The 57,671-nt window shown below is 43.2% G+C and carries 49 protein-coding genes, 2 tRNA genes and 1 riboswitch (2 of these 52 running past the window's edge); of the genes, 18 read left to right on the top strand and 33 right to left on the bottom strand.

The features are described 5' to 3' along the window. Window positions 1-169, bottom strand: partial view of a 5-(carboxyamino)imidazole ribonucleotide mutase gene (gene purE, locus ACVBJC_RS06120; RefSeq protein WP_447159841.1) — the 5' portion only. Its footprint begins 314 nt before the window's first position; 169 of the gene's 483 nt are visible here — the first part of the coding sequence; it begins with the start codon at window positions 167-169; its stop codon lies beyond the left edge, outside the window. A 199-nt stretch (window positions 170-368) separates the two neighbouring features. Here purE and ACVBJC_RS06115 point away from each other — a divergent pair, with 199 nt between their 5' ends. After that, window positions 369-1,319 carry a LysR family transcriptional regulator gene (locus ACVBJC_RS06115; RefSeq protein ID WP_447159842.1) on the top strand — a complete coding sequence of 317 codons (951 nt, stop codon included), beginning with the start codon at window positions 369-371 and terminating at the stop codon, window positions 1,317-1,319. A 255-nt stretch (window positions 1,320-1,574) separates the two neighbouring features. Here ACVBJC_RS06115 and ACVBJC_RS06110 read toward each other — a convergent pair whose 3' ends face one another. Continuing rightward, window positions 1,575-1,835: a chemotaxis protein gene (locus ACVBJC_RS06110; RefSeq protein WP_447159843.1), complete on the bottom strand. Its 261-nt coding sequence runs from the start codon at window positions 1,833-1,835 to the stop codon at window positions 1,575-1,577. 232 nt (window positions 1,836-2,067) lie between these two features. Here ACVBJC_RS06110 and ACVBJC_RS06105 point away from each other — a divergent pair, with 232 nt between their 5' ends. Next, on the top strand, window positions 2,068-2,430 hold the full coding sequence (locus tag ACVBJC_RS06105) for a response regulator (RefSeq protein ID WP_447159844.1): 363 nt from the start codon (window positions 2,068-2,070) through the stop codon (window positions 2,428-2,430). A gap of 151 nt (window positions 2,431-2,581) precedes the next feature. Here the strand turns inward: ACVBJC_RS06105 and ACVBJC_RS06100 are convergent, their stop codons facing one another. From ACVBJC_RS06100 to ACVBJC_RS06065, 8 genes are all read right to left on the bottom strand, one after another. Continuing rightward, window positions 2,582-2,920, bottom strand: a complete 339-nt coding sequence (locus ACVBJC_RS06100) for a hypothetical protein (protein WP_447159845.1) — start codon at window positions 2,918-2,920, stop codon at window positions 2,582-2,584. A 161-nt stretch (window positions 2,921-3,081) separates the two neighbouring features. Next, on the bottom strand, window positions 3,082-4,230 hold the full coding sequence (gene thiH, locus ACVBJC_RS06095; protein ID WP_447159846.1) for a 2-iminoacetate synthase ThiH: 1,149 nt from the start codon (window positions 4,228-4,230) through the stop codon (window positions 3,082-3,084). Next, window positions 4,223-4,987, bottom strand: a complete 765-nt coding sequence (locus tag ACVBJC_RS06090) for a thiazole synthase (protein ID WP_447159847.1) — start codon at window positions 4,985-4,987, stop codon at window positions 4,223-4,225. Before ACVBJC_RS06090 ends, thiH begins: the two co-directional genes overlap by 8 nt. 1 nt (window position 4,988) lies before the next feature. Beyond that, the gene (gene thiS / locus ACVBJC_RS06085; RefSeq protein WP_447159848.1) at window positions 4,989-5,246 is read right to left on the bottom strand and encodes a sulfur carrier protein ThiS; all 258 of its coding nucleotides are present in this window, start codon (window positions 5,244-5,246) and stop codon (window positions 4,989-4,991) included. Between the two features lie 147 nt (window positions 5,247-5,393). Then, window positions 5,394-6,194, bottom strand: a complete 801-nt coding sequence (locus ACVBJC_RS06080; RefSeq protein WP_447159849.1) for a HesA/MoeB/ThiF family protein — start codon at window positions 6,192-6,194, stop codon at window positions 5,394-5,396. A gap of 13 nt (window positions 6,195-6,207) precedes the next feature. Further along, window positions 6,208-7,821 carry a thiamine phosphate synthase gene (gene thiE, locus ACVBJC_RS06075; protein WP_447159850.1) on the bottom strand — a complete coding sequence of 538 codons (1,614 nt, stop codon included), beginning with the start codon at window positions 7,819-7,821 and terminating at the stop codon, window positions 6,208-6,210. A gap of 2 nt (window positions 7,822-7,823) precedes the next feature. Beyond that, a complete protein-coding gene (gene thiC / locus ACVBJC_RS06070) occupies window positions 7,824-9,812 on the bottom strand; it encodes a phosphomethylpyrimidine synthase ThiC (protein ID WP_447159851.1) in 1,989 nt (662 codons plus the stop codon). A 145-nt stretch (window positions 9,813-9,957) separates the two neighbouring features. Beyond that, a riboswitch (TPP riboswitch) is annotated at window positions 9,958-10,056 on the bottom strand. A 354-nt stretch (window positions 10,057-10,410) separates the two neighbouring features. Next, window positions 10,411-11,238 carry a hypothetical protein gene (locus tag ACVBJC_RS06065; RefSeq protein ID WP_447159852.1) on the bottom strand — a complete coding sequence of 276 codons (828 nt, stop codon included), beginning with the start codon at window positions 11,236-11,238 and terminating at the stop codon, window positions 10,411-10,413. Window positions 11,239-11,517: 279 nt separating this feature from the next. On the opposite strand from ACVBJC_RS06065, the gene trhA reads away from it, so the two are divergent. After that, on the top strand, window positions 11,518-12,225 hold the full coding sequence (trhA, locus tag ACVBJC_RS06060; protein WP_447159853.1) for a PAQR family membrane homeostasis protein TrhA: 708 nt from the start codon (window positions 11,518-11,520) through the stop codon (window positions 12,223-12,225). A 75-nt stretch (window positions 12,226-12,300) separates the two neighbouring features. On the opposite strand, the gene ACVBJC_RS06055 is transcribed toward trhA, so the two are convergent. Then, window positions 12,301-12,849 carry a DTW domain-containing protein gene (locus ACVBJC_RS06055; protein ID WP_447159854.1) on the bottom strand — a complete coding sequence of 183 codons (549 nt, stop codon included), beginning with the start codon at window positions 12,847-12,849 and terminating at the stop codon, window positions 12,301-12,303. Window positions 12,850-13,003: 154 nt separating this feature from the next. Continuing rightward, complete coding sequence (gene def, locus ACVBJC_RS06050) at window positions 13,004-13,495, bottom strand: peptide deformylase (RefSeq protein ID WP_447159855.1); 492 nt, start codon at window positions 13,493-13,495, stop codon at window positions 13,004-13,006. Between the two features lie 235 nt (window positions 13,496-13,730). Between def and ACVBJC_RS06045 the strand changes: the two genes are divergently transcribed. Further along, a complete protein-coding gene (locus tag ACVBJC_RS06045; RefSeq protein ID WP_447159856.1) occupies window positions 13,731-15,452 on the top strand; it encodes an MFS transporter in 1,722 nt (573 codons plus the stop codon). Between the two features lie 205 nt (window positions 15,453-15,657). Here ACVBJC_RS06045 and ACVBJC_RS06040 read toward each other — a convergent pair whose 3' ends face one another. Continuing rightward, the gene (locus ACVBJC_RS06040) at window positions 15,658-16,329 is read right to left on the bottom strand and encodes a hypothetical protein (protein ID WP_447159857.1); all 672 of its coding nucleotides are present in this window, start codon (window positions 16,327-16,329) and stop codon (window positions 15,658-15,660) included. 238 nt (window positions 16,330-16,567) lie between these two features. Between ACVBJC_RS06040 and ACVBJC_RS06035 the strand changes: the two genes are divergently transcribed. Together ACVBJC_RS06035 and ACVBJC_RS06030 are read left to right on the top strand one after the other, a co-directional pair. Further along, the gene (locus tag ACVBJC_RS06035) at window positions 16,568-16,894 is read left to right on the top strand and encodes an MGMT family protein (protein WP_447160012.1); all 327 of its coding nucleotides are present in this window, start codon (window positions 16,568-16,570) and stop codon (window positions 16,892-16,894) included. A gap of 73 nt (window positions 16,895-16,967) precedes the next feature. Next, window positions 16,968-17,753 carry a DUF3108 domain-containing protein gene (locus ACVBJC_RS06030; protein WP_447159858.1) on the top strand — a complete coding sequence of 262 codons (786 nt, stop codon included), beginning with the start codon at window positions 16,968-16,970 and terminating at the stop codon, window positions 17,751-17,753. A gap of 79 nt (window positions 17,754-17,832) precedes the next feature. Here the strand turns inward: ACVBJC_RS06030 and ACVBJC_RS06025 are convergent, their stop codons facing one another. Next, on the bottom strand, window positions 17,833-18,615 hold the full coding sequence (locus ACVBJC_RS06025) for a class II glutamine amidotransferase (protein ID WP_447159859.1): 783 nt from the start codon (window positions 18,613-18,615) through the stop codon (window positions 17,833-17,835). Between the two features lie 247 nt (window positions 18,616-18,862). Here ACVBJC_RS06025 and fadE point away from each other — a divergent pair, with 247 nt between their 5' ends. Beyond that, on the top strand, window positions 18,863-21,310 hold the full coding sequence (gene fadE, locus ACVBJC_RS06020; protein WP_447159860.1) for an acyl-CoA dehydrogenase FadE: 2,448 nt from the start codon (window positions 18,863-18,865) through the stop codon (window positions 21,308-21,310). A 159-nt stretch (window positions 21,311-21,469) separates the two neighbouring features. Here the strand turns inward: fadE and katG are convergent, their stop codons facing one another. The 6 genes from katG to ACVBJC_RS05990 form a co-directional block, all read right to left on the bottom strand. Next, the gene (gene katG / locus ACVBJC_RS06015; RefSeq protein ID WP_447159861.1) at window positions 21,470-23,626 is read right to left on the bottom strand and encodes a catalase/peroxidase HPI; all 2,157 of its coding nucleotides are present in this window, start codon (window positions 23,624-23,626) and stop codon (window positions 21,470-21,472) included. A 753-nt stretch (window positions 23,627-24,379) separates the two neighbouring features. Further along, window positions 24,380-24,772: a hypothetical protein gene (locus ACVBJC_RS06010; RefSeq protein WP_447159862.1), complete on the bottom strand. Its 393-nt coding sequence runs from the start codon at window positions 24,770-24,772 to the stop codon at window positions 24,380-24,382. Continuing rightward, window positions 24,769-25,161, bottom strand: a complete 393-nt coding sequence (locus tag ACVBJC_RS06005) for a hypothetical protein (RefSeq protein ID WP_447159863.1) — start codon at window positions 25,159-25,161, stop codon at window positions 24,769-24,771. Before ACVBJC_RS06005 ends, ACVBJC_RS06010 begins: the two co-directional genes overlap by 4 nt. A 445-nt stretch (window positions 25,162-25,606) precedes the next feature. After that, a complete protein-coding gene (locus ACVBJC_RS06000) occupies window positions 25,607-26,899 on the bottom strand; it encodes a serine/threonine transporter (protein ID WP_447159864.1) in 1,293 nt (430 codons plus the stop codon). Between the two features lie 1,329 nt (window positions 26,900-28,228). Next, the gene (locus ACVBJC_RS05995; protein ID WP_447159865.1) at window positions 28,229-28,708 is read right to left on the bottom strand and encodes a GNAT family N-acetyltransferase; all 480 of its coding nucleotides are present in this window, start codon (window positions 28,706-28,708) and stop codon (window positions 28,229-28,231) included. Window positions 28,709-28,812: 104 nt separating this feature from the next. Continuing rightward, complete coding sequence (locus ACVBJC_RS05990; RefSeq protein ID WP_447159866.1) at window positions 28,813-29,238, bottom strand: GNAT family N-acetyltransferase; 426 nt, start codon at window positions 29,236-29,238, stop codon at window positions 28,813-28,815. A gap of 681 nt (window positions 29,239-29,919) precedes the next feature. On the opposite strand from ACVBJC_RS05990, the gene ACVBJC_RS05985 reads away from it, so the two are divergent. After that, complete coding sequence (locus ACVBJC_RS05985; RefSeq protein ID WP_447159867.1) at window positions 29,920-30,075, top strand: hypothetical protein; 156 nt, start codon at window positions 29,920-29,922, stop codon at window positions 30,073-30,075. Window positions 30,076-30,397: 322 nt separating this feature from the next. On the opposite strand, the gene ACVBJC_RS05980 is transcribed toward ACVBJC_RS05985, so the two are convergent. The 6 genes from ACVBJC_RS05980 to dnaQ form a co-directional block, all read right to left on the bottom strand. Then, window positions 30,398-31,687: a coproporphyrinogen III oxidase family protein gene (locus ACVBJC_RS05980; RefSeq protein WP_447159868.1), complete on the bottom strand. Its 1,290-nt coding sequence runs from the start codon at window positions 31,685-31,687 to the stop codon at window positions 30,398-30,400. A 537-nt stretch (window positions 31,688-32,224) separates the two neighbouring features. Continuing rightward, entirely contained in the window at window positions 32,225-34,057 is a 1,833-nt protein-coding gene (locus ACVBJC_RS05975) for a cation:proton antiporter (RefSeq protein WP_447159869.1), read from the bottom strand. Between the two features lie 843 nt (window positions 34,058-34,900). Further along, window positions 34,901-34,977, bottom strand: a tRNA-Asp gene (locus ACVBJC_RS05970). An 83-nt stretch (window positions 34,978-35,060) separates the two neighbouring features. Further along, a tRNA-Asp gene (locus tag ACVBJC_RS05965) sits at window positions 35,061-35,137 on the bottom strand. Window positions 35,138-35,261: 124 nt separating this feature from the next. Then, a complete protein-coding gene (locus ACVBJC_RS05960; protein WP_447159870.1) occupies window positions 35,262-36,599 on the bottom strand; it encodes a TIGR03503 family protein in 1,338 nt (445 codons plus the stop codon). Window positions 36,600-36,609: 10 nt separating this feature from the next. Continuing rightward, window positions 36,610-37,338, bottom strand: coding sequence for a DNA polymerase III subunit epsilon (dnaQ, locus tag ACVBJC_RS05955; protein ID WP_447159871.1), 729 nt, complete (start codon window positions 37,336-37,338; stop codon window positions 36,610-36,612). 73 nt (window positions 37,339-37,411) lie between these two features. On the opposite strand from dnaQ, the gene rnhA reads away from it, so the two are divergent. Next, window positions 37,412-37,906, top strand: a complete 495-nt coding sequence (rnhA, locus tag ACVBJC_RS05950) for a ribonuclease HI (RefSeq protein WP_447159872.1) — start codon at window positions 37,412-37,414, stop codon at window positions 37,904-37,906. Between the two features lie 30 nt (window positions 37,907-37,936). Here rnhA and ACVBJC_RS05945 read toward each other — a convergent pair whose 3' ends face one another. Both ACVBJC_RS05945 and ACVBJC_RS05940 read right to left on the bottom strand, forming a co-directional pair. Continuing rightward, window positions 37,937-38,833 carry a LysR substrate-binding domain-containing protein gene (locus tag ACVBJC_RS05945; protein WP_447159873.1) on the bottom strand — a complete coding sequence of 299 codons (897 nt, stop codon included), beginning with the start codon at window positions 38,831-38,833 and terminating at the stop codon, window positions 37,937-37,939. Window positions 38,834-38,889: 56 nt separating this feature from the next. Next, entirely contained in the window at window positions 38,890-39,630 is a 741-nt protein-coding gene (locus ACVBJC_RS05940; RefSeq protein ID WP_447159874.1) for a class I SAM-dependent methyltransferase, read from the bottom strand. Window positions 39,631-39,766: 136 nt separating this feature from the next. Between ACVBJC_RS05940 and gloB the strand changes: the two genes are divergently transcribed. Continuing rightward, complete coding sequence (gene gloB / locus ACVBJC_RS05935; RefSeq protein ID WP_447159875.1) at window positions 39,767-40,543, top strand: hydroxyacylglutathione hydrolase; 777 nt, start codon at window positions 39,767-39,769, stop codon at window positions 40,541-40,543. A gap of 111 nt (window positions 40,544-40,654) precedes the next feature. Continuing rightward, on the top strand, window positions 40,655-42,214 hold the full coding sequence (locus tag ACVBJC_RS05930; protein ID WP_447159876.1) for a LysM peptidoglycan-binding domain-containing protein: 1,560 nt from the start codon (window positions 40,655-40,657) through the stop codon (window positions 42,212-42,214). An 80-nt stretch (window positions 42,215-42,294) separates the two neighbouring features. On the opposite strand, the gene ACVBJC_RS05925 is transcribed toward ACVBJC_RS05930, so the two are convergent. The 3 genes from ACVBJC_RS05925 to ACVBJC_RS05915 form a co-directional block, all read right to left on the bottom strand. Then, the gene (locus ACVBJC_RS05925; RefSeq protein WP_447159877.1) at window positions 42,295-42,909 is read right to left on the bottom strand and encodes a BsuPI-related putative proteinase inhibitor; all 615 of its coding nucleotides are present in this window, start codon (window positions 42,907-42,909) and stop codon (window positions 42,295-42,297) included. Further along, window positions 42,909-44,732, bottom strand: a complete 1,824-nt coding sequence (locus tag ACVBJC_RS05920; RefSeq protein WP_447159878.1) for an AsmA family protein — start codon at window positions 44,730-44,732, stop codon at window positions 42,909-42,911. The genes ACVBJC_RS05925 and ACVBJC_RS05920 overlap by 1 nt, the downstream gene beginning before the upstream one ends. A 97-nt stretch (window positions 44,733-44,829) precedes the next feature. After that, entirely contained in the window at window positions 44,830-45,330 is a 501-nt protein-coding gene (locus tag ACVBJC_RS05915) for a putative 4-hydroxy-4-methyl-2-oxoglutarate aldolase (protein ID WP_447159879.1), read from the bottom strand. Window positions 45,331-45,513: 183 nt separating this feature from the next. Here ACVBJC_RS05915 and ACVBJC_RS05910 point away from each other — a divergent pair, with 183 nt between their 5' ends. Continuing rightward, the gene (locus tag ACVBJC_RS05910; protein ID WP_447159880.1) at window positions 45,514-45,831 is read left to right on the top strand and encodes a hypothetical protein; all 318 of its coding nucleotides are present in this window, start codon (window positions 45,514-45,516) and stop codon (window positions 45,829-45,831) included. 580 nt (window positions 45,832-46,411) lie between these two features. On the opposite strand, the gene msrQ is transcribed toward ACVBJC_RS05910, so the two are convergent. Next, window positions 46,412-47,065 carry a protein-methionine-sulfoxide reductase heme-binding subunit MsrQ gene (msrQ, locus tag ACVBJC_RS05905; RefSeq protein ID WP_447159881.1) on the bottom strand — a complete coding sequence of 218 codons (654 nt, stop codon included), beginning with the start codon at window positions 47,063-47,065 and terminating at the stop codon, window positions 46,412-46,414. A 55-nt stretch (window positions 47,066-47,120) separates the two neighbouring features. Next, the gene (gene msrP / locus ACVBJC_RS05900) at window positions 47,121-48,143 is read right to left on the bottom strand and encodes a protein-methionine-sulfoxide reductase catalytic subunit MsrP (protein ID WP_447159882.1); all 1,023 of its coding nucleotides are present in this window, start codon (window positions 48,141-48,143) and stop codon (window positions 47,121-47,123) included. A gap of 215 nt (window positions 48,144-48,358) precedes the next feature. Between msrP and rmuC the strand changes: the two genes are divergently transcribed. From rmuC to recC, 6 genes are all read left to right on the top strand, one after another. Next, the gene (gene rmuC / locus ACVBJC_RS05895) at window positions 48,359-49,855 is read left to right on the top strand and encodes a DNA recombination protein RmuC (protein ID WP_447159883.1); all 1,497 of its coding nucleotides are present in this window, start codon (window positions 48,359-48,361) and stop codon (window positions 49,853-49,855) included. 118 nt (window positions 49,856-49,973) lie between these two features. Further along, window positions 49,974-51,905, top strand: a complete 1,932-nt coding sequence (locus ACVBJC_RS05890) for a transglycosylase SLT domain-containing protein (RefSeq protein WP_447159884.1) — start codon at window positions 49,974-49,976, stop codon at window positions 51,903-51,905. Window positions 51,906-52,459: 554 nt separating this feature from the next. Further along, the gene (locus ACVBJC_RS05885; protein WP_447159885.1) at window positions 52,460-53,371 is read left to right on the top strand and encodes an AAA family ATPase; all 912 of its coding nucleotides are present in this window, start codon (window positions 52,460-52,462) and stop codon (window positions 53,369-53,371) included. 77 nt (window positions 53,372-53,448) lie between these two features. Further along, complete coding sequence (locus ACVBJC_RS05880) at window positions 53,449-54,531, top strand: DUF58 domain-containing protein (protein ID WP_447159886.1); 1,083 nt, start codon at window positions 53,449-53,451, stop codon at window positions 54,529-54,531. Further along, a complete protein-coding gene (locus ACVBJC_RS05875; RefSeq protein ID WP_447159887.1) occupies window positions 54,528-56,633 on the top strand; it encodes a transglutaminase TgpA family protein in 2,106 nt (701 codons plus the stop codon). The genes ACVBJC_RS05880 and ACVBJC_RS05875 overlap by 4 nt, the downstream gene beginning before the upstream one ends. 58 nt (window positions 56,634-56,691) lie before the next feature. Continuing rightward, window positions 56,692-57,671, top strand: partial view of an exodeoxyribonuclease V subunit gamma gene (gene recC / locus ACVBJC_RS05870; RefSeq protein WP_447159888.1) — the beginning only. 2,755 nt of this gene lie beyond the right edge of the window; 980 of the gene's 3,735 nt are visible here — the first part of the coding sequence; the start codon lies at window positions 56,692-56,694; its stop codon lies beyond the right edge, outside the window.

Below are 57,671 nucleotides of genomic sequence, written 5' to 3'. Positions count from 1 at the left end.
TGCTTGCAGCTTGCTGACTAAATTCAACCAAACGCTCGGGTGTTCTGTGTGCAGATACCACTTGAGCGTGATACTTAATACCGAGCTCTTCAAGGACTAGAGTGGCATTTTTCATCGTTGGCCAGTCACTTTGTGACCCCATGATAATAGCGACTTTGACAGGTTCCATAATTACCTCTTTATTGGTTAACCATAATGTGAACAATGCATAAGTAGGAATGCCTACCGACACATAAAAAGGGAACGCAACAGCTAATGAATAAGTAATAGATTGGGTGCGATGTTGCGCAGTGTGCCAGAATTGTTTTATATATGAAAATAGATGTTATCATGTTTATATATAGATAAATAACTATAAAGTTCAAATTATGTCTTTACGTTTGCAAGCCCATATGGGGACCCTAAGACAGTTAGAAATATTACTGGCTGTATATGACTCTGGCACTGTGAGCGGTGCTGCCCTGAACCTGCATCTAACTCAACCGACAATCTCGATGCAATTAAAGAAGTTAGCAGAGGTTATAGGCTTGCCTTTGTATAATGTCATTGGCCGTAAAATCGTCTTTACCGAAGCGGGTCTTGAAGTGGTTAAAACCGCGACCGAGGTACTGGGTAGTTTCGCACGACTCGAGAGTTCACTATCCGATTTAGGCGAGCTGAAATCGGGAACGTTAAGGCTAGCAGTCGTCACCACATCAAAATATTTTATCCCTCACTTATTGGGGCCATTTTGCGAACGGTATCCCAATGTCGATGTACAGCTAAATGTGGGCAATCGACAACAAATTATCGAGCGTTTAAAGCAAGGCGTTGATGACTTCTACGTGTTTAGTCATCCTCCAGCGGATCTCAACACTGAAAGTATTGAGTTTTTTAATAACCCCTTAGTTGCTATCGCTCATGAAAACCATCCATTTTCGAAGCTAAAATCGTTATCACTCGATAAACTCAGTCAAGAACCCTTTTTAATGCGAGAAAACGGTTCTGGTACCCGTTTAGCCATCGAACATTTTATGGAGAAGCAAGGGGTTAACTTAAATATTAAAATGACTATCGAGAGTAATGAAGCCATCAAGCATTCGGTCATGGCAGGCTTAGGGATCAGTATTTTGTCTGCCCATACACTCGTGTTTGGTGGTAATGCGGGGTTAACGCAGCTCAAGGTTAACTCATTACCGATTAACTCAAATTGGTATTTTTTGTGGTTGAAGTCGAAAAGGCAAACCGAGATTGCACAGGCTTTTCTTCGACATGTTGAAACCGACGGACGCCGCATGTTAACGCAATTAAATCGCCACCCCTTATACCAATCAGTATAAGAAGTTGTTCAACGCAGAAGTAGGCAACCAAAAACGCTCCAGAATGGCGAGTTTTAGCGGCTCTGATACTGTGTTAACGAGCTTAAACGTAGAATTACTATGCGCTTCACTCCTTGCAGACCACATCGTCTAGTATGTTCCCGACATACATAAGACATTTCATCCATCCCTGGAGGTCAGATGTGGTGAATGTCATTGCACTTTAATATTACGCCTTGATACTGCAGCTTAATCTAGTACCTAGATATTACGATATTACACCTTGATATTAATCAAGCTGCCTATCATATCTGATGCTGTTTGGATCACCTCAGCCGACGCCTGGGCATGAATCACCGCTTGAGTTGCATCAACTAATGCTTGCGTTGTACTGCTTGGCATACTGACATTGTCAACCGTCGTCGTGCCTGCAACTGATTGGCTCGCACCGGCAACATCAATCGTCGCTTGGGTTAAGTCTGTCTGCGCCGCTTGAAATCCATTGTGCCCAGAAATGATACTCGGTAGGATCTGCATTATTTTCTCCATAGCAAACAATTTAGTAGCACAATTATCAAGCAAAAATTTAAAGAAGTACAGTTTATACCAATTGTAAAAAAACAGACCGCTAACAATCATTGACCCAATCGATGAATAAAGATTCATTGTTCTGCTAATCTTAGAAATAGCCTTTAAGTCACTAAAATGATACGGTTATCACATAAATACAAGAAATTGGAAATAGCGCAATCTTGCGAGGAGATCTCTAATGAAAAAAGCGAGAATACTGGTCGTAGATGACGATCCTGTCTGCTCAAGCCTTTTATTATCTATCTTAGGCGATGACTACCAAGTCACAACCGTTAATTCAGGTGATGATGTTACTGATATTGCCAATATCCAGCGCCCAGATGTTATCTTTTTAGATATTATGATGCCGGGTAAAAACGGTTATCAGGTACTGAAAGATTTAAAAGAAGATCCACAAACCTCTATGCTACCCGTCATTATCGTGAGCGCCCTTTCGGAACAGTCTGATGAAAACCTTGCATTAAGGATTGGTGCTGACGGCTATATAGCCAAACCTATCACGCCATCAAATGTGTATGAAGTACTTAAAAAGCAGCTCTAACCAAACCTACTTCTAAATGACAAAGCACCAAAGTACAGCTTATGTTCCACAGCTAATTGCTAGTGAAGTATTCCACTAGCGAAAAAGCGGCATTTACACTGTCTGCTGCACAGCTTTATCGTAATGGCTTATTGTTAAGACGTGAGTCTAATCAACTCAGCGCATAGGCAAACACCATAGCGAGCCGTTTAATGCAGCTCAAGGTAAAAGTGATCAGGGTGTAACGTTTTAACTTAGGAAATAGCTCTCGACAAATCACCTGCTTATCTTGGAATACACCGATGTTACTAATCGGAAGCAATAAGGCTTTAATCTGATACGTTTGCTTAGCAAACGTCACAGAATAGCGCTTATAAGGCAGCCATAAGAACTTTTTAAACACGATATTGCCTTCACAGCTCACCCTTAATGTTCCCGATAAACTATGGTAATCGAACTTAACTTGATGACCACTTAGCTCAAGGGTTTTATGATGTTTAAACCAACTCATGGTAAATCCTTTTTATGTCGCTTCCATATGACTATGCACTTGGCTAATGAATAACTTACCTAAACTGACATTTACCTAAACTGATATATCAAACAAGCTCAAATTATTCATCTTGCCTATATGTGCTACCAATATGTACCATCTATATATTTACACCGCCATCACCAACCTGTTTCCCAGTCTTTCCAAACCGGGTTAACTCCACGTTGCAGCATGGCGTTAGCAACGGCTTGTGGCGTCCGTGCATCACTAATTTCAAACTGATCGAGCTCAGTATTAGGTTCAACATAACCGCCAGGCTGAGTTGAACTGCCCGCACTAACATTCGTCACACCGAGTCCGAACAAATTATCTCGAAGCTTAGGCGTTTCTCGTGTCGATAAACTGATCTCTAGCTGCTGATTAAACAAACGAAAAGCACAGATCATCTGTACCAAGCCTTTGTCTGTTAATTCCACTTTAGGTGACACCCCGCCAGTACAAGGTCTGAGTCGCGGCAGAGAGATACTGTAACGACTTCGCCAATAGGTTTTCTCTAGGTAATCGAGATGGTACCCCATTAACAATGCATCCAAACGCCAATCATCTAAGCCTAACAACACACCTAATCCGATTTTATCAACCCCAGCCCGAGCGACTCTATCGGGTGATTCAAGCCTATACACAAAGTCCTTCTTTTTTCCTCGAGTATGATGTTCGGCATAAATCACAGGGTTATACGTTTCTTGATACACCATCACCGCATCAAGCCCCTCACTCACTAACTCTCGGTAATCTTGCTCGTCAAGCGGCTGTACCTCCATGGCCACGTGGCTAAATTGCTCACGAACCAAAGGCAGAACTTGTTTAAAGTAATCTAGTCCTACTTTAGTTTCGTGCTCACCCGATACCAGTAAAATAGAATCGTATCCCATAGCTTTAATTAAGCGCATCTCATCTGACACCTCATCATTAGACAAGGCCTTGCGCTTAATTTTATTACTCATCGTAAAGCCACAGTAATCACATTCATTGGCGCAAAGATTAGATAGGTAAAGCGGAATATACATGCCGACACTTGCACCAAAGCGCTGCCGAGTGAGTGCCGCCGACAGCTGCGCCATCTGCTCAAGATATGGCTCAGCAGCTGGTGATAATAGTGCCAATAAACTATCTAAATTACCCGCAGCCTGATGCAACGCCCGCTCAACATCGTTTGCGGTTTGCGAATAGAGTTTCAGCTTAAGCTCTGAGCGAGACAGCTTTTTAAACACATCAACAAAACTTTTTTGCTGCTCTGTTTGAGGATTTTTCTGACGTTGGTTATTCATTTAAAAACCCTGTTAACGGGCTGGTGTGATGTGCTTGATGACTCACTGCGCCGAGCCCTGCCATATAGGCTTGTCTGCCGGTATTTACCGCTTGTGCGAAGCAGCGCCCCATGGCAACAGGATCAGAACTGCTGGCAATCGCAGTATTAACGAGCACTGCATCGGCCCCCAGCTCCATAGCATGAGTGGCTTGTGACGGTGCGCCAATTCCAGCATCAACAATCACTGGTACTTTAGCTTGCTCAATAATGATCTTTAAAAAGGTTTCGGTGGCTAATCCCTGATTTGATCCTATCGGGCTACCCAGTGGCATCACTGCAGCGCAGCCCACCTCTTCTAAACGTCGACAAAGCACTGGATCTGCATGAACATATGGCAAAACCACATAACCTTGTTCACATAAAATCCGCGCCGCTTCTAAGGTTTCGATAGGATCTGGCATTAAATACTTAGGGTCAGGGTGGATCTCAAGCTTAATCCAATTAGTGCCTAACACCTCTCTCGCCAGATGGGCCGCAAAAATCGCTTCTTTGACGTTGCGAGCCCCTGCCGTATTAGGTAGAAGTTTTACGCCACTGTCTAACAATGGTTTTAATATATTGTCGCTGCCAGTCTTAAGATCCAGTCTTTTAACCGCCAGTGTCACCAGTTGGGATTGAGATGCTTCAATGGCGGCCAACATGGTTTCTGGCCCAACGAACTTACCTGTACCGGTAAATAATCGTGATTCAAATTGATGTTCTGCAATCGTTAACATTTTAGCCTCCGGCTACGACAGAAAAGAGTTCTAGTTTATCGGCTGTTTTACACTGCGTAATAGGCCAGCTTTGTCGAGGTACAACCTCTGCGTTAAGCGCAGCCGCTATCGCCTTTATCTCAATGCCTTGTGCCAGACTATAAGCTTCGATCACAGCCTGTAGTGTTGTGTGGTTAGCGAGCTGCTTAACTTCATCATTGATACTGATTGAAATGCCACGGCAGTCTTTCTGTTCATCATTATTATTAACTTGCTGCATAAAATTGCTCCACAGATTAGCCCCTCGCTGTACAAAATTGAGCTCGAGGCTAATCATTCTCGGTTAATACTTTCCGGTTAAGACTTATCGCCTAATACTTCCCAATTAAAACTTCCCGATTAAGATTTCTCGGCTAATACTCAACGGTTAATAATTGACGGTTTTAATACGGCATACTGAACAGTCTTTATTGCGTGGAACCGTCGCTTCTCGCCAGCTAAATTGGTTACCATCGAAACGAAATAACTTACCGACGGTCTCTCTACAACCTAATAACTGTTGCAGTGCAATCAAAGCTTGCATCGATGCCAGTACGCCTACCATAGGTCCTAATACCCCCACGGTTTGACAGCTTTGACTAACTTGCATATCTGCAGGGAATAGACAGTGATAACAACCAGATTGTGGGCTATATTGCTGGTCTATATGCAATAATTGTCCTTGAAAGTGTGCTGCCGAAGCTGACACCAAAGGCAACTCATGACTCATTGCAAACCCATTAATCAATTGGCGGGTATCAAAGTTGTCACTGCAATCAAGTAATAGATCATATTGGTCAACATCTGTGTTAAGCACTTGCTTGATATTGTTTTTCATCAAGTGTTCAGTAACGGCCTTTAACTTGACGTGAGTGTATGCTTGGCCAAGCTTTTGCTGTGCCACTCGCGCTTTTTTATACCCAATATCGCTGACCGTAAATATCAGCTGCCGTGGAAGGTTTGATAACTCAACCTCATCACCATCCACCAGCGTTATGCGGCCAACGCCTGCAGCGGCTAGGTACTGAGCAGCTAAATTACCTAACCCTCCAATACCGATTACGGCAACATGCGCATTAGCCAGTGAGACCTGTCCAGCCTCACCCACTTCGGGTAGTAGGACCTGCCGTGAATATTGCAGAAAGTCGCTATCGCTTAACGCGTTGCATACCCCTTTGGTCATTGTCATTTTGATATTCCCGTCATACCGACTCATGCCATGCTTGGGTTAACGTGTTAAATGCGGACGCTGGATCTTCTGCTTCAGTCAAAGCCCGTACAACAGCAATATCATCTACGCCAGTCGCCTTAACACTTTCAAGCCTTGAGGCATCTATCCCCCCAATCGCGACGATGGGTAGCTCCCCCTTCATCAATGACACGTACCTTGCAAGCTTTGCTAGCCCCTGCGGTGTAGAGGGCATCACCTTGGTCGATGTAGCAAATATATGACCAAAAGCGATATAGGACGGGCTGTGCTGCTTAGCGAGCAAAATCTCAAAATAACTATGGCTAGACAAACCAAGTGCCATATTCGCCTCAGCTAACTGCTTAAGATCACAGTCCATTAAGTCTTCCTGACCCAGGTGCACACCGTACGCTTGATGCTTTATCGCCAGTAACCAATGATCATTAATAAACACTCGCGCCTGGTAATCACGCCCCAGCGCAATGGCTTGAATTATCTGCTGCTCCAAAGATTGAGACTTCAATGCAAGCTCTTTGGGATCTTTTAGCCGAAGTTGTATAGTTCTCGCTCCAGCTTTTAACAGCGTTTCGAGTAAAACCACATCTGCTACAACCGGGTACACGCCCAAAGCTGCATTAATCTTTTTAAAACCATTGAGCTCGCCTTCTCTAGTTAGCTCATTATTAGCCAATGAACAGGGTAAGTGGTCTTGCTCGGTGACTTGTTTGATATAAGGGAATAAGTTGATCTCCCTTGGCCACGCCGTTCTTTTTAGGCAGCCGGGGCCTTTCCCCGGTTGATAACTCAAACGCAGGCCTGCACTAACATAGGCTTTAGCCACTACAACGGCATCATTAAGCACAAAACCATGAGCCATCACAGCAGCGATAGCTGATGATAAGGTGCAGCCAGTACCATGATTATTACCGCTGATTTCTCTTATGCTCGATAACCAAAAGCCTTGCCACTGATGCTGCTTGGATATGCCATCTACATCCCGACAAATCAGTAAGTCATTAGCCTGCTGTTGACACCAACTTGGGCCTTTATCTCCGCCTTTTGCCAGCACTGATGTTGCAAGCATATCAGCAAGCGTTTTAGCCGCTACGATACATGCGTCAATATCATCGAGTGTGTGCCCCGCTAGCACCTCAAGCTCAGCGTTATTGGGAGTGACTAAATTTAGCAGCCCTTTGAAAGGACTAAAGTCTAGCCTGGCATTATTTGCCAGTTGATCACCACAAGTCGCTACCATCACGGGATCTAAGATAACAGGAACCTTAATACCGACTTTAAGCCAACTCGCTTGTTGAGTGCTAAGCCATGACGCTAACGCAGTAATTTGTGACTGGTCTGCCAGTAAACCGATTTTAATCGCAGCTGGCGGCAGGTCTGCTAGCAAAGTATCAAGCTGAGAGCGTAACATTTGCGCGGATACCGCCTCCACCAACGACACCGTCACCGAGCTTTGCGCTGTCACAGCAGTGATAACGCTGCACGCATGGGCATCGAGATCTGACATGGTTGCCAGATCCGCTTGAATACCCGCGCCGCCTCCGCTATCTGAACCCGCAATCGTCCACACTATCGGACGCTTGTCAGGCCAACTATGGGGAGCATTTTTCATGACTAATCCTCTAGCACCACATCACGCTTTTTTTCAGCGGCTTCATGGTAGAGTTCCGCCCCCTTGGCTTTAAACTCAGCCGACATCTGTGCCATGCCCTGCTCACGAACAACAGTCGTTTCACTCACTGTGTATGATTGATATTCAGCATCCGATTTAATATCGATGCTGCTAACCTGTTGTTCACGCTCTTGAGCGGCGGCATAATCACGGACTTCTTGAGTGATCTTCATCGAACAGAATTTTGGGCCACACATGGAGCAAAAGTGTGCCACTTTGGCAGACTCTTGAGGTAAAGATTCATCATGATAAGCACGCGCTGTATCAGGATCTAAACCAAGGTTATATTGATCTTCCCAGCGAAACTCAAAACGTGCTTTTGATAAAGCATTGTCACGAATTTGCGCGCCAGGGTGTCCCTTTGCAACATCGCCAGCATGAGCTGCAATTTTGTAGGTAATAAGTCCTTGTTTCACATCTTCTTTATTCGGCAAGCCTAAATGCTCTTTTGGCGTGACATAACACAACATGGCGCAGCCATACCAAGCGATCATTGCCGCACCAATACCTGAAGTGAAGTGATCGTAACCCGGCGCGATATCTGTTGTTTGCGGGCCTAACGTATAAAATGGCGCTTCATCACACAGCTCAAGCTGTTTATCCATATTCTCTTTGATGAGATTCATTGGAATATGACCTGGTCCCTCGATAATGGTTTGCACATCATATTCCCACGCAATTTTCACCAGCTCGCCTAAGGTTTCTAATTCCGAAAACTGCGCTTCATCGTTTGCATCGGCAATAGATCCCGGACGCATACCGTCCCCCAGCGACAGTGATACATCGTATGCGGCGCAGATCTCACAGATCTCACGAAAATGTTCATAAAGGAAATTTTCTTTATGGTGTGACAAGCACCATTTGGCCATGATTGAACCGCCACGCGACACGATGCCCGTTAAACGTTTTGCCGTCATTGGTACATAACGCAGTAACACACCAGCATGAATAGTGAAGTAGTCTACGCCTTGTTCGGCTTGTTCGATCAAGGTATCGCGAAAGGTTGCCCAATTTAGATCTTCTGCAACGCCGTTTACTTTTTCAAGCGCTTGATAAATTGGTACCGTACCAATTGGCACTGGTGAGTTACGAATAATCCATTCACGGGTTTCATGAATATAACGTCCCGTCGACAAGTCCATCACGGTGTCAGCGCCCCAACGCGTCGACCAAACAAGCTTTTCAACTTCCTCTTCGATTGACGATGTCACCGCAGAGTTACCAATATTGGCGTTAACTTTAACCAAAAAATTACGCCCAATAATCATAGGCTCAGCTTCTGGGTGGTTGATATTTAAAGGGATGATAGCTCGGCCACGGGCAATTTCTTGTCTAACAAATTCAGCGGTTATCGGCTCGCCAATCACTGCGCCAAAACTTTCCCCCTTATCTTTTTGCGTTAAGATAGGGTCTCGTACTTCTACCTGTGCCATGTTTTCACGAATGGCAATGTACTCCATTTCAGGCGTGATAATGCCCTGCCTTGCATAGTGTAACTGCGTCACACATTTACCTATTTTGGCACGACGAGGTGGTAATAATGACTCAAATCGAAGGTGGTCTAAGCCGTCATCAGCTAAGCGCTGCTGAGTAAAGCCAGAGCTGACACCTGCAAGTTGCTCGGTATCATCGCGCTCTTCTATCCAATGCTCGCGGAACTTTTCTAACCCTTTACGCACATCGATTTTTGCATCAGGATCAGAATACGCACCTGCGCAGTCGTAGACTTTTAGTGGAGGGTTGGCTTCAAATATAGGATTGGCTTCAGAGCCGCTAATTAGGGTATCAGCTTGGTGTATTTGGCGCATACCCACTTTTAGATCTGTTCGACTACCTTGTAGGTAAATTTTTTCAGAATTTGGGTGCTGTAGCGGCTTTAAGTTATCAATAAACTGTTGAGCTTGAGCTCGGGTTTCGCGGCGTTTTGACATTAGCAAACTCACTTTATAAAAAGAAATGAAGTTGCTTGTCAGGAGAAATGAGAATGTGAAAAGTTGAACGGATAGTAAGGCAATAAACGCCAGCTACACGTAACCTTCGAAACATTGCTTAAGCATGTCTTAAACAGACATTTTTGCAATGATTTCGCTTGTTTCCTTCGCAGGTTCTAGCCTGATCAGGTTCAACGGATCCCGAATTAACGGTCTCAGCCATATGGCACTCCGACAAGATGAACTGGCAGTATAGTCCTATCGACTTGTGACATACAAGTGCTTAAGTAGATATTAGACCACAATAAACAAGCAAAAAATTAGAACCATAACCAACTGTTATATATGAGTTTTAACTTGTAAAATGGGTGGTTCCGTTAAAATAGATGAATTTTTATCAACTAAAACTTATCCCTTTTTACTTATCATTCGCTTATCTAGTCGTGCGGAAATCGCATCATTGATCGCTTTTTTTATCTTGTCTCCACCACAATTAAATGGGTAACCCAGGTTTTCTGCAAAGGGGTTAATTTGCGTTGGCACTTGGACAATGCGATAGCACGTATCACCTTGCCTGACGATGCGATTCGGATCTAATCTATGGTTGGTTGGTTGTGAGCACCTTGCTGTACTCATCAACTTGAGGGAAAACTAACTCTTGCATGTCGCCATCCATCTTACTCAAGGAACGCTTTTTAGTATATTGATCAGCCTTGTCTATAATGAGTTCATCGAGTTTGCTGGCTCGTTGCTTGGCCAAGTAAGACTGCGTAAACAGGCTTGAGCTTGATGCTAAATTTTGACTACTATTTTGACCTGAACTTGAATTCGCATTTTGAGTAGGAATTAAGTTTAACTTTTCATACTGACTATTCTCACTGCGAGCTATCGTGCCCTTTGTGTTACTCGCCTTTTTTATTGTCAGCTTTGTTATAGTGCCCTTTGTCATAGCCTGCTTTGTTATAGTACCTTTCGTTATAGCGTCCTTTGTTTTACTGACCTTAATTGACCCGTTGTTAGTTTCACGCTCTTGCCACACTTTCTCTTGTAGTTCTTTCTCTTGCGAAGTAGCAGCAACAATCTCTGGATTTACGACAGGTTTTACTGTGACTTCACTTTTCACTTCAAGCTCAATATCCGTTTTTATTACTTGCTCAATAACTTTTTGATCTGTGACTTTTGGCTCAGTGACGTTTTGAGGAACTTGATACAGGTATGATTGAATTTTAGCGCCGGACACATTTTTAGTTACCAGTGCTGTGCCTGTCCATAATTGGTTTATCGCAACGATAGCCACAAGGTGTAATAGTATGACACTGGAGATAATGAGCAAGCCGTTGAATCGAACTTGGCGTTGCTGTTGCTTACTTTTTTCTGCGTTAACGATTTGCTCGCGTTTGGCCTCCCACTTCTGCGTCGCTCTCAATTGGCTCTTGTGCTTAATTAGACACTCTTCCTATAGTGATAACAGCTCTCAGCTTAAATAAGTTCACATTAGTTATTTATGCTAGGCTGAGGAGCCCATTGAATATCGCACACTAAACACAGGAGCATCCAAGAGATACTGATTTCAAGAGTGTCAGTCCAGAGTTGTCAGTTTAAGAACTGCCAATTTAAGCGTACACGTGTTCGCTTAAACTGTAGCTTTTACAATCTAAAATGTTACACTGACCACAATTATGGTAATCCAGAAGTCATTTATATAATGCCAGTAGAACATGCGACAGCTCCAGATAATCAAGGTTCTAAGCCAACGAATAAGCCAACAAGTAAACAAATAACCTCTGCTAATTATTGTGCTAATGAAGAGCTAGCCAATAGCCTCAGTCATGGTATTGGCGTACTTGCAGGGATCGTGGGGCTGATTTTATGTCTGCTTAAAGGCTATGATCACCTCAGTTTTATTCAGTTAACCGGCGTGGTCGTATACTGCTGTAGTATTATTTTACTGTTTCTTTGTTCAACCCTTTACCACTATGCAACTTCGCCTCTAGTAAAACATAAGTTAAAAATTGCCGATCACTGCGCCATCTATCTGTTAATTGCCGGAACCTATACGCCGCTGATATTGATTACGCTGGCGAGCAGCGACGCCAATTGGGTATTAATTGCCATTTGGTCACTTGCCATTGGCGGTATTTTGTTTAAAACCCTATTTATTGGCCGCTTTAAAGTGTTTAGCTTAGTCTTGTATTTAGTGATGGGTTGGCTATGTGTGACGGTGATGCAAGAGCTAATCGCCAACATGTCAGATTTAGGTTTCAATTTATTGATAAGCGGTGGGCTCTTTTATAGCTTAGGTGTCATTTTCTACGTCGCTAAACGCATCCCCTTCAATCATGCTATTTGGCACTTGTTTGTTTTAGGTGGCGCGGTATCTCACTTCTTATGTATTTACTTAACCGTGATTTAACTCGCTAATATCGATAACTTTAAGCTTTACTTCACTCGATACAACAAAGGCGCTTATAGCGCCTTTTTTTATGAGTTAATCATCTACTGATAACTGGCAAAAATCGATAAACCTTTCGGTTAACAACTGAGCCTCATCAGTCATTTCGGCTTGTTTAAATAGCTCAATAATACATTCGAGTGTGCACAAACCTCCCTCAACCTGATTGCGCCTGAGATTAAACTGTGAGTCTGGCGTATCGCTTAAAGAGAAAGTGTTAGCTGTTTTTAGATAAGGGCTTTGGCGCAGCATTTTACGGGCTTCTTGCCAAGTCGCATCTAAAATCACTACTGTTTCTGGCCACTTTAGTACTTTATCTGTGTTTCGAGATGCTCGGCATTGAGAAGCACTGCTTTCAACAGCTGTGTTTACCGAGCCTTCATCTTGAGACAGAGCGGCTGAGTCCACCTCAGGGAATAACAGCGCCGTTGTCGATTCAGTTAACTTATCTAATAAAAGCTGTGATGGCGTTACCCGAGACCACATGATCCGCTGACAATATTCAGGGAACTGTTGCAGTGCAATATTGCCCGTATTCGTTGGACGGATTGCTTCTCGCTCATGGGTTAGTAATATGACGTGCAATGGTCTGACTCTTAATGTAACAAGATGCGAGTATATACCGAAACAGCTAAAGGTGTAGAAAAACTCATAAAAAAGCGCACCTTACAGAGGTGCGCTTCATTGTACTACAGTGTTTTATCTAAGCCTGCATGCAACTTAGCAATACACTGCTCATCTATTTGTATTTTTTAACTTTCTTTAAGGCTATCTGCTGTTTTAGCATAGAAAGATGATCGGTAAATACCACACCATTTAGGTGATCCATTTCATGCTGCAACACGATTGCTAAAAATTCATCGGTATCAATTTCAAACGTTTTACCGTGACGATCTAATGCGCTTACTTTAACCCCTTCATGGCGATTGACTTTAGCGCGATAACCCGGGATAGATAAACAACCTTCTTCGCCTTGATACGAACCACGCGATTCAATAATCTCTGGGTTAATCAATACTACTGGCTGATCGCGTTCTTCAGATAAGTCGATAACCAAAATAGCATGCAAACTACCAACCTGAGTTGCAGCTAGGCCGATACCGTCATCGGTGTCGTACATAGTCTCAATAAGATCATCAATAAAACCTTGTACAGACTCAATATCTGTTACAGGTACCGCCTTACGCTTAAGGCGTTCATCGGGGATCGTTAAAATGTCTAGCACAGCCATATCATTATCACACTAATGTTAACTAAAAAAATTCGCGCTATTATGACCGAAACAATCGCAAAGGCAACTACCGCGGCGATTTAAGTCTATTTAAGTTCAATAGCCCTTTCAGTATATCTTCTCTATTGCCTCCCAAATCACTACATACACCAGCCGCTAATTTAAACAATTAGCTCCACATTTACGCAACATGTGATAGCATAAAACAAAATGTATAAAATATACGGAAAATAATATGACACAAGCAGGACGCACTGCACTGCCCCCTACATTCTTCGTTGCCAATACGATGGAGATCTTTGAACGCCTTGCTTGGTATGGCTTTTTCGCCCTATCCTCCCTTTATATGACCTCACCGCAAAATCAGGGTGGCTTAGGATTTTCAGATCAAGAACGTGGCTTATTACAAGGTATGATCCCGTTTTTCCTTTATTTATTCCCTGTACTAACTGGAGCACTTGCCGACCGATATGGTTATCGGAAAATGTTCTTAGTGGCTTACGCTATCATGTGCCCCAGCTACTACCTACTTGGCCAAGTTGATACCTTTATGGGATTCTTTGTGGCCTTTATGGGGGTCGCAGTAGGAGCTGCCTGCTTTAAACCTGTGGTCACTGGCACCGTAGCCCGAACAACAGATGATACAAACAGGGGATTAGGCTTCGGGATCTTCTACATGATGGTCAATATCGGTGGGTTCTTAGGTCCCTTCATTGCCGGCTATGTTAGAGCGATTAGCTGGGATTGGGTGTTTATCATGTCATCATTTTGGATTGCAATTAACTTTATTCCAGCTTTCTTTTTCTATAAAGAACCTACGGATCAAAGCCAGCAGAAAGGTAAACCTCTTAAAGCCGTATTCCAAGACATCCAAGAAGTTCTTGGCAACGCCCGCTTTGCCATTTTATTCTTTGGTACGTTAATCATCTTAATGTCCTATGGCGCCAAGTGGATCACGGGGGAGACAACCCTAATCATTTATGCAGCCTGGTTCACTGGCCATATCATCTGGGACAAGCTAGCATCAACAAAACCCAAAGCTCCGTGGTACGCGCAGAAAATCAGTCTAGGTAACAAACCCTTTGTGATCTATCTACTCATCCTATCCGGTATGTGGATGGTCTATCAGCAGATATTTATTACCTTACCTATCTACATTCGAGACTTTGTCGATACATCTGATTTAGTGATGATGCTCGCAGGTTACCCTGACTTATTACAGTTTTTCGCCCCTGTTGATACGAGTTTACTGCAATCGGAATTAACCCGCTTAAGCCATGAGGTGGCTGCAGGGACAGTTAACGTTAAGCAAGCTTACTTTGAACTTGTTCATACAAAAGTCATGGTGCCAACAGCTGAGATAAGCCAAGCGGTAAATGCTATATCACAAAACCCTGCGCTTGCGGCGCAATATGCTCAAACATGGGCAAGTGAATATCGCCAAGTTAACCCTGAGTACCTTATTGGACTTAACTTTTTGTCGATTGTAATAATGCAGTTGATGATCAGTCGTTTCGTAGAACGTTTCCAAGCATTACCCGTTTTGGTTGGTGGCACGATTATTCTCGCCTTAGGCACTGCCATTGGCGGACTGGCGCATGGCGCAATCATGGGCGGGGCAATGGTGCTGACCTCTATCTTGGTATTCTCAATTGGCGAAATGGTTGCATCACCGAAAAGCCAAGAGTATGTGGCAAGCTTTGCGCCAAATGACAAAAAAGCCATGTTTATGGGTTACTACTTTGTCTCTTCAGCGATTGGATTCTTACTGGCGGGCCCGCTATCTGGCTACCTATACTCAGAAGTTGCCAAAGGCGCTGGTCGCCCAGGTCTGATGTGGTACATCATAGGGGCACTTGGTTTGGTAACGGCACTTGGTTTAGTACTGTTCCATAAGTTTGGTACCACACCAGAAGCTGCAGATGATACTGCAGTGCCAGTAGCTCAAGCGACTTAAATCATTAACCCTTAAGTAAGTGGTTGTCACTTATTGCGAATATACCCAAGGATAAGCCTATTGATAACTCAAATTTTCAATAGGCGTTAACCAGCAATAAATCTTATTCAACGGCGCTTAAAACCAAAAGCCCATGTCGGTCTAATCAGATCAACATGGGCTTCTTAATGCTACGTTAAAACTCATAGCGAACCAACCGCACTATTTAAAATTGAGAGCGCACCGCAAACACCCACTGAGTGTCTTCGCTTTCAAAGCGATCAAGCTTTTCCCAATCATACTGATAACGCACAAGCCAAGACCATTGTGGGTTAATCTGATAACCAAGTGCTAGCCAACTTCTCGCCTCATAGCGCTCAACGCCGTCAACACCGGCATTACCCTGCAGGTAAAACTCACTATACCAATGTTCAGTCATCGCCTTTAACACAGTCATATTGGCATTGGCAGCAGTGCTGTCTTTATATGACTTAACGGCTAAATGATTCACCGCCAATTCTGTAAATACCTGGGTTGAAAACCAGCCCTGATGCTCGGTCATAAGTCCCATTTGGTACTGATAATGGCTGGCTTTACCTTGGGGTGTATCAGTTTTACCATGAACAACAGAGGCTCTAAAATTTACCTGCTGCGTAGAGTAAAGGTAACCTAAGTGCCATTTATCGCCGCCAATATTGGTATTGGCTGAAAACTTTTGGTGGCTTGTTGCAAAGCTACCACCAAGCTTAAACACATCGCCATCAAAACCAACATAGAGCGAATCATTCAAATTTAATGGATCTGCAATATGTCTAAAATCGCCTGCGAAAACTGGGACTGATGCAACTGAGAGTAATAACAAAGCCCCCAGAAAATGACTTAACCTCTTTACTGACATTATATCTACCGTCAAAAAAGCGCTATTATTACTTTAGCGCCAAGTATCGGCAAGAGCTTTTACTTTATATTACAACCCATTAACCCTGAACTATAGCACCACCAAACCATTAACATTGGTAACACTAATAAGCGTAAATATGAGCCATATAGAGCAAGATTATTGACCTTCTCAAGGTTAAATCTTACGGTAATAAAAGGAACTCGATTTGATTCAAAAAAGCAGTAAGCCTTCAGCAATGACGCAAATTTGGCATATTGTGTCTATGATCCCTGAAGGGAAAGTCTGTTCTTACGGAAAAGTCGCCGACTTAGCAGGCTTACCTGGGCGAGCTCGTTACGTTTCAAAAGCGCTTAAGTTAGCACCCGATGAATTAAACCTGCCATGGCACAGAGTGATTAATAGCCAAGGAAAAATATCATTTGCTGAACATAGCTCGCCATTCATTGAACAGATGCAGCGACTGCGCAGCGAAGACATTATAGTGAACCGTGGCAAAGTTAAGTTGTCTGAATATGAGTGGCAACCTGATATCGCAACATTAGTGCTTTCATTACCATTTTAGATGCTAGTGTCATTAATATATTGTATTAAAATTAGGCCAGTGCCAAATCATCCTCGATTGTAAGGAGTTGTCTTTGTTAAAAACGTTACCAGCTCTATTCGCTACTAGCTTGCTGTTTGTCAGTCATATTTGTCTTGCCAATACAACAGCATTAACACCACATACTGCAGAGTATCAAGTCAATTACGGCAGTATTGAACTAGGCCGCGCCCGCTATATCCTCGATGCGCCCGACGGCAACCTATTTCAATACCGTTTTGATAGTGATGTGGGCTTGCTCATGCTATCTGACCAACGTCATATACGCAGTGAATTTACTTTAGAGGGTAATAATCAGCTGATGCCTATGCGTTATTCAGTTGAGCGCACCGGCACCGGACCAAGTTTTAGAGAGCAAGCCGCTTTTGCAAAAGGCCAAAATGTTATCCATAGCCGATACAAAGATGAGCGAACCCAATTTCCTTATGACAGCCAGTTATTTGATCCGCTGATGGTTCAGTTACAGTTTAGACTCGACATGGAAGCCCATAAAGATGAACTGCATTACACCATGGTAAAAGAGGGCGAGGTCGATGATTACGCTTTTAAAATTGTAGGCAAAGAACGGGTAAATATCGACAGTGGCAGCTACCAAACCATTAAGTTTGAAGTGGTACGCAAGAGCAAAAAACGCCAGACTTTCTTTTGGATGGCGCCAGAACTTAGCTACCTTCCTATCCGCTTAACCCATTTTGAGAAAGGCAGTAAACAACTCGACATCAAACTGCTTAATTATCATTTTGCCCCCGTAAAGCCAATTGATGAATCAACATCAGAACAGGCTCAATTACATGATGTTCCTAGCAATGAAAAAGGCTAATTTCGCAGCTACAGCGTATCAAGTTCTAAAAGCTAGCCACACCAAACGTAGCGAGCTTTTTTATTTCAGTAAGCCGTTATTAACTGGACGAGCTGACTAACTCACCTTTTTTAAATAACTTCCATTCACCGGGAGTTAATACGTTCCACTGTTCGTTATTAGTTAAAGGCCTTGTGGCTATCACCGTGACAACATCGTTAGGTGTGGTCTCTTTATCAAAGTCAATCACCACATCGGTATCAATCAACTTAGCTTTGCCAAAAGGCGCGCGTCGAGTGATATAGCAAAGGTTATTGCTGCAATAACTCATAAGGTGTTCACCGTCACTTAAGATCATATTGAACACACCTAATGTGCGAATTTCATCGGCGAGTGTCGAAATATAATCATAAACCGCTAGCCTATCAGCAGGAGCTGTATCACCAAATGCCTCAACCACTTTGTCCATGATCCAACAAAAAGCCATTTCACTATCGGTATCCCCTACCGCGGTAAAACGCTTTGAGACAAATTTTTGCTCATAACCACTTAGCTGACCATTATGGGCGTATGTCCAATACTGGCCCCAAAGCTCACGCGTAAACGGGTGGGTATTTTCAAGTGAAACACAACCTCGATTAGCTTGACGGATATGACTTACAACCACTTCGCTTTTTATCGGGTACGATTTTATAAGCTGTGCAACATGAGACTCGCTACTCGGGCGCGCATCTTTAAAGGTGCGGTTACCTTTACCTTCGTAAAACGTGATCCCCCAACCATCGACATGTGGTCCAGTTACACCCCCTCGTTGGGCAAGCCCTGTAAAACTAAATACAATATCGGTCGGAACATTGGCACTCATGGCCAGTAACTCGCACATTAATCTCTATCCCGTTTATCTATTACTATCTTCTCTAATTACACCATTTTACTCACTTGATAGCCATTGTGAAATGTTTATCCCGATACAAAAATTTAAACATTTGTTTAAAAAAATCTTGTATTAAAATTAACTAAGGTTTAGATTTTGTGAGACACAGGTCTGACCACGCACTATAATTGTGAGGAAGAACCTAAAATAAGTGCCTTTAGCACCACTATAGGTCACACATAAAAGGAGAATTACAGTGACGACCCTACTTTGGATCTTGGCGATGATTGTGACGATAGGCGCATTTGCTTATCTCAGAGTCTCTTTACTAACTGCCACCTTAGGCACCGCGATTGTATTAGCAATTGGTACCGGAGCCGCAAGTGTAAGCCCATTACTGTGGGTAGTATTTCTTGTCATTGCTCTACCTCTTAATATCAGCTCATTTAGACAAAACGTTATTACTCGCCCACTTCTAAAAATGTACCGCGGCATCATGCCGGAGATGTCTTCCACAGAAAAAGAAGCCATCGAAGCGGGAACCACCTGGTGGGAAGCCGACCTATTCGCTGGCAAGCCTGACTGGCGCAAGCTACACAATTACCCAAAAGCGAGCTTAAGCGCAGAAGAGCAAGCTTTCTTAGATGGTCCAGTTGAAGAAGTATGTCGCATGCTAAACCAGCATCAAGTGTCTCATGAACTTGGTGATCTTCCTGAAGAGATCTGGCAATACCTTAAAGATCATGGTTTCTTTGCCATGATTATCAAAAAGAAGTACGGCGGTTTAGAGTATTCGGCTTACGCTCAATCACGTGTTCTGCAAAAACTTGCAGGTCTAAGCAGTGAGCTGGCTTCAACCGTTGGTGTACCTAACTCACTCGGTCCTGGTGAATTACTACAGCATTATGGTACTACCGCTCAGCAAGACCATTACTTACCTCGCCTTGCTAAAGGCTTGGAAGTACCTTGTTTTGCACTAACAAGCCCAGAAGCTGGTAGTGATGCTGGCGCAATTCCTGATTACGGTATTGTCTGTAAAGGTGAATGGGAAGGCGAAGAAATATTAGGTATGAAGCTAACCTGGAACAAACGCTATATTACCCTTGCTCCTGTTGCAACCGTACTGGGGCTTGCATTTAAACTGCGCGATCCAGATCAACTACTTGGTACTCAAGAAGAACTCGGCATCACCTGTGCTCTAATCCCTACCGATATTGAAGGTGTTGAAACTGGACGTCGTCACTTCCCACTAAACTGTATGTTCCAAAATGGTCCTACTCGTGGCAATGAAGTGTTTGTACCGCTCAGCTTTATCATTGGCGGCGTTGAAATGGCTGGCCAAGGCTGGAGAATGTTAGTTGAGTGTCTATCGGTTGGCCGTGGTATTACCTTGCCGTCTAACTCTGCCGGAGGCATTAAAACCGCAGCACTCGCAACAGGCGCTTACGCCCGTATTCGTCGTCAGTTTAAGTTACCTATCGGTAAGCTTGAAGGGATCGAAGAGCCAATGGCGCGCATTGGCGGCAATGCTTATCTAATGGATGCGGTGACCTCACTGACAACGACGGGTATTGATCTTGGCGAAAAGCCGTCAGTTATCTCAGCCATTGTAAAATATCACCTAACAGACAGAATGCAGCGATGCGTTATTGATGCGATGGACATTCATGGTGGTAAAGGTGTGTGCTTAGGCCCAAATAACTACTTAGGCCGCGGATATCAGGCTGCACCCATTGCGATTACCGTAGAAGGTGCCAACATTCTTACCCGTTCGATGATCATCTATGGTCAAGGCGCTATTCGTTGTCATCCGTATGTATTAGCCGAGATGGAATCAGCATTTGATACCGACGCAAGCAGGGGCCTACGCGATTTTGACACGGCTATATTTGGTCACATTGGATTTACCACCAGCAACCTAGTCCGTAGTTTCTGGATGGGTCTAACGTCGAGCCGCTTCTCTAACGCGCCATATTCAGATAAGACTAAACGTTACTATCAGCAGATGAACCGCTTTAGCGCTAACTTAGCACTACTATCGGACCTTGCGATGGCCACTCTTGGCGGTAACCTTAAGCGTAAAGAGCGGATCTCAGCCCGTCTTGGCGACCTACTTAGCCAGCTTTATCTTGCTTCAGCAACCCTTAAGCGCTATGAAGATGAAGGTCGTTTGACTGAAGATCTGCCACTAGTGCAATGGGCTGTAGAAGATTCACTATACAAGTTACAATCATCGCTTGATGACCTATTAGATAACTTCCCTATGGGTCTAGGTGTTGCGCTGCGAGCTGTGATCTTCCCATTTGGTCGTCCACTTAAGCGCCCAAGTGACATACTTGACCATAAGGTAGCAAAAATCATGCAAACACCTTGTGCAAGTCGTGACCGTTTAGGCAAAGGCCAGTTCTGGACGCCTAGCGAACATAACGCTGTGGGTATTCAAGAACAAACCTTTAAAGATATCTTGGCATCTGAGCCTATCTACGACAAAGTCTGTAAAGCGGCAGGTAAGCGCCTGCCCTTCATGTGGCTTGATAAAATCGCAGCTGAAGGTAAGGCGCTTGGGGTACTAAGTGAAGATGAGATTGCCTTGCTTGAGCGAGCTGAAATCGGCCGTATGAAGTCAATCAATGTCGATGATTTTGACCCAGAAGAGTTAAAAGCGCGCACACTTGAGTACACTAAACAGGTACAAGCTGCGTAAGCTTTTCTTGTAAGCTTCTCATGTAGGTTTGACTGATAAACTTTAGTAATAAGCACTACGAAAAAGAGGCCTAAGCTGATAACTTAGGCCTCTTTTTATTGGCTTATTATTGATAAATCGCCCTCATAAATGACAATCAATACAGTATCAAATAACCAATTAGCTTAAATCGAAACGGTCTGAGTTCATGACTTTAGCCCACACTGCAACAAAGTCCTGCACGAACTTTTGTTTATTATCATCCTGAGCGTAAACTTCTGCATAGGCGCGAAGAATGGCGTTGGAGCCAAACACAAGATCAACTCGTGTTGCGGTCCACTTAACCTTCCCCGTTTTGCGATCACTGATTTCATACAAATTATTACCTGCGGGCTTCCATGCGTTATTCATGTCTGTCAGGTTAACAAAAAAGTCGTTTGTCAGAACTCCCGGATGTTCGGTTAATACTCCATGGCTCATGCCGGCATAGTTTGTACCTAATACGCGCATACCACCGACGAGTAACGTCATCTCTAGTGCTGAGAGTCCAAGCAACTGCGTTTGATCAAGCATCAACTCCTCAGCGCTGACAACATAATCGCTCTTTAACCAATTACGATAACCATCATGGAGAGGTTCTAAAACATGAAAAGATTCAATATCGGTCATTTCCGCCACAGCATCTCCACGGCCTGGCGAAAATAGAACCGTTGTAGCAAACCCTGCTGCCTTAGCGGCCTGCTCGACACCAAGGTTACCAGCAAGCACAATGACATCTGCCACACTCACGCCATTTCTTACAGCAATGGGTTCGAGCACGGCTAACACCCGGTTAAGCTTTTCAGGCTCGTTGCCTTGCCAGTCTCTTTGTGGTGCCAAACGGATCCGTGCCCCATTAGCACCGCCGCGAAGATCAGAGCCACGGAAGGTTCTTGCACTGTCCCATGCAGTTGTGACCATCTCGCTAATACTTAGACCACACGCCATTATTTGCGCCTTAATCGACGCGACATCGTAATCACTGCGTCCACTAGGCACAGGATCTTGCCAAAGCAGTTCAGCATCTGGTACATCAGGGCCTATATACCTTGTTTTCGGCCCCATATCACGGTGAGTCAGCTTGAACCATGCCCTAGCAAATACTGCAGAAAAGTGTTCAGGATCCTTGTAAAAACGTGCTGAAATCTTCTGGTAATCGGGATCTAACTTCATCGCCATATCGGCATCGGTCATAATAGGATTGTAGCGCCTGGTCAGATCTTCAACATCGACAGGCTTATCTTCTTCTTTGATATTAATAGGTTCCCACTGCCAAGCACCTGCGGGGCTTTTATTTAGCTGCCACTCATGGTTGAGTAGTAACGTAAAATAACCGTTGTCCCACTGAGTTGGATGCGTTGTCCATGCACCTTCAAGGCCACTTGATACCGTATCACGGCCAATGCCCCGTTCGGTTTTATTTATCCAACCCAAGCCCTGATCTTCTACATCAGCACCTTCTGGGACAGGGCCTAATAACTCTGCATCACCATTACCGTGACATTTACCTACGGTATGTCCGCCAGCGGTTAGTGCAACGGTTTCTTCATCATTCATCGCCATTCTCTCAAAGGTGACGCGCACATCTTTGGCCGTTTTAAGTGGATCAGGCTTACCATCAACCCCTTCAGGATTAACGTAAATAAGTCCCATCATCACTGAAGCTAGTGGGTTTTCCAGATCGCGCTCGCCAGAGTATCGACTGCCTTCGCTGCCGCTGGGGGCTAACCATTCTTTTTCTGCCCCCCAGTAAATATCCTTTTCAGGATGCCAGATATCCTCACGACCAAAGCCAAAACCAAAGGTTTTAAGGCCCATTGATTCATAAGCTATGGTGCCCGCATAAGCAATCAAATCAGCCCAGCTCAGCTTGTTGCCATATTTCTTTTTAATGGGCCAAAGTAGACGGCGAGCCTTATCTAAATTGACATTATCTGGCCAGGAATTAAGTGGAGCAAAACGTTGATTCCCCCTACCCGCACCGCCTCGGCCATCTGCCGTACGGTAAGTCCCTGCGGCATGCCAAGACAAACGGATCATAAGGCCACCATAGTGCCCCCAGTCTGCAGGCCACCAATCTTGGCTATCTGTCATTAACGCATGCAGATCTTTCTTAAGTGCATCTACATCTAATTGTTTCACCTGTTCACGGTAGTTAAACCCTTCTCCCATCGGGTTAGTTTTCCTATCGTGTTGATGCAAAATATCGAGGTTTAGCGCCTTAGGCCACCACTCCATATTCGACATACTCATTTCAGTGGCGCCGCCATGCATTACAGGGCATTTGTTGTCAGCCATAATTATTCTCCATCGTTTAATTAACCCTATCCAAACGAGTAAAGCGCATTATATTGGACAGTTAAGTTAACTAGTGTAGTTGCTTATGGTGACTTTTCGACATCATGATGGTTTATGTTCTGGCTTAAACTTTCAATTTTCTAAAGAAGCTTAGCCAAGTTCATTAGCAGCAGTTGCCATCTCTTAACCATCAATATCTGAGTACGCTTATGCAGCGATGGGCTCGACACCTTTGTTATGCACTAAAATGGCTTCATCAATGACAGCGTATGAAAGAAAGTGTACTGATACTCGTCTGGAACAAAAAGATGAAACACTTTTTAATGCCGCAGTCCCTTCTCGGCGCTATCAATAACTAGGGCGGATACCACGGAGCACCTATATAAAAAGCTGATGTATTAATAAAGATGGTTGTTTGAATGCTTTAGTTGGAATGCTTTAGTTGGAATGCTTTAGCTTTAATTGCTTTAGTCTGCCAGCAACCACTGACAGTATTGTTTAAACTGCTGTCAGCGCTTTTATATGCGGTGCTTATATACTCGCTGCATATAAAAGCGCTGCATAATAACCTCTTACTTCAGTAATACTATAAGCTTAGTAAGAGGTCTAAATATGCCTTTGACAAAAAAGGGAGTCATTAACCTCACTCTAACTGTGAAAAGGAGTGTGGGCGAATAAGCTCTTTTTTCATAAGGTGAACAGACCCACCGAAAAAGCTATGGATCTTCAAGCTAGTGAGACTACGACACAGGCTTAGTCGTTATCGTTAGCAATAGCGGTTGCTGCACCAATAATGGCTCCACCAACCAATACTCCCGTCAGAAAATTATCATTTTTATGTTTCCATCTGTCATGGCGGTTATCACTCAATGCATGACGAATTTCACGGCGTGCTTCGCGTTTTTCTCTGGCGACCTCACGGTAACCCTCACGGTAACCCTCACGAATTTCACGTTTGGCGCATTTTCGAGTCTTGCAACGTAACACTTCACGGGCAGCTTCGCGTTTTTCGCGGTTAACTTCGCGGCTCCCCTCACGGATCTCTTTACGAACTTCATACCGACCAGCATTGGCATCAAAGCTTACAAGACTGGACATCATCAATACCGTCGATACCATCATGGCAAGTGTTAGGCCTTGTTTCATTTCTCGCCTCTCGTGTCTTGGTAAAATACGCCGGCACGTTTTTCAAAGTTTGCCAACGCTTCTTTGCACTCCTGCACATTGAGTTCAATATTGCTACCGTATCCAAAGCTAGCAGCATAGAGAAACGCTCTGTCACCCCCCAAGGTGCGACTGATTTCACTATTGATATTCATGGCCTCGGTTTCTAACTGCGCACGTTGCTCTTCTGTCACACAGCCAAGGGCTAAACCAGTCTGATAGCCAAAATTTTTCAGCCCTGTATCAATTTGCTGTTCTTTTAATAGAACGTCCTGTTGTAATAGAACGTCCGGCTGAGATGCGTCAGCCAAGACTGGTGTTGTTAATACCGTTATTACTACGAGTAATATTATATTAGAGGTGCGATGCATAAATTTCTCCAGTTCCCCAACCTTTGCCTAATTACACTTTTTGAAGTTTAGCACTTCACAACAAGTGAGTAAGTTTCAGTGATTCTTCGCTGATGGCGTTAGTAGGCCTGTGTGGAAATGAACGCAAGCTGAACCCAGACTACAGGTTAGACAATACGACAACGACAAGGGTTCTATTTGATTGGCTGTTATAGCAGCGTTTGACTCATTAATCACAGAGACAAAGACATGAGTGTCGACATAGAAAAACACTGGCAGATAGCCAGTGCTTTAGTTTCATCGCCGAGTAAAAAATCACAACAAACTACCGTTAATCAAAGCATAGCCAAACAGGATGGCGACGATTAATAGTTTAAAGATCAATGCTGATCTTGCAATCTGTAAGGAAGGTCCATCTCAGAGGCTAAAGAGAACAAAAGCCCATGGCTCCTGTCCTCTTTTTATTTTACTGTACCAATGAATAGAAGATTGCCGAGATTGAAACTAGTCCGATAATCACTACAAAAACATTACTGATGGTACCTGAGTATTGCTTCATCGCTGGTACTTTCATGATGGCGTACATCGGCATGATAAACAGCAGCAGCGCGATGATTGGTCCACCTAGACTTTCAATCATTCCCAAAATATTGGGGTTGATAGTTGCGACGGCCCAAGTGGTCAGTAGCATAAAACCAGCAGTAACACGGTTCAGAATAACAGGGTTGACCTCTTTTCCCTTACCGCGTGCAGCCTTGATAATTAAACCATTAAAGCCTTCACTCGCCCCAATATAGTGGCCAAAAAATGACTTAGTGATAGCGATGATAGCAACAATTGGTGCGACATAGGCAATAATGGGTGTATCAAAATGGTTTGCCAGATAAGTTAATATCGACACATTTTGCGCTTTCGCCTCAGCTAAATTGGCAGGCGATAGGCTAAACACACAACTAAATACGAAAAACATCACTGTTACAACCATAAGAATATGGCTAAAAGCTAAGATCCGTGAACACTGTTTCTCAGCATTATCACCGTGAAACTTTCTACGATCGACTGCGAAGGAGGAAATAACCGGAGAGTGGTTAAATGAAAATACCATCACAGGTAGTATTAACCACAATGCCATTAAGATGGTGCTGATCCCACCTTCAGCAGGCATCACATTGCTAAATATTGACGTATTCCAGTAAGGGATTAGGTAAACAGAAAGCAACAATAGCACGGCAACGAATGGGAAAACCAGTATACTCATCGCTTTGATAATTAACTGTTCACCTAAACGAACTACGGCGATCAAGCCAATAATCAAGATTAAGGCCAGGGTTGCGCGGTTAGGCGGAGTCATGCCTAGCTGATGTTGCATAAAGCTTTCAACAGTATTGGTAAGTGCAACACTGTAGACGAGCAAAATCGGGTAGATGGCAAAGAAATAAAGTAAGGTGATGACCTTACCCATACCGACTCCAAAATGCTCCTCTACCACCTCGGTGATCCCAGCTTCTGGATTTGAACCCGATAACACAAAACGAGTCAGTCCGCGATGAGCGAAGAAGGTCATTGGCAGTGCCAGTAGCGCCATGATAATGAGAGGGATCAAGCCACCTTGGGCCGCATTAATTGGCAGGAAAAGGGTGCCCGCCCCCACAGCTGTACCATATAGCCCCAATACCCATAGAGTATCGCTCTTGTTCCAGCTTGATTTAACCTTGACTTGTGCCGAGGTATTTTCAGTTTTGTTAATTACAGAGTCCATTATGGACAACTCCTTAGACGGTTCTTATATGACCTTTTAAGGGTTCTGTTTTCATATCTAAATCACAGATTGCAGCTGAAAATATCAATCTCAGCAACACCGGCAACATAAGATAGGGAGTTTAACCACAAAGAGTGAATGAAAAACTGGCAGAACCTAGTAAAGGCCGCGCAGTATAGGGAAGAGAGTTAGGGATAAATGTGATTTCGAACAAACTTATTTAGGTTTTACAAATGAACCAACCTGTTCGTTGGTTTTTTAACCTACAGAAGAGAAGTTAAACTGCTACTCATGCAGTTCTCGGCGTGTCATAGCTAAAGTCGCCTCAAGAAAACTCGGACTCTACCTCAGCAACAGAGCTCTATTGCTTGCTATAGCATCGAGCTGACTCACTTGCTTTTTAACAGATGCAGCTCACCACGGTGAATACTGAGGCCACGAAGAAAGGTAACGGCTTGTAGTAGCTCACATGTCACTACCTCTGTGCGACGCTACAAAGCCCTCTCTGGCCGCTCAGCAGTTTCCAATAACCTCCCTGTTAAACGGCCAGTTCGGCATATATTCCTCTCGTTCGAAGAGTATCTCTTTTAGATACCTCCCCCTGAAACCGAAGCCCACAGCCACACCGACATCTGACTATTCATCTCTGCGAATTAGCCCACTCAGATGTTGATGATCACAGTTAATTCTCACTATTACTGAAACGGTTTTGGACAAAAGCTATTCACCACGAAGGACACGGAGCGCTACGCTACACGAAGAAAAGCAACAGCTAGAACAAAAAGGCTCGTCATCAAACATTTTGATCTTTTGCGCTACGATCTTCTCCGTGACCTCCGTGAAAGCGAAGCGCTTAGGGTAAAATTAGTGCTTTTGGAAAAATCATACTTACCTACATGTTCAACGCAAGTTAGCTCATTTTTGGACAAAAGTCAGTTGGAGCTTGCAGCTCGACTAGCCCTTACAGCGATATCAAACTTCGTTTGATTACAAAGCCCCAAAAGACTCGATATATTTTGGTTAAGAGTGGCATCCAACAAAAGTGGTTCCAATGGCCTGCGGCCAGCGCATGTGCAGACACTTCTGAGACTCGCTGCAAGCACGTCCATGTGAGCTCAACGAAAACATCCATGTTTTCGACGGTCTCAGCTGTATCTACACCGAGTTGGAACAGCATAATCTTTAATGTTTAGAGTTACGGCTAAAGCTCTAGCTCGTTTTTGGACAAAAACGCGTTGGATCAAAGGCTCTAAATGTGGTGGGGGGATTAGTAAATGTATGGTAATCAGATAAAGTTTACCCTGACCTCACACATCTCGAATGGCCTCGTTAGAGCTCGGAGGCAGAGTGCCAAACCATTTTCTTTAGCTCTCCCCCTAAACTACCATCCGCTTCTTTTAATGCTCTGAATCCGAGCTTTGAATACAGACTATATGCTGCTCCATTTCTTAAAGATACATTCAAAACCACAGAAGCAAAACCTTGTGATTTAGCATGGCCGAGCAACTCCTTGACTAAGCTTACGCCAATACCGCCATTTCTTTTTTCGGGCTTTACCCACATGGAAACTAGCTCGTATTGTCCTTCAGTGTGAACACCACCGACTAATCCGACATCTTCTCCATTACAGCGAGCAAGTAAAAATTTTAACCCATTTACTTCCGAAGCGATTGACTTCCATTTTTCGTCGGAAATCTTTTTTGCTTCCTGATAGGTAAGCCCAAATGCATCGGGAGAATCAAGAAGTGACTCTAGTCTAATATTTTTTAACGAATCCCAATTGCTTTCAGTAACGGGCACGATATTCATAGCTTTGGAGCCCTAACGCCCTGTTAAGGGGCTAAATATAGTTGGCTAAAATCATGAGCGAAGCGAACAAAGCCAACGGTATTTTGTCCCACTTGCACAGCTTGTTATAACTCTTTTACTAAACAGTATGTTACATGACCTTTGGGGTAATCAGGCAATTCACCAAAAACTTTGTATCCACGCTTCTCATAAAATGGTTTTGCTTGAAAGCTAAGAGTTTCTGTACGCATAAAACCAAAGCCTTTTTCTTTGGCAAAGTTTTCGGCTGCATCCATTAATTTACTACCAATGCCTTGCCCTCTAGTTTCGTCAGATAACCATAATAACTCGAGGGTACAATAATTCCAGAATGCTACTGCTCTTATACCTCCTACGACTTTTCCATTTTCATCTTTAGCGAATGCAGCAAATTTAGTGTCAGGTTCGAAAACCACATCGTCTGAAATGTACTTTTGGTTATAGGACTGAATACCTTTACTTATAGTTTCAAGATCTTGTTTATTAGGTGAGGTTGTTACTTCGATGTTCATTTCTTCATCCGAGATAGAGAGTTATAACAGCTTATTATCCTGCGTCTCGGATAAATCCCTGCTCTTTATTAATTTACGTCAAAACTAGCAACGTAACTCATTGATGTAAAGGAGTTAATATTGCTGACATTAACAAAAGTTGAATGTACTATCCCGGCAAAGTAATGCAGAACATTTATCGGGTCTCTTGTAAGATTAAAGCGGAAATCTAACTGTATGATAAGCAATTGCTATTTCAGATGTTAAAAATTTATCGATGCAATTATTTCACTTTTTAGCATCGATAAATCTGTCTGATTCATCAAGGTCATTATACCTGTACAGGATTACAGCGGTTTTTGCATACATAAAGGGGTCGGAGCGAATTAGCGCCAGATAATAAACTAGCCTTATAGCCATAACTCCGAATCACCAGAATTATGCTTGTCTAACTCAGTGTTGATGCGGCCGTGACCGTCCATGATATGGACGTCATGGCCGAGCTTACAAGGATGTATTTATAGCGTGTCACGGCAGTATCTGCACATACGCCCGCGGCAGGCGATTAAGAACAATGAAGGTGCAACTCATAATTCGCTATCAGATAGCGCTACCCCAAAAAATGTAATGACCCTTCATTCAAAGGTTAACTAACTTTGGGGCATTTCCGTGTTAGACACCAAACCACTATGGCTTAAATGAGTGCTCCAATTATCCGGTGTAGATACGGCTGCGGGCTTCGGTTTCAGGGATGAAACCGCAGAGCGTATAGGGACATATTTACAGCGTCTCGCAGCAGTGTCTGCACATACCCCGCTGGAGGCGCTTGATAACTCTAAAGCGACAATTTCAAATTAGCAGCCCTGTAGCCACAGCTCAGACAAATAATGTAATCAGTTTTCATTCGAAGGCTAACGAGCTTTGGGGCATTCCCAACTTATAAGCTGAACAATTAAAGCCCAAATGTAAGTACCAATTATTCTGTGTAGATACGGCTGCGAACAGCAGAAAACATCAAAAAAACAATCAGCAAAAACCTTTCCATATTAACCTTGCCACAGAAACAGGATCAGCCCTTAAATCCTTCTACTGATACTCTTCACTTCCACATAGCATAGCGAACAAATAGGGGCTGTATCTTACAATTTAATCTCTCATTGTCTTAAGTAGCGATATACGTTTAATGTGCTGCTAATTCGATAGCTTGCTCACGTAAATAATCCATACCTGCTAGGAAACCACTGAACATCTTTAAAGCAATAAATTGGCCTGCTTCTGTGGTTTTATAACTATCTCCTTGCTTAATAAGGGCCCCAGCGGCTAACAAATAGGTTAACTCAATAGGAAAGGCTTGCCACAGGCTTTTGCCCGTATGCGCTTTAAATAAAGCATTATCTAAATGCCCTTTGCCCATCATTATCATCAAATGATGTTGGTTTATTGATTTATCGCTCAGCACTTTATGGTGACTTGTGCCAACATACCCTTGATTAATGAGTTGGATATAGCGATCAATATTAAAGCTCGATACTTGAAACTGCGACCCAAAACGGCCGAATGCTCCCGAGCCGACCCCAAAACAATTCTCCCCATCTAGCACATATTTATTATCGACTTTTTGACCAAAATTACGACTGTATGTCCAAGGAAACTCCATCATATAGCGTTCTGACATTGCTTGTTTTGCGGCCAAAAATTGTGGCCATAAATCTTCAGGCTTACCCGCCAGACATTTAGATTTTTTTCGGCTCTTGCCTATTCCTAAAGTGAGCGGGTAAGTAGTGATTTGGTCAGGTTCAAGCTGGATCATGCGTTTAATATCGGCCACTACACTATCGGGTGTTTGCCCTTTAAAACCATACATTAGATCTACATTGACCGTAGGGAATAGTTCAATCCCTCTTTTAATATCGATGGCCTGCTCATCACCTGAGCCAAACTTTTCAAAACGGCCACTGGCTTTCAATATTTGATCATCAAAGCTTTGTAAGCCAATACTCATCCTATCAACTAAGCCATCGAGCAATTCTGGATTGCCGGTTTTAAAGTAACTAGGATCGGTCTCACAAGAGACTTCACGCACCGTAGTTAAGCTTTTAATCAATTCTATTGTTTTAACAAGTTCATCTTCTAAAATCGTTGTGGTACCGCCACCGATATAAACTCGATTAAAACGTAAACCCGCCCCAATCACTCGCTTTATCTCTTTACGCAGGGCTTCAAAATATAGCTTAGCCTTTTCTCGGTTGTATTTAACTTTATGAAACGAGCAAAAACGGCACAAAGTATGGCAAAACGGGATATGGATATAGAGCGTTTCAATTTTTTGCTCTTCGGTAAAGCTTACAGATGAATGACCTAATGGGAACGCTTTGGCGTCAGCCAAACTAAGGGATTGCTTAATCGTATGTTGCATGACGAGATCAAGACTTTGGGTTGCTAATGACTGTCGTAAATAGGCAAATGACATAACTCACCTTTAATGATGAATTTACCTGTGTTTCAGGTAAGGATATTTCCATACCTTACTCGTTGATAATATTGAAAAGTGTGTTGTAAATCTGATGTTTAAAAATATTTTCATTCTCAGCTAACAATCTTATAAATATGTTACATAGCACAAATAAAATCGCTGACTTTTTATACGTTAGCGGCGATATAGCTCATGTAGATTGAGTTCTTTAGCGATGAGTGACTGAAATAGTAGTAAGTACGCCCCTACCAGCTTCACTCTATACATTAATGGCTCAACGATAAGACTAACGCCTTAAGATTGGTGATGCCTGTTTTGCAAGATAAAACCAACAAAGTGGATTGAGTAGAGTTAGTGACTCTGCCGCCAATAGCCAAGGTAACAACGGGCACTGTAATCATCTATAACATCACCTCTGCACCTCAATAATTAAACACACCACTTCTGATTGAAAAGAGTTGATAAAGTCTATCTGTTTCCACCTCGAACAAGCTGAAGTGGAAACAAATATAAGATGATTAAAAAACAGATTCTCTAGCTGGTACCGACTTTATCCGGTTGCTCACTGCTCATCTCAAGCTTAATCGCATCCACAGGGATTAAGCTAATAAGCTCAACCCCTGTTAGCAGCTCAGTATCTAATGCAGCACTAATTACCCTTACTTTTCCATCTTGCAAATAAATAAGCGGAATTGCAGCTTGTCCATATTGCGCCATAAACATGGCGTAGTTAAAGCTTTCAGTCAGGCTGGTGCTTTTAATACTAGCCCCTTTCGCCATTAAACTCGCAAGCTTAGAATATGAGACCCCTTCACCAAATAAACATAAGCGTTTTAAGTAGGATTCAGACAACTGATGGCGAGCACTCGATGTTTCACCATGATTTAGCCCGTAGACCTTTTCACTGCCAAATACATCTTGGAAGTAAAAACTCACTAAGGGGTTAAGTTGACGATAAGGTGACATCACCAAGACGCGACCAATACCGTCCATATTCATATGGTTTTCAGCATGTTCAGATGCAGGGTTACCAAAATATACCGGAATATTGTCCATGCGAGCGAGACGAATATTATCCCAGTTATTATCGGCTAGTAGCACTGTCACGCCTTTTGATTGTAACGTTTTAGCAAGCGCTCTCGGCAACTTAGACGCACCAAAAATGAGTAACCCTTGTGAAGAGTCCGCGGTAACACCTAGCATCTTTGCCCATTTCCCGGCGGTTAAACTCTGAATAACAACAGTGCCAATAATGATTAAAAAAACAAGCGGTACAATAAGCTCTGCGCCTTGGATCCCAATGGATTCAAGCTTGATGGCAAACAGAGATGATACCGCCGCCGCCACAATGCCGCGCGGTGCTACCCAGCTTAAAAACCACTTGTCACCACTTGAAAGCGATGTACCAACACCACAGCACCAAATACTTAATGGACGAGCAACCAGCATTACCACGGCCAATAACGCAAGCCCTTCCCAACCGAGACTCAACAGCGCGTCGGCGTTAAGTCGCGCTGCAAGCAGAATAAACAGCGCAGAAATGAGTAATACAGTCAGCGTTTCCTTAAACTCTAAAATATCGGCAATGTCGACCCCTTTCATATTCGCTAACCAAATACCCATAACAGTTACAGACAATAGGCCCGATTCTTCTTCCAATATGTTAGAGCCTACAAATACGGCTAGCATTAAGGTTAGCACTGCGGTATTTCGCAGATAATGGGGCAACAAATTATTACGCAGCACAAGGCCCACTAGATAGCCACTCAATACACCAAAGCCTAATCCTACAATTAACATGGCACTTAGTGCATGCAAAACATGAGTCGTGGGATCTGCCGCAACGGCGATATATTCAAACACTAAAACAGCAAGTAAAGCACCAATAGGGTCGATAACAATCCCCTCCCAACGTAATATGCTGGCAAGCTCTGTTTTAGGTCTTACACTTCTGAGCATAGGCACGATAACCGTTGGGCCTGTTACCACCACCAGCGCACCAAACAGCAAAGCCATCGACCAATCAAAATCAAGTAAGTAAAAGGTACCAAGCGTAATACAGGCCCATGTAATGACGGTGCCTAAGGTCACCAATCGGGTGACCATGGCACCATGCTCTTTTATCTCTTTAAAGTTTAGCGTTAACGCCCCTTCAAATAAGATCACCGCGACGCCGAGTGAAATAATTGGAAATAACAGATCACCAAATATCGCGTCAGGATTTAAGAAACCAAGGCCCGGCCCTAGTAAAAGACCACATAAGAGTAGCGGGAGAATAGCGGGCAGTCTTAGCTTCCACCCTATCCACTGACAAAACAACGATAAAACACCTAGCAAAGCAAGCATCCCAGTGATCTGCTCTAGCATAGCCTATTTCCTTATCTGCTCATTTCTAGCGAAATATGTATTTGTTAAAAGAAGCCATTGAGTGTAAAAACTATAGCTAAACCTGAGTAAAATACGATAACACCAAGAAAAGTAAATCAAAATTTCCGTAAAATGATTTAGGTGGATAAGAATACAGCTATGGCTAGGTTAGCAACGACATCGCGTTTAAAAGGGGCTGTACATCTGTCAGTCTTGCGGGGATAAAGCACAATGGCTTTAATAGAATAAATATATTTAATTATAATAACTTACAGTAGATTCAGCCACGGAGTAAAGTAACATTTGCTACTTTGATTGATAAGCTCATTAGTGGTCGTTTGTTTTGCAAGCCATTACTTATCGTCCCTGTTAACGATACTAACAAAGATGAGAGCTTAAATAGCAGTCAATCTGCATATCGCACTTTTTACCTATAAAGTCGCAACTGAATGATACATTATCGGAGTTTGCTCGGCACCTTGGGGGCAATACCAAATGGAGTTGCTATCAATGAGTCTTTTCATCACAGCATTTTTGGTGATTTTTTTAGTATGGATAATCCCGATCACCTTAATATTAAGATCACCTAGAACCCAAGGCGCCGAAAAAGCGGCTAGGATATTAGCAATGGTTCTTATTTCTTAGTTTGCTTGGGTATTTTACTTACTCATCGCGCCCACAAATAAGCGAGAAGCTTAAGCTTATGTCGGCAATTGGTATAACTCAGGAACAGCTGAATCCAAAACCTGGGCTAAACAATGCCTTATAAAGTAGCAGCGTTGAAACGAAAAAAGCCCCTGCAATCTTCAATAAAAAGAAATGCAGAGGCTTTTATCTTTATGTTGGCGGAGCGGACGGGACTCGAACCCGCGACCCCCGGCGTGACAGGCCGGTATTCTAACCAACTGAACTACCGCTCCTAAACTTTACTAGAATTCAATCATGTTGACTTCTAATGTTACTCGTTATGTCACTAACAAATAACTAAAATTTAGCACTTGATTGGCGGAGCGGACGGGACTCGAACCCGCGACCCCCGGCGTGACAGGCCGGTATTCTAACCAACTGAACTACCGCTCCACATCAAGTGCGTTGAATAATACGTAGAGTGAGGTAGCCCGTCAATAAGTTTTTTATAAGAACTTAATCAACAAGTCGAAAAACGAACAATTAGACTTTATCTTCAACAATTTGTTGATAAAAACTACCTTCTATCGCTCTTAGGCTCAACACTATCTTCTGGCATGGTTAAATCGATTTGATCCAGCTCTAGCAACATCTTCTCTTTACGCACCTCTGTTTCTAAACGCGCCTGCGTTGCTGCTAATGCTTTTTTGAGGTTACTGCGCTTACGAATGAACAATAAAACCAGTATACCTAATACGATCAATGCAATATTGATGGATACGATTAATACGATAGCATCCTCTTTTGCCTGTTGCTCCTGCAACTTAGCGATCGCATCGGCTCTTGCAGCAAGTTCTTCTTTAGTAGGAGGAGGCTCAGGTGGCTGGATCAGATTAAAAAACAGCTCGGGTAAGCTTAGATAGATCTCTCTTCCGTTAACTGTGGTACTCACCGCATTGAGCTTTAAATGATAACTACCAAAATCCATGACCTTAGGCAGCACAAAGTGGCTATTAGCTTCCTTAAAGTCGGTAATCGTTAGCGGGATCATCTTGCCTGCTGGGCCCTTTATTTCCGCCTCAAGATGCGTTTGCTCAAGTTTAAGTACTTGATCGTTTAACTTAATAGCTAAAGTCCAGACTCCCGATTTGGGATCGTCAGGTGTCAATAACTCAACTTCGACTGGGCGCGGGGATAATCTAAACGGCTCGGTATATTGCCTTTCAAGCACAGCATTGTTAGCCCGCACTTGCAGTGTGTAGCCACCCCATGGCTGCTCTAGATCTAAATCACTGGTAAAGGTCCCGTCATCAGGTCGCTCATCCAGTGCTTCTCCGTTATCTCTATACGTGCCAACGATAAGCGTTCCTGCCGCATAATTTTCATCGGCAGAATGGTTGTCACTTACAAATCGAGCAGTCCAGCTCATCATAAAGTCAAGACCCGGCAAGCGCACTTTTTGTTCATCGCCGAGTAATCTTGCCGTTAATTTAACCCGTTCACCTTGAAACAGTGGCTGTGGAATGGGATCGACATCAATTGAAAGCTTTGACACCTTATCAATCACTGAACCTTCTACCACTTGGCCAATCAATTGCCACGGTCCAGGCATAGGCTGGTTAATGGTGATCATGTCACCCGTTAAGCCTTCCATCCAGGCGACTTTATCCTCAGGATGGCGGTTCACATACCATTTGCTGCCATCTGGACGCACAATGATAACGGGGGCACTGCCGTACTCTCTATGAATGAGCAAGGTTACCGACTCAACCATATGATCGATTCTAAAACGATTCTTTAACTCCGAAGCATGCGAAGAAAGCACGACATTCGCCAAAGCTGCAATGCTAACTGAAAAATAACAAATTAAGAAAACCGCTACATATTTAACGCTTCTAATCATAGAGAAGTTCATAAAATGACGTTTATCCGCGCCAGAGGCATTGTCCTGATTTCGCAACTAAGTCTAGTCGCTCTTCGTGTCTTATCAGTTCATCGGCCGATGCGGCGATCACTTTAAGTTTTGCTCTATCTGCACTTAAGCGTTGGATCCCCCCGCCCTCTTGCCCTGCTTTTTCACTTGAAAGGTTAAACTTGGTTTGGCCACCTGTCATTAACAGGTAAACGTCAGCCAAAATCTCAGCATCGAGTAATGCGCCGTGAAGATCACGGGCCGAGTTATCGATACCATAGCGCTTACACAAGGCATCCAAGTTATTCTTTTGCCCTGGATGTAAATGTTTAGCGATTGCGAGCGAATCGAGGATTTGACAAATATCAGCTGTTTTAGGGCCACGCGGCTGTAACATTGAAAACTCGTGATCCATAAAGCTAACGTCGAAGCTCGCGTTATGTGCAACAATTTCAGCGCCGTCGATAAACTCAATAAAGCTTTGTGCTACCTCATGAAACTTAGGTTTATCAGCCACAAACTCATTCGTTATACCGTGAACCGCAATCGCTTCTGGGTCAATCGGCTGTTGCGGATTGATGTACTCGTGATAATGACGCCCAGTTAAGCGGCGATTGATGACTTCAACACAACCGATTTCAATGATCCTATGACCCAAGTAAATTGGACCGCTCGATTGGTTCATACCTGTGGTTTCGGTATCGAGAATAATTTGTCGCTTTGCGCTTGAAACAATATTCATATGAATTTATACATTTCTCAGTTAAATTTTTTGGGTATACTCGCCCAGCAATTATAGCTATGGTAGCAACTTGATGACTGGACTGAAACAGATCTCTATCTATACCGACGGTTCTTGCCTCGGAAATCCTGGCCCTGGCGGTTATGGCATCGTTTTAAAGTATAAAAAGCAAACAAAAGAGCTTGCTGATGGCTTTGCCCTCACCACGAACAATCGCATGGAGCTATTGGCCCCGATTGTCGCGCTAGAAGTGTTAAAAGTGCCGTGTCAGGTTATCTTAACCAGCGATAGTCAGTATATGCGCCAAGGGATCACCCAATGGATCCACGGTTGGAAGCGTAAAGGCTGGATCACCTCCACCAATCAACCAGTAAAAAACGTCGATCTGTGGAAACGTCTTGACGCAGTATCCCAGCGCCACCAAATTGACTGGCGTTGGGTTAAAGGCCACGCAGGTCATGCTGAAAATGAGCGTTGTGACGATCTTGCCCGCCAAGCCGCTGAAGCTAAACCTAAGCAGGAAGACACCGGTTACATTATCCAACAAGAAAGCCTAGACCAAAGCTAGCGTTGCGCTCAATTAAGTCAACTTGAGTCGTTAGCTTTCGGTGTTTAAAAAACCTTGGCAAAAGTCAATAAAGGCTAAGCCTAACGGATTAAAATTACGACTCTTATGGTGGATACGATAGAACTTACGCTCTAGTGCTAAGCCTTCCACTTCGATAAGCGCCAATTCTTTGCGAATGAGCTCTTTTTCAAGAGTCAGTTCCGATAAAACGCCTAATCCCGCGCCTTGCTTAACAGCTTGCTTAATAGCATCGGGGGTAGAAAAGCGGAACTTTTCTTGTGGCTGTATATCAAGGGCATTCGCAGCACTGACAAAGCAGTCTCGGGTACCTGAGCCCTCTTCTCGCATCACCCAAGGCATATTACGCAGTTCACTTGGCGCAACTCGTTTTCCAGCTAGCGGGTGAGCGGGATGGCAAAAAACCAATAACTTGTCTTTATGCCATGCTTCAACAGCAATACGGCTATCAAGACACTGACTTTCGATAAAGCCCATTTCGCTTTTAAATTCAAGCACGGCATTGATCACTGCCTGGCTGTTATCGATATCGACATTAACCAATGTATTGGTATGTTGCTGACAAAAGGCGACGGCGCTTCTGGCCAGTAAATAATTGCCTATAGTTGAGCTGGCACTAATTGTCAGATTACCGCCAAGTTCAGCCCCTGCTGGCGAAAAGGTATGCTCAATTTGATCGATTTTTTGTAACGCTTCAGTGGCCAAAGGCAACAACAAACTGCCTTGCGAATTTAAGCGTAATCGATTGCCTACTCGCTCAAATAAGCGAGTATCTAATTGTTTCTCTAACTCAGATAGCGCCATCGATGCTGCAGGAGATGACAAGTTAACCATCTCAGCTGCTTTAGCAACTTGACCACTGCGAGCTACCGCCTCAAAAATGGCCAACTGTTTTAATGTTATACGCATCAAGACTCTTTATTTATAATTTGAAAATGATAACCATTGCCATAAAGGCGCTAAGTTTACTTACTATGATGAGTATTAGATGCATGACCTGTACGCCCAGCACTCGGCGCTGTCGACCAATTTCGTTGTTTAACTCTTCGCTTTGCCTGTATTGGCGTTAACGGTGTTTCTAACTTTTTCGCCACCAGCACATAAACACTGCCGGTACTCGGTAACCAAGACTTAAGCGCATGAGACCAAATATTATCAACCTTGGTCTCTGTAAGAAGATGGTGGTGCAGTAAGCGTTCATCGGCAACCACTTGATACCCTAATAATCCTAGCCAATCTTTTACCCGTGAAGGCATAAAAAAGCGCCCATTCCAAGGGATCTCTTGCTGATGTTTAGGCAACATTTGTCCGATAAACATCGGGCTAAGTGGGTTAAAACCAACAATCACTAAATGCCCACCAGAAATAAGGACTCTATCGACCTCTCTCAGTATACGGTAAGGGTCTGCCTCAAACTCTACAATAAAGTTCATCACCACGGCATCGATACTAAGATTTTGAATGGGTAGCTGACTATAGTCTCCCTCGATGCTCGCCTGTGGCTGATCATATAAAGAGTATTGCTTACTGATCCCTACCCCTGGTTTGTCTATTTTATGGCTCAAAGGGCCAAGATTTAACATATAGTAACCAAAAATTCTTGGCCACCATGGGGATAAAGCCTGCTCAACACTTTCGCGAATAACAGCCCCACTCGGAAGTTCCGACCAATGATAAGGTTTTAACGGTAATTGAGACTGTGACAAATCGACCTCCAAAATCACTCTTGTCTACTTTAATAACGAAAGCGGTATACAAGCAATAGCTTTGGTCAGTAAACTTGTTTAAGCGCTCAAATTAATTTTGTTGAGCTGTTAATTTCTTCAAATAGAGAGCCTCGATATGTTACAGATAACTCCATTGCCCGCGTTAAACGATAATTATATCTGGCTGCTTCAATCACAGCAAAGTACTGGTGTCTATGTCGTCGACCCCGGTGATGGGCAAGTGGTTATTGATTATTTAACTCTCAGAAAACAGCCCCTGCTAGGGATTTTAATAACCCATCACCACTATGATCATACAGATGGTATCGAACCATTGCTCAACCATTTTGGCCAAAACGTACCTGTATATGGCCCACAGAGTGAAAATATAAATGGTGTCAATCGTCCTATCACTGCAGGCGGCACTCTTGCGCTAGAAAATTGCGAATTAAATGCAAGGGTTATTCAGGTACCCGGTCACACATTGGGCCATATTAGTTATTTAATCGAAGATGCCCTATTTTGCGGTGACACCCTATTTAGTGGCGGGTGTGGGCGATTATTTGAAGGGACCGCAGAGCAGATGTATCAGTCATTAATGCAATTAAGCCACCTGCCAGACAATACTCGTGTATTTTGTGCTCATGAATACACATTAGCAAACCTTAAATTTGCCGCAAGAGTTGAACCGAAAAATCCAGCGCTTATCGAATACACAGCAAAAGCTCGCACCCTGAGAGCGCAAAATAAACCGACCTTGCCTTCATCAATTGGCTTAGAAAAAGCCATTAACCCATTTTTAAGAGCAGGTAGTACAGAAATCCAGCAAATTTTAGCCGTTCAATTCCAACAACCTATCAGCAATCCCTTGCAAAGCTTCGCACTTCTGCGTCAATGGAAAGACAATTTCTAAAAAATAATCTACAATAGCCCGCTATTTCAGTGCCACTAAGCCAGAACTGAGCAAGAACTAAGCAAGGGTTATCTGGCTTTTTTGAGCCTAATTTAAGGACACACATTTTACATGCGCGTACCACTTTTATTCGTCGCGGGGGGGATTGCCCTGTTGACAGGTTGTCAAAATTTCGGCGACCAGCAGACTGTAGAAAGGATTCCCACTACACCTGTCGTAGTAGAAAAAGTCACCGTAGCACCCATTGTACCTGAAGTCGTAGAGACCGTTGAGATCACTGATATCTGGCAACGTATTCGTCTAGACATGCAGATGGAAGTACCCGATGAAAAACTCGTTCGCCAATATCGCGATTGGTACATCAAACATCCACAGCATTTAGAACGTGTATCTGAGCGTGCTACGCCATTTATGTATCTCATTGTTGAAGAAATTGAAAAGCGTAACTTACCGATAGAGCTTGCTTTGCTCCCCATCGTTGAGAGCGCTTTCGATCCATTTGCCTATTCTCATGGCGCCGCATCTGGTCTGTGGCAGTTCACATCCCCTATGGCTCGTCACTTCGGCCTTGAAATGAACTGGTGGTATGACGGTCGACGCGATGTACCGGCTGCAACAACTGCAGCTCTTGACATGCTTGAGTATCTTCATGGTAAGACAGGTCAAAACTGGTTATATGCGATTGCCGCGTACAACACTGGCGAAGGTCGAGTGATCAACGCAGCTAAACGTAATAAGAAGAAAGGTCTACCAACTGATTTTTTCAGCCTGAACTTACCCAGAGAAACTGAGCGCTATGTACCTCAGCTACTCGCTTTAGCTGACGTAATTAAAAATGCCGATAAATATGGTATTAAACTTACGCCTATAAGTAATCAACCACAGATTGAAGTCGTGGATATTGGAAGCCAGATTGACTTAGCGCTTGCAGCAGACATTGCCAATATGACCACTTCTGAACTACATAAGCTCAATCCTGGTTATAACCGCTGGGCGACAGCGCCTGACGGACCACATTTGCTTGTATTACCCGTTGATAAAGCTGACGCATTTAAACTTGCGTTAAACAATACTGATACTAAAGAGCGCTTAAATTGGGAACGTTATAAAGTTAAGTCTGGCGATAGCTTAGGCTTAATAGCAAAACGCTATAACACAACCATCTCAGCGTTAAAGTCGGTGAATGATATTAATGGCAATACTATTGTTGCAGGTAAGTTTTTACTGATCCCTGTAGCGGCTAAGAATTTAGATGAATATCTGTTATCAGCAGATCAACGTCTAAATCGCCAGCAGAATAAAAATCATGGTGCAAGTAAAGTTACCTACAAAGTAAAATCGGGTGATTCACTGTGGAAAATAGCTAAACAACATAGCGTTAAAACGGCTCAGCTTGCTAGCTGGAATAGCATGGCGCCAAAAGATCCGTTACAAATAGGCCAAAAACTGGTTATTTGGTCAGGTAGCAAGTCAAACAAGGGGAGCTTAAGTGAAGTAACGCGTACCGTGAACTACAAGGTGCGTAATGGCGACTCTTTAGCTCGTATCGCGAGTAAGTTCAATGTCAGTGTGAACGAATTAGTTCGCTGGAACTCACTCGAGAAGACTAAATACATTCAGCCAGGGCAAATGCTTAAGCTGTATGTTGATATGACTAAAGTCAGAGCGTAAAACCATAATAGGTTTTACTGGCTGATAAACATAAAAAAGGCGACCAATAGTCGCCTTTTTTAATGCTTGTCGTTTAACAATTACATTGTGTATTGATAAGTCACAGGCAACATTGCAGGAGTCTGCGATTCTGTCGCTTTGCCTGCAAACAGCGCCTTTAGACTATAGCCTTTAGTGATTTTGGCCGCGACGCTCGCTGGGATAGTAAATTTAACATTTTGCGTCTTACCTGCTGGCATTACCGTTTCTCTCAAGGCTTGGGTAAACATCATCTCGTTAGACCAAGCCCAAACTCGGTGTCCAGAAGGATCGAGTAACCATAAATCGGCTGTCATTCCAGAGATAAACATTAATGGCACGCCATAGCGTTGGTTGTTAGTATATTGCAGAGTCACATTTGCTTTATCATTCACCAATAGCTTCGCATCTAACAATCCCTTGCTCATCGACTTTTCCTTTGTAGGCACTCTGTCTTTCGCACTCCCTGCATCAACGACACCGCCAGCAACAATATTGGTGCTAGCACTCGGTGATGCTGCAACAGGCTGTACTGATGTTTTAGCGCTAGGCTGAACTGCTGATTGAGACTCCTGAGTATTTTCTACGGCAGTGTCAACATTTGCGGTCTCAGTTTGCTGCTCTGAGCAGGCCACCAAACTAAAAGCCAGCAGCGGGAACATTAATATTTTTAGCATTACAGGCCTCCAAACTTCTTAAATAAGCTATCTTTCAATTTATTTGTTTCATCTTTCAGTTTTGAGTCCAGTAGCGCTTTAGTATCTAAGGCAAACTTAGGCTCTGACATGGTGCCAGTGATCAAAAATGGGATCTCAACACCATAGAGAGCATCTCGCTTATCACCGCCCTGACCTTCTAACGAGCCAACAACTGATGTTGTTAACTTATAATCTAACGCTTCATTGAGAATATTAGCAGTACCCTTGCCCTTAAGTCGGATAAGTGGAGAAGCCATATCAAGATCGGGATTCGTTATCACACCATTAGCGATATTAAATGAGCCAGTCATGCTGGTGAAATCAGTCTTTTGCTCAGTAGAACCTGAACCAGCTGATAGGTCTCCACCTAACTTTGCCTTTGCTTCACGGATCATTTGCGGGATGTTAACCCCATGAATAGCTCCATCAGCAATTTCAAACTGCCCGTTTGCAATCAAGTTCTTTTTCAAGTTATCTGGAATTAAGCTCTTACCTTTACCAGTTACATTGAAGTTAGCTTTACCATCTAACATATCAATGTCGGCCATATCGATTAATAAGGCACGAATGTCGACCCCTGTCAGACGTTCATTAAATTGATATTGAGCGACTTTATTTCGACCATCGATTTTCGCTGATGCGTTAACTTTACCCCCATACAGATCCGCTGATAATTGCTTCATATCTGCTACGCCACCTTTCATCACTAATTGCATCACCCAGTTTTGAGTTTTTAAATTAGCGACCTTAACCGACTTGACTCTCACGTCGACATCAAGATTAACCTTTTTCATCGCGGTTAAATCGGGTTCAACAGCTTTAGCTGAGCTTGGTGATGGCTTACTGTCTTTGGTTTGCTGAGCTTCACCTTTAGGTCGCAGCGCATCAAGATCAACATCACCAACCTCAAGCTTAGCAACGACGCTTGGGACAGTATGACCATAAGCCACATCAAGTGAACCAGATGCATCAATATTGGCCGCGTTCAAGCTAGACAGTACTAAGCTAAGCGTTTGTTTTTCCAAAGCGACAACTAAAGAGGTATTAAGATCGACCTTCAACTTGCCATTAGGAAGTCCTTCGCCAGTCACTTGATTACCGATGACAAAATCGTTAATGGTTATAGTTTTAAGATCGTGTGCGACTTTAATTTGGCCTTCACCTTGGCTAACCAGGTTCATATCGGGCAAAGTTGCAGAAAACTCATACTTTAGCGGGGCAAACTCACCCAGTTGAAAACGGCCTAATGTTAGCTCTTTTAGGGCGAAGACTTGTTCAGTCTGAGCAGCATGGTTAATATTGACTATCTTAGTATTGGTTATCGTAATACCACCAATATCAAGGCGCGCTAGACTCGAGCCACTAGTTGCATTCGCAGTAGATTTATCTGCATTGGCGTTTTTACCGGCCTCACCACTTAAACCGTCAAAGCTAGTGCGACCATTTTTTTGAGTCTCTAACATCAAGGTCAAGCCGTCGAGGTTAAGCTGTGAAATCTCTACTTCTTTTTTAAATAGTGGCATTAATGCCACCTCTGCAACCACTTCATTTACGGCAAGCATTGATGGATTTTGAAACCCATCTGGATTTGATAAGGTAATTTGCCCAAGCTTAATGCCTAAGGTCGGGAAAAACGTCCACGACAAATCACTACCGATAATCAGTTCTCTACCGGTCTCTTCTTTCACCAAGTCGACGATTTGTGGTTTAAAATCGTTCGGGTCAAAAATCAAAGTGACATAGAGCACTAAAGCAAGAACTAATCCTAGGATTGAAATAAAAAACCATTTTAAAAATTTCATAGCAGGTTCCATCTGTTAAAACTAAGAAAACAATATCAGTAACTAACTAATATAAGAGACTAATATAGAAATTCAATTTTAGAGTGAATATCAAGAATTACTCTAAATTTAGCACGGATATATCAAGCGCTTCATTAGATATCGCTACTCCGTTGCCATCAGCATAGATAAATGATTGAGGCGAAATGATGACACCATAAATTTCAACTGCAATATTCACTTCACCTATCCCTTTCTTCACTGTTTTTATCGGGTTGGCACCAATCGCTTGTACACCTAAGTCAATCGTTTTGAGTGTACCAATGTCTCTCACGCAGCCAAAAACAACCACGCCTTGCCAACCATTATCTTCTGCGCTTTGTGCGATCATGTCACCTAACAAGGCGCAATCAGTCACCCCTTGCCCATCAACCACTAACACTTTACCTTTACCGTCTTTGGCGAGAACATCTTTAACTTTTGAGTTATCTCGAAAACATTTTACCGTCACTACTTCGCCCCAAAAACACTCTCGTTTACCGTAAGAGATAAACATGGGGGGTAATAGGGTAAGCTTGTCAGCATAGGTATCAAACAGATCGGGTAACAGATCCAACATTAGGCCTCCGTGCAAAAATGAGTATCAATTTACTCTAGATTGACAGGTCAAGAGCCGAAACCCAAGTGCTAACGCACGAATTAACTGATAATTAATCAAATCCAGACTGTTCCCCAGCCAGAATACAAACTATAATCTTGTTCAATGTCTGTACACAGACCCTTTCGTTAGTCGTAGGTAAAAATGAACAACAATATCGAATTAGAAAGTGCCATCGCCGCTCTAGACCAATATGGTTATGATAAAAAACACTCTAGTGATTTAGAGCAGGCTCGTAATAAAACTCAAATGCTAAAGTACATTGACTCGCTAGATTTTAATCTTCGCCGTTTATTAATATTACAAGAAGCGGTCAATGAATTAGTTGATAATGAAAAAAGACTGCTCGCTCAACAAGAAAGTATTCAGACCTATAAAACTAAAATCATCAATCTTTCTCGTCAATTTAACATGTCATACGATGAAGTCATTCAAGTAATGAAACAGCAAGAAAACAATTAATAATAACGAGCTATTCAAAGTTATTTTCTAAAAAAATCAGGTTTATAATTAAGTTTAAACTCAATCAGCAACAAACTTAATCAACTTAACGCGTAAGGCTTTGACTAAAGCTGTCACTAAACAGTGACTAAACACGTTATTTGCTTTATCAGCTTATTTTAGTCATTAAATTAGCGCTAACGTTAGACTGCGACTTGTAGAAAGCTAAATGGTTCCAGTTATCGACCTCAAGCCTATGGATGGGCTTGCAATACACAGCATGAAACTTATCTCTCCAATGTAACAATTCTCTTAAACAGGCCCCATAAACAATTTACATCAACAGTTCACATAAACAAGCCTGCCTACCAGACACGCTGAGCACACTAAACACCATTGTTCAGATGGCCGTATCATCGATGACATACTAATAAATATCATGCTTACACATATCACCCTTGCATTAGCGCTTGTCACTTAGGACATGACACCTGACTAGTTACAGACATCGTTCTAACATTAATGCATTAAGTTAACTCCAGTTTATAAAACATCAAATATGGAGATAAAAATAACAGCACACCTTTTGATTTACATCGAATTAATTAAATGGTTGAGTTTCTTTATTACCCGTCAGTATACGAAAGCATTTTATAAACACTTGTTTACACCACTTATTTTGCTTTAACCTTAATCCTAACAAAACCAAAAACAATAAAATGTATAGGCTTGGTTCAATGATTTCAGATTTAACTGACCAGTAAAAATGTATCGGAACCAAAATAGCAATAACATAAATCCAATTATGTAATTTTTGCCAGCTCTTACCCATTTTGCGTACAACAACTTTGAACGAAGTTAATGCCAACGCTGCGAGTAAAATATACGCCATCGCCCCCACGAGTATATAGGGACGTTTAACAACCTCTTCAAAAAACAGTGACCAGGCAAACACTAAATCTAAACTAAAGAATGCCAACACATGCAAACTGGCATAAGCGAAGACATACAGGCCAACTAATCGCCGAGTTTGCAGTAGGATCCCGAGTTTAAACTTCTTGGTAACGGGTGAGATAAGTAAGGTTGCTGCCAGTGCATTGAGAGCCCCTATTCCAGTAAAGTGAATGATGTACTGTACCGGATCGCCACCTGCATTATCACTCATCACTTTTAGCACTAAATAGACGATAGGCAGCAGGCCTATCAAGTGAAATAGCCCTTTTAGCCGAAATACTGAGCGGCGATTAACACGCATAAACATCTCCTACTAATCCGCCAACACTAAACGTGTAAACAGTGATTCAAGCTAGCTAATAAAACTTATTTAAATCCATACCGTTATACAGATCTGACACAATGTCGCCATAACCGTTAAAAGGTAGAGTTGGGATCCGTTTTGCCGAAAAAAGCCCACCTTCTGCGATCCGACGTTCTGATGCTTGCGACCATCTAGGGTGGTCAACCTCTGGGTTAACATTGGCATAAAACCCATACTCACTGGCGGCGAGTTGATTCCAAGATGTGGGCGGCTGTTTGTCTGTTAAGCGAATACGAACAATCGATTTAATACTCTTAAAGCCATATTTCCACGGCACGACAAGGCGGATAGGCGCACCATTTTGTGGCGGCAATGTTTTTCCATAAAGGCCCACTGACAGAAAAGTTAAGTCGTTCATCGCTTCGGCTAACGTTAAGCCTTCTACATAAGGGTAGTTAATCCCTCCTCCTGCATAACGACTCCTTTGACCCGGCATCTGTTCAGGATCATATAAGGTCTCAAAGGCAACATACTTAGCGTTGCTATTTACGCCCACTTTCTTAAGTAAGTTAGCTAATGAAAAGCCAACCCAAGGGATGACCATGGACCATGCTTCTACGCAGCGGAAATTGTAAGCTCGTTCCTCTAATGGGAAAAGAGTAAGTAGGTCATCGTAATCAAGTGTCACAGGTTTATCGACCTCACCGTCGATGACCAGTTTCCAAGGTTCAACCTTAAGCTCTTGGGCATTGTCTTGTGGATCTGTCTTGCTAGTACCAAATTCATAAAAATTATTGTGAGAAATAATTTTAGACTCAGGGGTTAATGCGCCATAAAGCAGGTGGTCATATTCGGCCTGTTTAGCAAAAGGTAGGGATTTAGTCATAAATGCCGCCTTTTGCTCATCGCTAGAAAACAGGTCAAACACACCAGCATTAGCGTGAGAAGATAACAGCGCACCAGCACCTATAAAGCCCATCTGTTTAAGGATCCTACGACGGTCTTGGTACACCTCTTCTGGGGTAATATCGCACTCTTTAAACTTATCCCAAGCAGCAGTTTTTTTTATATTCATTAGCCGCACCCATCCTATTTTTATATCAATTAGTATTGTTAACTAATCAGACCGACAAAGTCGATGAAAGGTTTCATCCACGTTTTGTTATTACATATCATTAACAGCTGGCTATGTCTGCACCACTTGCCTGACTAATCACTTGCTTAAGCTTGCAGTGTTTAAATCGCCGTGCCACTCTAGCGTCTCATTAACCATGTCAAGAGCCTTCTCACATGCCATTAGAGCTTGCATTTTCAACCGCACAAATTGTTATCATTGCCGCAATCGCTTTTCTATCTATGCTGATTGGTGCGTTATTTAATCAACGAAAAACTCGTATTAAATGGGAATACGTACGAAACCAGCTTTTAGATGAGATGGAACAAACAAAACTTGAGCTCAATACTGAAATTCTTGAATTAAAAGAAACCATTCATCAGAAAGAATTGGTGATAGATCAATATCAAGACAAGCTGGAGTTTCGCCTAGAGCAATTAGGCAAAGCACAAGCACAAGCAGAAAGAACCCAAGAGCTGGAGCAGTCACTGGTCGATAACCAACGAAAGCAGATGGAAACTCAACTTGCCCTTTCCAAATCTAATGCCATGCAGCAAACCCTAGCGGCCAGTTTTGATGCAAAACAACAAGCTCTCAACGACAAAATACAGTTACTAGAAGATTCTGAAGTACGTTTAACAGCCCAATTTGAAAACCTAGCGACTAAGATTTTTGAAGCACGCAGTGAAAAACTACAATCACAAAACAATCAACAATTAGATAGCGTACTAGCGCCGTTTAAACAGCAAATTGAAGGATTTAGGGCGCAGGTTCAGGCATCATATTCTCATGAACAAACTCAGCGCAGTGCCCTTAAACACCAACTTGACTCATTAACTGAACTTAACTTAAAGATGAGCCAAGATGCTGTTAACCTCACCAAAGCACTTAAGGGTGATAACAAACAGCAAGGCAATTGGGGAGAAGTGATCCTTGAGCGCGTTTTACAAGAGAGTGGTCTGCGAGAAGGTCATGAGTACGATACACAAACAGATCTTAAAAGTGACAGCGGTAAGCGTTTTAAGCCCGATGTCATCGTGCACTTACCTGAGAACAAAGATGTTGTTATCGATGCGAAAATGTCTCTTGTTGCTTACGAGCGATACTTTAACAGTGACGATGACGATATTCGCGCACAAGCAATTAAAGAACATATCATCTCTGTTCGTGGTCACATAAAAGGCTTAAGCCAAAAGGATTATCAAAAACTTCACGGTGTTAAAAGCTTAGATTACGTATTGATGTTCATTCCACTTGAGCCTGCCTTTTTACTGGCACTTGAGCATGACCCAAGCTTAGTTAACTATGCACTTGAAAGTAATATCATGCTGGTTAGTCCGACTAACTTGCTGGTCGCATTGCGCACTATTAACAATATTTGGCGTTATGAGTACCAAAACCAAAATGCACAGATGATCGCTAAACAAGCTGGCAGGATTTACGACAAGTTATGCGGTTATTTAGACGATATGGAAAAGTTGGGTCGTTCACTTGAATCTGCAGATAAAAACTTTACTAATGCCATGAACAAGTTATCGACAGGAAAAGGCAACGTCATCCGTCAAGCGCATCAAATGCAACAATTAGGCGTACAAACCAGTAAAAAAGTGGACGCACAACTTCTAGATAAAGCGCTAAGCTTATCAGATGATGATTATCATCAAGACGAATGAACAAGGCTGACATGCAAAGCTTAGTTACAAAGAGTAGTTACTAAAGAGCAGCTACTTAAAATTAGTTAACAGCTGACACAACCAGTCTCAATAGGGATAGTTAAGAGGATTGTTGCAAATGCACAAGCAGTTACGTCGCATTTTAACGGGGATGATAGCAATGCTTGCATGCTCCTCAGTCTATGCTTCTACATTGACCAAAGAGCAGCAGCTTTATGTAGAGGCGAGAAGCGCGCTAAGTAAACAGCAATTGGATAAGTACCAGCCGATGCGCGATAAATTAGATGACTACCCTTTAGCCATCTATTTAGACTTTCACAATAACATCAATAATATCCTCAAGCTTCCCGCAAAGCAGGCAATGACAGCGCTAGCCCCCTTTGAGGCCAGTCCATTGTATAACACGGGACGTTACCGTTACCTCAAGCGCAGTGGTAGTCAAAAACGTTGGCAAGATTTCCTCATCGTCAGTCCAAACAGCCCTAATAACATTACCCTACAATGTTATTACTACCGTGCCCAATTACAACAAGGCGATAAACAGATCGCCTATAACGGGGCTAAAACCCTTTGGTTATACGGCCGCTCTCGTCCGAAAGAGTGCGATCCCTTATTCAAAGAGTGGCAAAAAGCCGGGCTGCGTAGCCAAGAGCTCATCTGGTCACGTATGTTACTCAGTTTCGAGCAAGGCCAGTACGGACTGTTATCGTACCTTTCACGACAACTTACCACGCATAAAAATGACGCGAAGCGTTTGCTTGCTGTCTATAAAGATCCGCGCAGTCTTCGCCATACATCAAAATTCAGTGGCAAAGCCAAGATTAATGCAACCATTGTGGATTTAGGCCTGAGAAAATTAGCCAAGAAAGATCTCAAGCAAGCGGTAAAACTGTTCGCGACATATCAGAAAGCTGACAGGTTCAGTGATTATCAAGGCAGAAAACTGAGCCGTTACTTGGTCAGAAGAGCGTTAATTTATCAAACGATTGAACTTCAAAGCTACGTAGATACCATTTTACCCTTGCTTGATAGCGACGATCTTGTTGAGATGCGTTTGCGTTGGGCACTTAGAGATAATGACCAAAAAAGTTTTGCCCAATTTTTACCCCAACTCAGTGAACAAAAACAAAATACTGCCCGCTGGAAATATTGGCGTGCGACTGTACTTGCAAAAGAAAATAGCAAGCAAAGCCAGAAGCAATCTATGGCGCTGTTTGAAGCGCTACGTTTAGAGCGCAATTTTTATGGTTACCTTGCTGCCGCTAAATTAAAACAGCCTTATCAACTACAAGATCAGAAAACTCTGAGCGATAATGCGCTAAAGCAAAAGATATTTAACGACAGAGGGTTAGCTCGGGTACAAGAGTTACTCGGGATTGATAAACAGTCTGATGCAAGAGCTGAGTGGGTCATGTTACTTAACCGTCATGATAAAGCGATGCAAAAAGAATATGCTGTCTATGCTGTTGAGCAAAAGTGGCATAGCCTAGGAGTTCAAGCCAGCATACAAGCTAAACTCTGGAATGATATGCAGATGCGCTTTCCTTATGCCGCACAAACCTCTTTTACTCATGCCAGTAAAAAGTATGCCGTGGATATTGATGAAATCCGATCCATTTCACGAAGAGAAAGTGCCTATTACCCAAATGCCACATCCGGAGTGGGAGCTCGAGGATATATGCAGTTGATGCCAGCCACTGCTAAGCAAACAGCGCAGAAAACCAAACTCCCCTACAGCGGAACTAAAAGTCTCTATGATGAAAAGCTCAATATCTCGCTAGGCAGTGCCTACTATGGCGGTTTACTCAAACAATTTGATCAAAATCGAGTATTGGCAACGGCTTCTTATAATGCTGGTCCCCACCGTATTAATAACTGGCTTAAAAAGAGTGATGGTAAACTTGATGTCGTAAGTTTTATCGAATCTATCCCCTACAGAGAAACTCGGGAATACGTACAAGCGGTTCTCAGTTATCGGGTGATCTATCAGATTAAACAAGATAAACACGCTGAGTTATTATCTGAGCAGGAGCTCAAATTTAGCTACTAGCATTTAGTCCCATTATTAATGGCTACCTTTGCCACATGAGTTTAATCTTTTGCACAGTTGACAGGATACTAATCCATTACAACTAGCCATTACAACTAGGCTACTGCAACTAAGCATTAATCTAGCCTATTATTGCGCAAGATAACTCAGTAAAACCATCAATCTAAAACCGCTCTAGCAGTCCCCATTAACTAGAGAACTAGAGCGGTCCATCATTTTGCTAGCATTTATATCATTTTCAGCATTTACACCATTTCAGGCCTCTTCAACAGTCTTGCTTCCCCTTTCTGGGCAGCGCGCTCGTTTTATCAGTGTTACATCAGTTACCCCGCCCCTATGCGCTACTGAAAAAGATCAACGCAGAGGAGCTATCCACATCAACGAATTCTGGTGATAACAAAAAAACGAGTTGGAATAATACTGTAAAGTAATTCGATGATGCTGGTTATGTTACAAAACAATCCTTTATTATCACTGGCAAGCCAACACATTTTCCACCATAGTAAAGGCATGCCGAATTGATAACTAAAATATAATTGGCAGCAAGGATCCGTATGCACAATGACCATATAGCCATCATTCTAAAACAACTTGAAACCGTGCTACTCGGTAAACCTCACCAAATAAAGCAGGCTTTGACCTGTATCTTGGCTCGTGGCCACTTACTGATAGAAGATCTACCTGGAATGGGAAAAACCAGTCTATCTCACGGCTTGGCACAAACCTTAGGGCTGAGCTATCAAAGGATCCAATTTACCAGTGATATGCTCCCAGCCGATATTCTCGGCGTCTCAATCTTCGATAAACAGCAAACTGAATTTGTGTTTCATCCTGGGCCTATTTTTAAACAGATGATCCTCGCGGATGAAATTAACCGGGCCAGTCCTAAAACTCAAAGTGCACTGTTAGAGGCCATGGCTGAGCAACAGATCACCGTAGATGGCAGTACTTACCTTTTGCCGCAGCCCTTTTTCGTTATCGCGACCCAAAACCCCAGTGAGCAATCGGGTACATTTCCACTTCCCGAATCCCAGCTAGACAGATTCATGATGAGGATATCCATTGGTTATCCTGCCCCCGACGCTGAGCTAGCGATGTTAAAAGGTCAAGATAGTCGCGCCCAAACGGAAATTTTACCCCAATGCCTCACTGCGTTAACCCTACAAGAATTGCAAGTCTGTACAGATAATGTCAGTGCATCAGATGCCTTACTGCAATACATCCTTGCCTTAGTAAACGCATCCAGAAATGAGCCCCAAGGCTCAGGGCTCTCGCCAAGAGCCAGTAAAGCGATACTACAAGCCGCAAAAGCTTGGGCATTTATTCATGGTAGAACGTACTTAGTTCCTGAAGACGTTCAGTCGATATTTCCTCACGTTGCAGAGCATCGAATTAGCTCACATTCAAAACAGCAAGGTGAAGCGTTATCGGCAAAAATAATCAACAGGATCAATCCAATACTTTAAGAAACATGTATGCAAGTTCAAAGAGAATCTTATTGAAAGCGCACCAATTTTTAGGCAAGTTTTTATAATAGGAGTTTATGCGAAACCGTCACAAACTAAACACAAAGATCAAGCAAAAATGGCAGCGATGGGTCTCCCGCAGAATTCCAGCAACAGAGCAAATAACCCTCAGCCATAAGAGCATTTTTATCCTGCCTACAGGGTTTGGACTGGCGTGGATTTTTCTATTCGTGTTACTCTTTTTATTTGGGACAAATTACCAAAATAACCTTGTAATGGGCTTAAGCTTTTTACTGTTAAGTATCTTTAATACCTGCATTATCTATAGTTATAAAAATTTAGCCGGACTCACCCTATCAAGTAGTAAAAGTAGCAACAGTTTTGCTGGTCAAGCCCTCTATTTCCCTATTAATTTAAGCTCACCAAATATTGCCTATGAGATCCAGCTTAACTTTCAAAATCAACCTTTAGAAGTTGTAAAAACAGTCAATCGGCACCAAACGCAAACCTTAGTAACCTTTAAGCACTCTCATCGCGGCTATAATCGTCCCGGCAGAATGAAAGTAGAAACTCGATACCCCCTCGGACTTTGCCGAGCCTGGTCACATGTCGATTTAACCTTAGCTCAGTTGGCATTCACACAGCCGGTAATTGACCCGAACCCCATTCAATTAAGTGTCCATCAAAGTGATGTTCCACAAGATAACGGCAAGTATGTGGCTGGCGTTGATGAATATAAAGGGCTAAAAGAGTACGTGGTTGGTGAGCCATTAAAACAAGTCGCTTGGAAACAGTGGGCTCAAGGACGCGGCATGTTAACCAAAGAGTTTGAAAAGCCACAAGGTGCACCTATGTGGTTATCCTTAGAGCCAACAACTAAAGATATAGAACTCGCATTAAGTTATCTTTCCTGGCATACCGAGCAGCTAAGTTCAAACAATCAGACCTTTGGCCTTGCAATCGACGGGATCTCAATCCCACCGTCTAACGGTGAACAACACCGAATTGAGGTTCAAACTCAATTAGCGTTATTTTCAAGCAATCGAGTCAGTCCTGAGCACCCGACGGATTTGCCCAACTTACACAATACCTCGCAAAGCAAACGACAACAAAGGGCTCATCCTACCCCCCAAGAAACACCACAACAGGTCAAGCTATGACGGCAAAAGAGAGCCAGAGGATCTCCCGTCATACATTAATGTGGTTACTGATCACCAATATCGCGATCTTGACACCGTTATATGAACAGGTCACGCTGTGGTCACTGTCTATTTGTGCCATCTGTATATTTTGGCGCATCGGGATCTATCTCGGTAAAGTCGCTAAACCACCCAAATGGTTAGTGACCAGCCTAGCTTTTGCTTCTGCAACAACACTTGCCATGGTTGCAGCACAGATTGGTGTCCTCACCGCAATGGTCAATCTACTCATCTTAGGTTACGCCCTTAAGTACATTGAGATGCGAAACCGCCGTGATGTGAGGGCCGTTGTACTGGTTGGCTACTTTCTTATCGCATTTACTTTTATTCAGCAGCAAACCTTACTTTCTACCCTGCACTTATTAGTGGTAACCGCCATTAATACCTGCGTGCTAATCAGCCTATATCACGATGAAGGCAACTTTAAATATGCCGCCACTCTAGGCAGTAAAATTATTTTTCAAAGCCTCCCGCTTGCGATTATTTTATTTCTCGTCTTGCCCCGCCTTCCTCCTTTGTGGATGGTACCACCACAAAATGGAGCCCAAACAGGACTCTCAGATAACGTCAGTTTTGGGGATATTAGCCAGCTTACGCGCTCTAGTGAACTGGCTTTTAGGGCCACTTTTGAGACGGGTGCGCCGAGCAATGACAAACTATATTGGCGTGCCATAGTAATGGAAGATTACGATGGACAAAATTGGACGCAAAACCCAAGGTTCACCAATTCCTATGATGGCCTCCCCAAAAATCAGCCCGCTATATTCGCCGAGCAAGCTTCAGCGCAATCGGTAAACCCGCCCGCTTTTCCCCTCACTCAGACTGAGGCCGCTAACCCAACTTCAACCGCCATCACCTATAGCGTCATTGCTGAGCCCAGCGCGCAGCAGTGGTTATTTGGTCTTGATGTCGCCACCAGCAATGATAAAACCATTCGCCAGCGTGCTGACCATACTCTTTATGCCAATAAGCCAATCGATCAAAGACGTATATATCAAGTCACCAGTTTTGATAACCGCATTATGGATCCTCTGCTTAGCGCTGAGAGTCGCGCGATTAACCTCGCGCTACCTAAGGCTGTTAACCCTCAAACCCGTGAATTAGCGGATAAGTTTGCCATAAGCTATCCGGTACAAGAAGATAGGCTCAACGCCATGATGCGCTACTTCACGCAGCAGCCCTACTTTTATACATTGCGTCCCCCGCGGGTTGGCAAGCAGCAAATTGATGACTTTCTTATCTATAACAAGGCGGGGTTTTGTGTGCATTACGCCAGTGCATTTGCATTTATGGCCAGAGCGACTGGGATCCCTGCACGATTAGTCACAGGCTACCAAGGGGCTGAGTTCAACCCAGCAGCAGGTTATTACAGTATTTATCAATACATGGCACATGCTTGGGTTGAGGTTTGGTTGCCCAATCTTGGCTGGGTGCGCTTCGACCCAACCGCAATGATTGCACCTGAGCGAGTCGAACAAGGCTTTGATGCTTTTTTTGATCCCGAAACAACCTATCTACTGGATAACCCCTTTAGCGCACTTGGCTATCGTGACAACGCCGCTCTTAATCAATTACGGATGCATGTTGCCTGTGTCGATTATTTTTGGAGTGTGTGGGTGCTTGGGTTTAATAGCCAAAAGCAGCAACGCGTATTAGAGGAGATTTTGGGTGAAGTCACTCAAACTAAACTGGCTATTTTTATCCTTATTAGCCTTTGTGTCATTGGCTTAGCCATCGCATACAGTGCTGGGTTAATCCAATTTCATCGCTCAAGTGATAAACACCTCAACGCCTATTACTCTGTATGTAAAATGCTCCGCCAGCGAGGGCTATCTAGGGAATATCATGAGGGACCTCAAGATTACAATCTTCGAGTGGCTGCAGCCTTCCCCGCCATCGCCGAGGACTTTGATAAATTAACCCAATATTTTGTGGCGATTAAATATCAAAAAGTCAGTAAAAGAGCCCTGAAACGTTTTTCTCGATTACTTATCAAGCAATCGAGATGGTTAAAAATCAATATCATCAAACAGAGATTGGCACTTAATAAAACAAACACATAGAATGGATTAATCCAGCAGTAACCTGCTCACCAAACTGCATTCTTGTTAAAGGAACGCCATGCTATACCTAGTCCAATCGAACCAAATGGAAGCGCTGTCACAGCTATTAGCTACAGAGCTGCGTACCCCATTACCTCATACCCCTTTGTTAATGCCTGAGCATATTTTGGTACAAAGCCCGGGGATGTCCACATGGTTAAGACTCGAAATAGCAAGGCAAAACAACATTGCAGCTGGGCTTGAGTTTCCACTGCCATCAAGCTTTATCTGGCAGCTATGCCATACCTTGCTTGATGATGTGCCTAAAGAGAATGCTTTCACCAAAGCGGCAATGACCTGGAAACTGATGGAATTGCTGCCCACACTTATCGACCATGAAGATTTTTTACCCTTGGCCAATTATCTTAATAATGGTAATGGTGAAGCGACTGAAAGCACTGTGATAAGTGGCAGTGACGCTGCAAGTGAAATGGCCGACGCGATTATTGAGCAAACAGAACAAAACCCACTTAAGTTATATCAACTCTGTGGTCAAATTGCCGATATCTTCGACCAATATTTAGTCTACCGTCCCGACTGGATCACCGCATGGGAAGCTAATGAACCAAGGTTGCCTCCAAAAGGTGACAAGCTCAGCCCAGCTCAAGCTTGGCAGCCTATTCTATGGCGCGCCCTTATTGACTTTAATGCCAATGGCTTAAATAAGAGTCGCTACCACCGTGCTAACTTGCATCAATCTTTATTCGATGCATTGGATGATCCGAATACCTGTTTAGACGCCTTACCTAGACGACTATTCGTCTTTGGGATCTCGTCCATGGCGCCGCAAACCCTCGATGTATTGCACTATTTAGCCAAGCGCATCGATGTGATCATGCTTAATCTCAGCCCGTGTCAGCATTATTGGGGAGACATTGTCGACCCGCGTTTGCGCGCACGTATGGCACTGCAGTACGCCGATAAACAAAAGCTAGAATTGGAGTGGGAAGATAAGCTTGAGGTTGGTAATCCAATCTTAGCCAATAATGGCAAAATGGG

Source organism: Shewanella sp. 0m-6 (genome assembly GCF_052977325.1).
The sequence above is the reverse complement of the archived record's forward strand: the minus strand, read 5'-3'. Positions and strand labels throughout refer to the sequence as shown.

Excerpts from the sequence above, each read along its gene's own strand:
- ACVBJC_RS06115 (WP_447159842.1), top strand. The coding sequence starts at position 369 with ATGTCTTTACGTTTGCAAGCCCATATGGGGACCCTAAGACAGTTAGAA.
- ACVBJC_RS06110 (WP_447159843.1), bottom strand. The coding sequence starts at position 1,835 with ATGCAGATCCTACCGAGTATCATTTCTGGGCACAATGGATTTCAAGCG.
- ACVBJC_RS06105 (WP_447159844.1), top strand. The coding sequence starts at position 2,068 with ATGAAAAAAGCGAGAATACTGGTCGTAGATGACGATCCTGTCTGCTCA.
- ACVBJC_RS06100 (WP_447159845.1), bottom strand. The coding sequence starts at position 2,920 with ATGAGTTGGTTTAAACATCATAAAACCCTTGAGCTAAGTGGTCATCAA.
- thiH (WP_447159846.1), bottom strand. The coding sequence starts at position 4,230 with ATGAATAACCAACGTCAGAAAAATCCTCAAACAGAGCAGCAAAAAAGT.
- ACVBJC_RS06090 (WP_447159847.1), bottom strand. The coding sequence starts at position 4,987 with ATGTTAACGATTGCAGAACATCAATTTGAATCACGATTATTTACCGGT.
- thiS (WP_447159848.1), bottom strand. The coding sequence starts at position 5,246 with ATGCAGCAAGTTAATAATAATGATGAACAGAAAGACTGCCGTGGCATT.
- ACVBJC_RS06080 (WP_447159849.1), bottom strand. The coding sequence starts at position 6,194 with ATGACAATGACCAAAGGGGTATGCAACGCGTTAAGCGATAGCGACTTT.
- thiE (WP_447159850.1), bottom strand. The coding sequence starts at position 7,821 with ATGAAAAATGCTCCCCATAGTTGGCCTGACAAGCGTCCGATAGTGTGG.
- thiC (WP_447159851.1), bottom strand. The coding sequence starts at position 9,812 with ATGTCAAAACGCCGCGAAACCCGAGCTCAAGCTCAACAGTTTATTGAT.
- trhA (WP_447159853.1), top strand. The coding sequence starts at position 11,518 with ATGCCAGTAGAACATGCGACAGCTCCAGATAATCAAGGTTCTAAGCCA.
- def (WP_447159855.1), bottom strand. The coding sequence starts at position 13,495 with ATGGCTGTGCTAGACATTTTAACGATCCCCGATGAACGCCTTAAGCGT.
- ACVBJC_RS06045 (WP_447159856.1), top strand. The coding sequence starts at position 13,731 with ATGACACAAGCAGGACGCACTGCACTGCCCCCTACATTCTTCGTTGCC.
- ACVBJC_RS06040 (WP_447159857.1), bottom strand. The coding sequence starts at position 16,329 with ATGTCAGTAAAGAGGTTAAGTCATTTTCTGGGGGCTTTGTTATTACTC.
- ACVBJC_RS06035 (WP_447160012.1), top strand. The coding sequence starts at position 16,568 with ATGACGCAAATTTGGCATATTGTGTCTATGATCCCTGAAGGGAAAGTC.
- ACVBJC_RS06025 (WP_447159859.1), bottom strand. The coding sequence starts at position 18,615 with ATGTGCGAGTTACTGGCCATGAGTGCCAATGTTCCGACCGATATTGTA.
- katG (WP_447159861.1), bottom strand. The coding sequence starts at position 23,626 with ATGGCTGACAACAAATGCCCTGTAATGCATGGCGGCGCCACTGAAATG.
- ACVBJC_RS06010 (WP_447159862.1), bottom strand. The coding sequence starts at position 24,772 with ATGAAACAAGGCCTAACACTTGCCATGATGGTATCGACGGTATTGATG.
- ACVBJC_RS06005 (WP_447159863.1), bottom strand. The coding sequence starts at position 25,161 with ATGCATCGCACCTCTAATATAATATTACTCGTAGTAATAACGGTATTA.
- ACVBJC_RS06000 (WP_447159864.1), bottom strand. The coding sequence starts at position 26,899 with ATGGACTCTGTAATTAACAAAACTGAAAATACCTCGGCACAAGTCAAG.
- ACVBJC_RS05995 (WP_447159865.1), bottom strand. The coding sequence starts at position 28,708 with ATGAATATCGTGCCCGTTACTGAAAGCAATTGGGATTCGTTAAAAAAT.
- ACVBJC_RS05990 (WP_447159866.1), bottom strand. The coding sequence starts at position 29,238 with ATGAACATCGAAGTAACAACCTCACCTAATAAACAAGATCTTGAAACT.
- ACVBJC_RS05980 (WP_447159868.1), bottom strand. The coding sequence starts at position 31,687 with ATGTCATTTGCCTATTTACGACAGTCATTAGCAACCCAAAGTCTTGAT.
- ACVBJC_RS05975 (WP_447159869.1), bottom strand. The coding sequence starts at position 34,057 with ATGCTAGAGCAGATCACTGGGATGCTTGCTTTGCTAGGTGTTTTATCG.
- ACVBJC_RS05960 (WP_447159870.1), bottom strand. The coding sequence starts at position 36,599 with ATGAACTTCTCTATGATTAGAAGCGTTAAATATGTAGCGGTTTTCTTA.
- dnaQ (WP_447159871.1), bottom strand. The coding sequence starts at position 37,338 with ATGAATATTGTTTCAAGCGCAAAGCGACAAATTATTCTCGATACCGAA.
- rnhA (WP_447159872.1), top strand. The coding sequence starts at position 37,412 with ATGACTGGACTGAAACAGATCTCTATCTATACCGACGGTTCTTGCCTC.
- ACVBJC_RS05945 (WP_447159873.1), bottom strand. The coding sequence starts at position 38,833 with ATGCGTATAACATTAAAACAGTTGGCCATTTTTGAGGCGGTAGCTCGC.
- gloB (WP_447159875.1), top strand. The coding sequence starts at position 39,767 with ATGTTACAGATAACTCCATTGCCCGCGTTAAACGATAATTATATCTGG.
- ACVBJC_RS05930 (WP_447159876.1), top strand. The coding sequence starts at position 40,655 with ATGCGCGTACCACTTTTATTCGTCGCGGGGGGGATTGCCCTGTTGACA.
- ACVBJC_RS05925 (WP_447159877.1), bottom strand. The coding sequence starts at position 42,909 with ATGCTAAAAATATTAATGTTCCCGCTGCTGGCTTTTAGTTTGGTGGCC.
- ACVBJC_RS05920 (WP_447159878.1), bottom strand. The coding sequence starts at position 44,732 with ATGAAATTTTTAAAATGGTTTTTTATTTCAATCCTAGGATTAGTTCTT.
- ACVBJC_RS05915 (WP_447159879.1), bottom strand. The coding sequence starts at position 45,330 with ATGTTGGATCTGTTACCCGATCTGTTTGATACCTATGCTGACAAGCTT.
- ACVBJC_RS05910 (WP_447159880.1), top strand. The coding sequence starts at position 45,514 with ATGAACAACAATATCGAATTAGAAAGTGCCATCGCCGCTCTAGACCAA.
- msrQ (WP_447159881.1), bottom strand. The coding sequence starts at position 47,065 with ATGCGTGTTAATCGCCGCTCAGTATTTCGGCTAAAAGGGCTATTTCAC.
- msrP (WP_447159882.1), bottom strand. The coding sequence starts at position 48,143 with ATGAATATAAAAAAAACTGCTGCTTGGGATAAGTTTAAAGAGTGCGAT.
- rmuC (WP_447159883.1), top strand. The coding sequence starts at position 48,359 with ATGCCATTAGAGCTTGCATTTTCAACCGCACAAATTGTTATCATTGCC.
- ACVBJC_RS05890 (WP_447159884.1), top strand. The coding sequence starts at position 49,974 with ATGCACAAGCAGTTACGTCGCATTTTAACGGGGATGATAGCAATGCTT.
- ACVBJC_RS05885 (WP_447159885.1), top strand. The coding sequence starts at position 52,460 with ATGCACAATGACCATATAGCCATCATTCTAAAACAACTTGAAACCGTG.
- ACVBJC_RS05880 (WP_447159886.1), top strand. The coding sequence starts at position 53,449 with ATGCGAAACCGTCACAAACTAAACACAAAGATCAAGCAAAAATGGCAG.
- ACVBJC_RS05875 (WP_447159887.1), top strand. The coding sequence starts at position 54,528 with ATGACGGCAAAAGAGAGCCAGAGGATCTCCCGTCATACATTAATGTGG.